General features: G+C 65.6%; 55 protein-coding genes and 1 tRNA gene (1 of these 56 running past the window's edge). 35 read left to right on the top strand and 21 right to left on the bottom strand.

All coding sequences use genetic code 11. The annotated features are described in order from the left end of the window. Positions 1-2,161, top strand: partial view of an NAD-glutamate dehydrogenase gene (locus tag GQO94_RS10395; protein WP_156841111.1) — the 3' portion only. Its footprint begins 2,606 nt before the window's first position; 2,161 of the gene's 4,767 nt are visible here — the last part of the coding sequence; its start codon lies beyond the left edge, outside the window; it ends in the stop codon at positions 2,159-2,161. A gap of 191 nt (positions 2,162-2,352) precedes the next feature. Here GQO94_RS10395 and GQO94_RS10390 read toward each other — a convergent pair whose 3' ends face one another. Beyond that, positions 2,353-2,814, bottom strand: coding sequence for an Lrp/AsnC family transcriptional regulator (locus GQO94_RS10390; RefSeq protein WP_156841109.1), 462 nt, complete (start codon positions 2,812-2,814; stop codon positions 2,353-2,355). 107 nt (positions 2,815-2,921) lie between these two features. On the opposite strand from GQO94_RS10390, the gene phhA reads away from it, so the two are divergent. Genes phhA through GQO94_RS10365 form a run of 5 tightly spaced genes read left to right on the top strand, consistent with a single transcriptional unit; the run spans position 2,922 to position 7,138 of the window. Further along, complete coding sequence (gene phhA / locus GQO94_RS10385; protein ID WP_156841107.1) at positions 2,922-3,794, top strand: phenylalanine 4-monooxygenase; 873 nt, start codon at positions 2,922-2,924, stop codon at positions 3,792-3,794. Beyond that, entirely contained in the window at positions 3,791-4,900 is a 1,110-nt protein-coding gene (gene hppD, locus GQO94_RS10380; RefSeq protein ID WP_156841105.1) for a 4-hydroxyphenylpyruvate dioxygenase, read from the top strand. Before phhA ends, hppD begins: the two co-directional genes overlap by 4 nt. Continuing rightward, positions 4,897-5,463, top strand: a complete 567-nt coding sequence (locus GQO94_RS10375) for a VOC family protein (RefSeq protein WP_156841104.1) — start codon at positions 4,897-4,899, stop codon at positions 5,461-5,463. The genes hppD and GQO94_RS10375 overlap by 4 nt, the downstream gene beginning before the upstream one ends. Next, positions 5,463-6,101 (top strand): maleylacetoacetate isomerase, encoded by a 639-nt coding sequence (gene maiA / locus GQO94_RS10370; protein ID WP_156841102.1) that lies wholly within the window; start codon positions 5,463-5,465, stop codon positions 6,099-6,101. Before GQO94_RS10375 ends, maiA begins: the two co-directional genes overlap by 1 nt. Before the next feature lie 29 nt (positions 6,102-6,130). After that, entirely contained in the window at positions 6,131-7,138 is a 1,008-nt protein-coding gene (locus tag GQO94_RS10365; RefSeq protein WP_156841100.1) for a fumarylacetoacetate hydrolase family protein, read from the top strand. A gap of 178 nt (positions 7,139-7,316) precedes the next feature. On the opposite strand, the gene GQO94_RS10360 is transcribed toward GQO94_RS10365, so the two are convergent. Next, complete coding sequence (locus GQO94_RS10360; RefSeq protein WP_156841098.1) at positions 7,317-8,567, bottom strand: N-succinylarginine dihydrolase; 1,251 nt, start codon at positions 8,565-8,567, stop codon at positions 7,317-7,319. Between the two features lie 128 nt (positions 8,568-8,695). On the opposite strand from GQO94_RS10360, the gene GQO94_RS10355 reads away from it, so the two are divergent. From GQO94_RS10355 to tatC, 8 genes are all read left to right on the top strand, one after another. Beyond that, positions 8,696-9,919 carry a L,D-transpeptidase family protein gene (locus GQO94_RS10355; RefSeq protein WP_232332874.1) on the top strand — a complete coding sequence of 408 codons (1,224 nt, stop codon included), beginning with the start codon at positions 8,696-8,698 and terminating at the stop codon, positions 9,917-9,919. A 1-nt stretch (position 9,920) separates the two neighbouring features. Beyond that, the gene (locus GQO94_RS10350; RefSeq protein ID WP_156841096.1) at positions 9,921-10,601 is read left to right on the top strand and encodes a M23 family metallopeptidase; all 681 of its coding nucleotides are present in this window, start codon (positions 9,921-9,923) and stop codon (positions 10,599-10,601) included. Between the two features lie 109 nt (positions 10,602-10,710). Beyond that, positions 10,711-11,724: a beta-N-acetylhexosaminidase gene (gene nagZ, locus GQO94_RS10345; protein WP_156841094.1), complete on the top strand. Its 1,014-nt coding sequence runs from the start codon at positions 10,711-10,713 to the stop codon at positions 11,722-11,724. A 20-nt stretch (positions 11,725-11,744) separates the two neighbouring features. Continuing rightward, positions 11,745-12,545, top strand: coding sequence for a segregation and condensation protein A (locus tag GQO94_RS10340; protein ID WP_156841243.1), 801 nt, complete (start codon positions 11,745-11,747; stop codon positions 12,543-12,545). 86 nt (positions 12,546-12,631) lie between these two features. Further along, positions 12,632-13,210: an SMC-Scp complex subunit ScpB gene (scpB, locus tag GQO94_RS10335; RefSeq protein ID WP_156841241.1), complete on the top strand. Its 579-nt coding sequence runs from the start codon at positions 12,632-12,634 to the stop codon at positions 13,208-13,210. A gap of 66 nt (positions 13,211-13,276) precedes the next feature. Beyond that, positions 13,277-13,504: a Sec-independent protein translocase subunit TatA gene (locus GQO94_RS10330; RefSeq protein ID WP_156841093.1), complete on the top strand. Its 228-nt coding sequence runs from the start codon at positions 13,277-13,279 to the stop codon at positions 13,502-13,504. 33 nt (positions 13,505-13,537) lie between these two features. Then, positions 13,538-14,008 carry a Sec-independent protein translocase protein TatB gene (tatB, locus tag GQO94_RS10325; protein ID WP_156841091.1) on the top strand — a complete coding sequence of 157 codons (471 nt, stop codon included), beginning with the start codon at positions 13,538-13,540 and terminating at the stop codon, positions 14,006-14,008. Between the two features lie 7 nt (positions 14,009-14,015). Then, a complete protein-coding gene (gene tatC / locus GQO94_RS10320; RefSeq protein ID WP_156841089.1) occupies positions 14,016-14,819 on the top strand; it encodes a twin-arginine translocase subunit TatC in 804 nt (267 codons plus the stop codon). Positions 14,820-14,826: 7 nt separating this feature from the next. Here tatC and GQO94_RS10315 read toward each other — a convergent pair whose 3' ends face one another. After that, the gene (locus GQO94_RS10315; RefSeq protein WP_408636613.1) at positions 14,827-16,569 is read right to left on the bottom strand and encodes an amidohydrolase; all 1,743 of its coding nucleotides are present in this window, start codon (positions 16,567-16,569) and stop codon (positions 14,827-14,829) included. Then, positions 16,560-17,456: an NAD(P)-dependent oxidoreductase gene (locus GQO94_RS10310; protein ID WP_156841085.1), complete on the bottom strand. Its 897-nt coding sequence runs from the start codon at positions 17,454-17,456 to the stop codon at positions 16,560-16,562. Before GQO94_RS10310 ends, GQO94_RS10315 begins: the two co-directional genes overlap by 10 nt. Before the next feature lie 90 nt (positions 17,457-17,546). Here GQO94_RS10310 and GQO94_RS10305 point away from each other — a divergent pair, with 90 nt between their 5' ends. From GQO94_RS10305 to GQO94_RS10290, 4 genes are all read left to right on the top strand, one after another. After that, positions 17,547-18,800 (top strand): threonine ammonia-lyase, encoded by a 1,254-nt coding sequence (locus GQO94_RS10305; RefSeq protein WP_156841083.1) that lies wholly within the window; start codon positions 17,547-17,549, stop codon positions 18,798-18,800. Between the two features lie 92 nt (positions 18,801-18,892). Next, positions 18,893-19,666: an SDR family NAD(P)-dependent oxidoreductase gene (locus GQO94_RS10300; RefSeq protein WP_156841081.1), complete on the top strand. Its 774-nt coding sequence runs from the start codon at positions 18,893-18,895 to the stop codon at positions 19,664-19,666. Between the two features lie 4 nt (positions 19,667-19,670). Beyond that, a complete protein-coding gene (locus GQO94_RS10295) occupies positions 19,671-20,585 on the top strand; it encodes a glycoside hydrolase family 130 protein (protein ID WP_232332873.1) in 915 nt (304 codons plus the stop codon). A gap of 168 nt (positions 20,586-20,753) precedes the next feature. After that, on the top strand, positions 20,754-21,611 hold the full coding sequence (locus GQO94_RS10290) for an arginyltransferase (RefSeq protein ID WP_156841079.1): 858 nt from the start codon (positions 20,754-20,756) through the stop codon (positions 21,609-21,611). Positions 21,612-21,642: 31 nt separating this feature from the next. Here the strand turns inward: GQO94_RS10290 and GQO94_RS10285 are convergent, their stop codons facing one another. From GQO94_RS10285 to typA, 5 genes are all read right to left on the bottom strand, one after another. Then, entirely contained in the window at positions 21,643-22,194 is a 552-nt protein-coding gene (locus GQO94_RS10285) for a fasciclin domain-containing protein (protein ID WP_156841077.1), read from the bottom strand. Between the two features lie 11 nt (positions 22,195-22,205). Next, positions 22,206-23,270 carry a hypothetical protein gene (locus tag GQO94_RS10280; protein ID WP_156841075.1) on the bottom strand — a complete coding sequence of 355 codons (1,065 nt, stop codon included), beginning with the start codon at positions 23,268-23,270 and terminating at the stop codon, positions 22,206-22,208. A gap of 181 nt (positions 23,271-23,451) precedes the next feature. Then, positions 23,452-24,861 (bottom strand): type I glutamate--ammonia ligase, encoded by a 1,410-nt coding sequence (glnA, locus tag GQO94_RS10275; RefSeq protein WP_156841073.1) that lies wholly within the window; start codon positions 24,859-24,861, stop codon positions 23,452-23,454. Positions 24,862-25,013: 152 nt separating this feature from the next. Next, complete coding sequence (locus GQO94_RS10270; RefSeq protein ID WP_156841071.1) at positions 25,014-25,352, bottom strand: P-II family nitrogen regulator; 339 nt, start codon at positions 25,350-25,352, stop codon at positions 25,014-25,016. Positions 25,353-25,819: 467 nt separating this feature from the next. Continuing rightward, positions 25,820-27,652, bottom strand: a complete 1,833-nt coding sequence (gene typA, locus GQO94_RS10265; RefSeq protein WP_156841069.1) for a translational GTPase TypA — start codon at positions 27,650-27,652, stop codon at positions 25,820-25,822. Between the two features lie 214 nt (positions 27,653-27,866). On the opposite strand from typA, the gene GQO94_RS10260 reads away from it, so the two are divergent. Both GQO94_RS10260 and GQO94_RS10255 read left to right on the top strand, forming a co-directional pair. Next, positions 27,867-28,337, top strand: coding sequence for a DUF805 domain-containing protein (locus GQO94_RS10260; RefSeq protein ID WP_156841067.1), 471 nt, complete (start codon positions 27,867-27,869; stop codon positions 28,335-28,337). A 108-nt stretch (positions 28,338-28,445) separates the two neighbouring features. After that, on the top strand, positions 28,446-28,925 hold the full coding sequence (locus tag GQO94_RS10255; RefSeq protein WP_156841066.1) for an RDD family protein: 480 nt from the start codon (positions 28,446-28,448) through the stop codon (positions 28,923-28,925). 94 nt (positions 28,926-29,019) lie between these two features. Here the strand turns inward: GQO94_RS10255 and GQO94_RS10250 are convergent, their stop codons facing one another. Continuing rightward, positions 29,020-31,542 (bottom strand): ABC transporter permease, encoded by a 2,523-nt coding sequence (locus GQO94_RS10250; protein ID WP_156841065.1) that lies wholly within the window; start codon positions 31,540-31,542, stop codon positions 29,020-29,022. 5 nt (positions 31,543-31,547) lie between these two features. After that, positions 31,548-32,282: an ABC transporter ATP-binding protein gene (locus GQO94_RS10245; protein ID WP_156841064.1), complete on the bottom strand. Its 735-nt coding sequence runs from the start codon at positions 32,280-32,282 to the stop codon at positions 31,548-31,550. 37 nt (positions 32,283-32,319) lie between these two features. On the opposite strand from GQO94_RS10245, the gene GQO94_RS10240 reads away from it, so the two are divergent. Then, on the top strand, positions 32,320-33,036 hold the full coding sequence (locus GQO94_RS10240) for an arylesterase (RefSeq protein ID WP_232332871.1): 717 nt from the start codon (positions 32,320-32,322) through the stop codon (positions 33,034-33,036). Here the strand turns inward: GQO94_RS10240 and GQO94_RS10235 are convergent. The 4 genes from GQO94_RS10235 to GQO94_RS10220 are packed head-to-tail and all read right to left on the bottom strand — an operon-like array spanning position 33,021 to position 37,703. Next, positions 33,021-34,037, bottom strand: a complete 1,017-nt coding sequence (locus GQO94_RS10235) for an arginine N-succinyltransferase (protein WP_156841063.1) — start codon at positions 34,035-34,037, stop codon at positions 33,021-33,023. The two genes, GQO94_RS10240 and GQO94_RS10235, sit on opposite strands and share 16 nt — an antisense overlap. Then, positions 34,034-35,251, bottom strand: coding sequence for a hydrolase (locus GQO94_RS10230; RefSeq protein ID WP_156841062.1), 1,218 nt, complete (start codon positions 35,249-35,251; stop codon positions 34,034-34,036). The genes GQO94_RS10235 and GQO94_RS10230 overlap by 4 nt, the downstream gene beginning before the upstream one ends. Further along, on the bottom strand, positions 35,248-36,663 hold the full coding sequence (gene astD, locus GQO94_RS10225; RefSeq protein ID WP_156841061.1) for a succinylglutamate-semialdehyde dehydrogenase: 1,416 nt from the start codon (positions 36,661-36,663) through the stop codon (positions 35,248-35,250). The genes GQO94_RS10230 and astD overlap by 4 nt, the downstream gene beginning before the upstream one ends. Then, positions 36,660-37,703: a 2-oxoadipate dioxygenase/decarboxylase family protein gene (locus GQO94_RS10220; RefSeq protein WP_156841060.1), complete on the bottom strand. Its 1,044-nt coding sequence runs from the start codon at positions 37,701-37,703 to the stop codon at positions 36,660-36,662. The genes astD and GQO94_RS10220 overlap by 4 nt, the downstream gene beginning before the upstream one ends. Before the next feature lie 320 nt (positions 37,704-38,023). On the opposite strand from GQO94_RS10220, the gene GQO94_RS10215 reads away from it, so the two are divergent. Together GQO94_RS10215 and GQO94_RS10210 are read left to right on the top strand one after the other, a co-directional pair. Further along, a complete protein-coding gene (locus GQO94_RS10215) occupies positions 38,024-40,351 on the top strand; it encodes a glycosyltransferase family 4 protein (protein WP_156841059.1) in 2,328 nt (775 codons plus the stop codon). Next, the gene (locus tag GQO94_RS10210; RefSeq protein ID WP_156841058.1) at positions 40,323-41,633 is read left to right on the top strand and encodes a glycoside hydrolase family 130 protein; all 1,311 of its coding nucleotides are present in this window, start codon (positions 40,323-40,325) and stop codon (positions 41,631-41,633) included. The genes GQO94_RS10215 and GQO94_RS10210 overlap by 29 nt, the downstream gene beginning before the upstream one ends. Positions 41,634-41,770: 137 nt before the next feature. Here the strand turns inward: GQO94_RS10210 and GQO94_RS10205 are convergent, their stop codons facing one another. Beyond that, positions 41,771-42,088, bottom strand: coding sequence for a 2Fe-2S iron-sulfur cluster-binding protein (locus tag GQO94_RS10205; RefSeq protein WP_156841057.1), 318 nt, complete (start codon positions 42,086-42,088; stop codon positions 41,771-41,773). 104 nt (positions 42,089-42,192) lie between these two features. Here GQO94_RS10205 and GQO94_RS10200 point away from each other — a divergent pair, with 104 nt between their 5' ends. After that, a complete protein-coding gene (locus GQO94_RS10200; RefSeq protein ID WP_156841056.1) occupies positions 42,193-42,810 on the top strand; it encodes a DNA-3-methyladenine glycosylase family protein in 618 nt (205 codons plus the stop codon). A gap of 18 nt (positions 42,811-42,828) precedes the next feature. Here the strand turns inward: GQO94_RS10200 and GQO94_RS10195 are convergent, their stop codons facing one another. Both GQO94_RS10195 and GQO94_RS10190 read right to left on the bottom strand, forming a co-directional pair. After that, positions 42,829-43,926 (bottom strand): hypothetical protein, encoded by a 1,098-nt coding sequence (locus GQO94_RS10195; protein WP_156841055.1) that lies wholly within the window; start codon positions 43,924-43,926, stop codon positions 42,829-42,831. Then, positions 43,923-44,213, bottom strand: coding sequence for a 4a-hydroxytetrahydrobiopterin dehydratase (locus GQO94_RS10190; protein WP_156841054.1), 291 nt, complete (start codon positions 44,211-44,213; stop codon positions 43,923-43,925). The genes GQO94_RS10195 and GQO94_RS10190 overlap by 4 nt, the downstream gene beginning before the upstream one ends. A gap of 48 nt (positions 44,214-44,261) precedes the next feature. Between GQO94_RS10190 and ccmA the strand changes: the two genes are divergently transcribed. Both ccmA and GQO94_RS10180 read left to right on the top strand, forming a co-directional pair. Further along, positions 44,262-44,864, top strand: a complete 603-nt coding sequence (gene ccmA, locus GQO94_RS10185) for a heme ABC exporter ATP-binding protein CcmA (protein ID WP_156841053.1) — start codon at positions 44,262-44,264, stop codon at positions 44,862-44,864. A 2-nt stretch (positions 44,865-44,866) separates the two neighbouring features. Beyond that, positions 44,867-45,517 (top strand): heme exporter protein CcmB, encoded by a 651-nt coding sequence (locus GQO94_RS10180; RefSeq protein ID WP_156841235.1) that lies wholly within the window; start codon positions 44,867-44,869, stop codon positions 45,515-45,517. Between the two features lie 79 nt (positions 45,518-45,596). Here GQO94_RS10180 and map read toward each other — a convergent pair whose 3' ends face one another. Together map and GQO94_RS10170 are read right to left on the bottom strand one after the other, a co-directional pair. Beyond that, on the bottom strand, positions 45,597-46,427 hold the full coding sequence (map, locus tag GQO94_RS10175) for a type I methionyl aminopeptidase (protein ID WP_156841052.1): 831 nt from the start codon (positions 46,425-46,427) through the stop codon (positions 45,597-45,599). A 43-nt stretch (positions 46,428-46,470) separates the two neighbouring features. Then, entirely contained in the window at positions 46,471-47,304 is an 834-nt protein-coding gene (locus GQO94_RS10170; RefSeq protein WP_156841051.1) for a DUF4163 domain-containing protein, read from the bottom strand. A gap of 49 nt (positions 47,305-47,353) precedes the next feature. Between GQO94_RS10170 and GQO94_RS10165 the strand changes: the two genes are divergently transcribed. From GQO94_RS10165 to GQO94_RS10140, 6 genes are all read left to right on the top strand, one after another. Then, positions 47,354-48,736, top strand: a complete 1,383-nt coding sequence (locus tag GQO94_RS10165; RefSeq protein WP_156841050.1) for a leucyl aminopeptidase family protein — start codon at positions 47,354-47,356, stop codon at positions 48,734-48,736. A 63-nt stretch (positions 48,737-48,799) separates the two neighbouring features. Then, positions 48,800-49,156 (top strand): SH3 domain-containing protein, encoded by a 357-nt coding sequence (locus tag GQO94_RS10160; RefSeq protein WP_332310841.1) that lies wholly within the window; start codon positions 48,800-48,802, stop codon positions 49,154-49,156. Then, complete coding sequence (gene argC, locus GQO94_RS10155; protein WP_156841049.1) at positions 49,153-50,076, top strand: N-acetyl-gamma-glutamyl-phosphate reductase; 924 nt, start codon at positions 49,153-49,155, stop codon at positions 50,074-50,076. The genes GQO94_RS10160 and argC overlap by 4 nt, the downstream gene beginning before the upstream one ends. 167 nt (positions 50,077-50,243) lie before the next feature. Then, positions 50,244-50,666: a hypothetical protein gene (locus GQO94_RS10150; RefSeq protein WP_156841048.1), complete on the top strand. Its 423-nt coding sequence runs from the start codon at positions 50,244-50,246 to the stop codon at positions 50,664-50,666. A gap of 206 nt (positions 50,667-50,872) precedes the next feature. Further along, positions 50,873-51,367, top strand: coding sequence for a hypothetical protein (locus GQO94_RS10145; protein ID WP_232332869.1), 495 nt, complete (start codon positions 50,873-50,875; stop codon positions 51,365-51,367). Positions 51,368-51,447: 80 nt separating this feature from the next. After that, positions 51,448-52,599, top strand: coding sequence for a glycosyltransferase family 4 protein (locus tag GQO94_RS10140; protein ID WP_156841229.1), 1,152 nt, complete (start codon positions 51,448-51,450; stop codon positions 52,597-52,599). Positions 52,600-52,626: 27 nt separating this feature from the next. On the opposite strand, the gene GQO94_RS10135 is transcribed toward GQO94_RS10140, so the two are convergent. Next, complete coding sequence (locus GQO94_RS10135) at positions 52,627-53,073, bottom strand: hypothetical protein (protein ID WP_156841047.1); 447 nt, start codon at positions 53,071-53,073, stop codon at positions 52,627-52,629. Between the two features lie 93 nt (positions 53,074-53,166). Here GQO94_RS10135 and GQO94_RS10130 point away from each other — a divergent pair, with 93 nt between their 5' ends. From GQO94_RS10130 to GQO94_RS10120, 3 genes are all read left to right on the top strand, one after another. Beyond that, the gene (locus GQO94_RS10130) at positions 53,167-54,495 is read left to right on the top strand and encodes a replication-associated recombination protein A (protein WP_156841046.1); all 1,329 of its coding nucleotides are present in this window, start codon (positions 53,167-53,169) and stop codon (positions 54,493-54,495) included. After that, positions 54,492-55,376 carry a hypothetical protein gene (locus GQO94_RS10125; RefSeq protein ID WP_156841045.1) on the top strand — a complete coding sequence of 295 codons (885 nt, stop codon included), beginning with the start codon at positions 54,492-54,494 and terminating at the stop codon, positions 55,374-55,376. The genes GQO94_RS10130 and GQO94_RS10125 overlap by 4 nt, the downstream gene beginning before the upstream one ends. 90 nt (positions 55,377-55,466) lie before the next feature. Then, positions 55,467-55,542 (top strand) — tRNA-Thr (locus tag GQO94_RS10120). The last annotated feature ends 434 nt before the right edge of the window (positions 55,543-55,976 follow it).

Here is a 55,976-nt window from a genome sequence, read left to right as displayed (position 1 = left end):
CCATCCCGAGCGCGTGGTGATCCTCGACGGCGAGGATCCCTATTTCGTGGTCGCTGCCGACAAGGGCACGGCCAAGTTCTCGGATATCGCAAACGGCATCGCCGAATCGCGCGATTTCTGGCTCGACGATGCCTTCGCCAGCGGCGGCTCGCACGGCTACGATCACAAGGCGATGGGCATCACCGCGCGCGGTGCGTGGATTTCGGTGCAGCGCCATTTCCTCGAGATGGGGATCGACGTGCAGGCTGAACCGGTGCGCGTCGCCGGCTGCGGCGACATGTCGGGCGACGTGTTCGGCAACGGCATGCTGCTGTCGCGCGCGATCAAGCTCGTCGCGGCCTTCGATCACCGGCACATCTTCATCGATCCCGATCCCGATCCGGAAACGTCGTGGGCCGAGCGCCAGCGCTTGTTTGAATTGCCGATCTCGAGCTGGGAGGACTACGACAAGGCGCTGATCTCGAAGGGCGGCGGGGTCTTCGCGCGCACGATGAAGCGCATTCCGCTGTCCGACGAGATGCGTGCGATGCTCGGCACCGATGCGTCCGAGCTCGAACCCGAGACGCTGATCTCGGCGATCCTGCGCGCGCAGATCGACCTGATCTGGTTCGGCGGCATCGGCACCTACATCAAGGCGAGCACCGAGAACAACGCGACCGTGGGCGATCCCACCAACGATCCGATCCGCGTCGATGCCGCCGAAGTGCGCGCGCGGGTGATCGGTGAGGGCGCCAATCTGGGCGTGACCCAGGCGGGCCGTATCGAATTCTCGCAACGCGGCGGCGGCGCCGGAGGCGGCCGGATAAACACCGACTTTATCGACAACTCCGCAGGCGTCGATTGCTCGGACAACGAGGTCAACATCAAGATTGCGCTCGCGGCGGCACAACGCGGCGGCAAGCTTTCGGAGAAGCGCCGTAACGAGCTGCTGGTCGAGATGACTGACGAAGTTGCCGAACTGGTGCTCGATGACAACCGCATGCAGGCGCTGGCGATCTCGATCGCCGAGCGTGGCGGGGCAGCGGCGATGCCGTCGCACATGCGGCTGATCGACATGCTCGAAGAAACCGGGGATCTCGACCGGCGAACCGAGGGGCTGGCAGAGAACGAAGCGCTCGCGCGGCGCGCGCTGGAGTCGCGCGGTCTCACGCGCCCCGAACTGGCGGTGCTGCTGTCGTCGACCAAGCTGATGCTTCAGGCCGCGATCGAGGACGGCGATCTGGCGGACGACCCCGAACTGGTCGGCTTGCTGTTGGCGGCGTTTCCTACGCAGATGCAGAAGCAGTATCGCAAGCAGATCGAAGGCCATCGCCTGCGCCGCGAGATCATCGCGACCAAGCTGGCGAACCGCATCGTCAATCGTCTGGGCATCGTCAATCCGTTCGAACTGGCGGAGGAAGCAGGCGCGGATCTGGCGCAAGTGGCGGCCGCATTCATCTTGGCGGATCGCTTGTTCGGACTGCACGCGATCTGGGAGCACCTCGAAACCGTGGCGATCAGCGAGACCGCGCGGCTCGAACTGTTCGAGAAGCTGGCGCACATCACGCGCAGCCATATGGCGGACTTGTTGCGAGTCGGTGCGGGCCGAGTGGTGCCGAGCGAGCTGCAAAAGCGGCTCGAAAAAGGCATCGGCGTGCTGTCGGCCGGGACCAAGGAAATGCTGGGCGACAGCGCCCGCTTGCAATCCGCGCGACTACGCGACCAGCTCGGTGAGATTGGTGCGCCCGAGGATGTAAGCGCGGCGGTGGTGCACTTGTTCGACCTCGACGGTGCCGTCGGGATCGCCGAACTTGCGGCCGCAACTGGCATCGAACCAAGGCTCGTCGTCGCCGCCTTCACGCGTCTCGGCAGCGGGCTGGGGCTCGACTGGGCACAGACCACCGCGGCGCTGATGGAGCCGTCCGACCCCTGGGAGCGGCTGCTGGTCGCTGGCCTGGCGCGTGATTTCCAGGAAATGCGGCTCGATTTCCTGCGCGCGCTGGCGAAGTCGCGCGGGACCAAGGCCGATCCGGTCAGCGCGGTCGAAGCCTGGGGCGAGCGCAACAAGGCGGCAATCGCCACGTTCCGCGGCATGGTGACTCGAGCCGAGGGCGCAGTCCCGGTGACGCCTGCGATCCTCGCGCAGATCGCCAGCCAGGCGCGGCATTTGCTCACGCGGTAGGGTCGTCGGAGAGAGCTTCGCGACATTGAACGGCCGTCACCCTGAACTCGTTTCAGGGTCCATTTTGCCCCCCGCTCCGTCGTTTCGGGTGGCGAGATGGATGCTGAACCAAGTTCAGCATGACGGCACTTAGGCGTTCTTCATTACGCCTGCGGAACTTAATACCGGGACGCCGAGGGGCGTGCGCTCCCTTACTCCAGCGGCAGGGCGTTGGCTTCCTTGATCGTCTCGAGCACGATGATCGAGCGGACGTCGCGCACGCCCTTGATGCGCACCAGCTTGCGCAGCGTGATCTGGCTGAGGTGCTCGACGTCACGCGCGATGACGTGAACGAGGTAGTCGCTGTCGCCGGTCACAGCATGGCAGGCGATGACGTAGGAATTCTGCGCGATCTCGCGTTCGAAGGCATCGATGTTCTCGTCCGAATGCGCGGCGAGGTTGATCAGCACGTAGGCGTTGAGTTCGAAGCCCAGCTTCCGCTCGTCGAGGACCGGCGCATAGGCGCGGATGAGGCCTTCGTCTTCGAGCCGCTTGATGCGGCGGCTGACGGGGGTCGCCGACAGGTTCACGCGCTCGGCAATGGTCGCCACGGGCATCCGCGCGTCTTGCTGAAGCGACGCGATGATCCTTCGATCGAAATGATCCAGCTGCATGAATACCTCGTGATTGAGCAAATTCTTGGTGAATCCCACTAGCAGCTCGGTTGCTGCGGAAGCAATCCGCACGGAACTGAACCCACCTTTGTGGTATTCTTCCAGACATGAAGACACCGCTGACCAAAACCAGCACGAGTGGGCTTCGAGGAGACTACGAGGGTGCCGCTGCCGACTTCACCGTCGGACAGGATTGGAGTTCGTATTCGCCCGAGGCGCATGATCGCTGGCGCCGCCTTTATGCGAACCAGAGCCGCCTCGCGCAGCGATATGCCGCGCCCCAATTCGTGGCAGGCCTCGCGCGCCTCGATTGTGCCGATGGCATCCCGCGTTTCGAGGACGCGAATGCCGTGCTGAAGCCCGCGACCGGCTGGCAGCTGGTGGCGGTTCCGGGCTTCATTCCGGACGATCACTTCTTCGATCACCTCGCCAACCGGCGCTTTCCCGTCACCCGCTGGCTGCGCGAGGAGCACGAGTTCGATTATCTCGTCGAGCCTGACGTGTTTCACGATTTCTTCGGTCACGTGCCGATGCTGCTCGATCCGACCATCGCCGATTTCCTCGAGCTTTACGGCAAGGCGGGCGAGCGGGCGATGGCGATGAACGCGCTTGATATGCTGGCGCGGATCTACTGGTACACGATCGAGTTCGGGCTGCTCGCGACCGACAAGGGGCTCAAGGTTTTTGGCGCTGGCATCGTCTCCTCGCCTGGCGAGACGGTCTTTTCGGTGGAAGACCCCGAGGTCCTCCGCCTGCCGTTCGATCCGGTCCGCATCATGCGCACCGGCTACGAGATAGACTCGTTCCAGAAGACCTATTTCGTCCTCGATAGCCTGCCGCAGCTGATCGACGGCCTTGTCGATCTCGACTTTGGTCCGATTTACGAACGCCATCGCGACGAAGCTCCGATCCCCGCCGGACGGCTTCTGCCCAACGAAACCCCAGTCACCCCCCAGATCATCGGAGAACCCAGCGCATGACCGACTTGTTCGAAAACCCGATCGGCCTCGACGGCTTCGAGTTCGTCGAGTTCTCCGCGCCCGAAAAGGGCATGCTCGAACCCGTGTTCGCGGCGATGGGCTTCACCAAGGTCGCGCGGCATCGCTCGAAGGACGTCGAGCTGTGGCGGCAAGGGGAGATCAACTTCATTACCAATTACGAGCCGCATAGCCCGGCCTGGTTCTTCAGCCGCGAACACGGCCCCTCAGCCTGCGGCATGGGCTTTCGCGTCCGCGACGCGCGCGCTGCTTATGCCGAACTGCTCGCGCGCTCGGCCGAGCCGGTCGCGGTCGAGACCGGCCCGATGGAACTGCGCCTCCCCGGCATTCGCGGCATCGGCAATTCCATCATCTACCTGATCGATCGTTACGAGAAGAACGGTGAGGGTCTCTCGATCTACGACATCGATTTCGAGTACCTGCCGGGCGTCGAACGCCACCCCAAGGGCGCCGGGCTCAACCTGATCGATCACTTGACGCACAACGTCTATGGCGGGCGCATGGCCTTCTGGGCGGACTACTACGAGAAGCTCTTTAACTTCCGCGAGATCCGCTATTTCGACATCAAGGGCGACTACACCGGCCTCACCTCGAAGGCGCTGACCGCGCCCGACGGCAAGATCCGCATCCCGCTCAACGAGGAAGGCGAAGGCGGCAAGGGCCAGATCGAGGAGTTCCTGCGCCAGTTCAACGGCGAAGGCATTCAGCATATCGCGCTGATTTCCGACGACCTCCTGGCGACGTGGGACAAGCTGAAAGAGCTTGGCGTGCCGTTCATGACCGCGCCGCCCGAAACCTATTACGAAATGCTCGAGGAGCGATTGCCCGATCACGGCCAGCCGGTGGGCGAGCTGAAGGCGCGCGGCATCCTGCTCGATGGCACGACAGATGATTTGGGCTCAGGCGGCCAGCCCCGCCTGCTGCTGCAGATCTTCGCAGAAGCGAATGTCGGGCCGGTATTCTTCGAGTTCATCCAGCGCAAGGGCGACGAAGGCTTCGGCGAGGGGAATTTCAAGGCGCTGTTCGAATCGATGGAGCGCGACCAGGTCCGCCGCGGCGTGCTCAAGGTCGAGGAGCCGGCGGAATGAGCCTGGCCGACGCAGCGCCAGCCCTCACGGGCATTCACCACGTCGCCTATCGCTGCAAGGACGCGAAGGAGACGGTCGACTTCTACCGCGACGTCATGGGCATGGATTTCAAGCTCGCGATCGCCGAGGATACGGTGCCCTCAACAGGCGAGCCCGATCCTTACATGCATGTGTTCCTCGATGCGGGCGGCGGCAATGTGCTCGCGTTCTTCGAGCTGCCGAGCCAGCCCGACATGGGTCGCGACGAGCAAACGCCCGCCTGGGTGCAGCACATCGCGTTCAAGGTCGCGGATTACGACAGCTTGCTGACCGCCAAGGCCCGGGCCGAAGCGCGCGGGCTGGAAGTGGTCGGGCCGACGCATCACGGCGTGTTCAAGTCGATTTACTTCTTCGATCCGAACGGTCACCGTCTGGAACTGGCCTGGGATTTCGGTACGGATGACCAGTACCAGCGGTTGAAGGATGTTGCCGAAGACATGCTCGAGGAATGGTCGCGCACCAAGAAGGCCCCGCGTCACGCGGCCTGGCTGCACGAGAAGATCGCCCAAGAGACCGCCTCTTGATGAAGCTGCACGGGTACTACCGCAGCTCGACCAGCTACCGGCTGCGCATTGCCCTCAATCTGAAGGGCCTGGAGTACGAAACCGCGCCCGTCGATCTGCTCGCCGGGGCGCAGAAGGATCAGGATTTCCGCGCGCTCAATCCTTTCGCGGGCGTTCCGGCGCTGGAACTCGACGGCAAGGTCTACGCGCAATCGATGGCGATCCTGGAGTGGCTGGACGAACGCTTCTCCAACCGGCCACTGCTTCCCGCATCCACCGAGGACCGCTTCGTTGCGCGCGAACTGGCCTATGCCATCGCCACCGAGCTCCATGCGCCGCTGAACTTGCCGGTGCTCAAATACCTGAAGCGCGATCTGGGGCATTCGCAAGGCGAGATCGATACTTGGTATCACACCTGGCTCGGCAAGACGCTTCGCCCGATCGAAGCCAAACTGGCTGCGCGCGAAACCGGCGATTTCCTGTTCGGCGCGCCCGGCCTGTTCGAGGCGGTGCTGATCCCGCAGCTTTATAATGCGCGGCGGTTCGACTTCGACTTGTCGGCGATGCCGCACATGGTCAGGATCGAGGGAGCCTGCAGTGAGCTTCCCGCGTTCCAGGCTGCGCACCCCGATAACCAGCCCGACAGTCCCGCGGACTGATCGGCGCAGATCCGCAAGAGAGGAACTCCATGAAGCTTGCAACCCTGAAGGACGGCCGCGACGGCAAACTCGTCGTGGTCTCGAAGGACGTCACGCGGTACAGCTCTGCGGACCACATCGCGCCGACGCTGCAGGCCGCGCTCGACAACTGGGAATTCTGCGCGCCAGCGCTGGAAGCGCTCTACACCGACGTCGAACACCAGGCCGTGCCGTGCGAGCGGTTTCACGAGCATGACGCGCACTCGCCGCTGCCGCGCGCCTACCAGTGGGCCGACGGCAGCGCCTACATCAATCACGTCGAGCTGGTGCGTAAGGCGCGCGGCGCCGAAGTGCCCGAGAGCTTCTATTCCGATCCACTGATGTACCAGGGTGGCTCCGATGCTTTCCTGCCCCCGCGCGATCCGATCCCGCTCGGCGACGTGGCCTGGGGCTGCGACATGGAAGGCGAGATCGCGGTCGTCACCGACGACGTGCCGATGGGCGTATCGGCTGCCGACGCGCTGGGCCACATCAAGCTCATCATGCTGGTGAACGACGTCTCGCTGCGTGGCCTGATTCCCGGCGAACTGGCGAAGGGCTTCGGCTTCTTCCAGTCGAAGCCGCCTTCGGCCTTCACCCCGGTCGCGGTGACGCCGGACGAACTGGGCGATGCCTGGAAGGACGGCCTCGTCCACCTGCCGCTCAAGGTCGATTACAACGGCGAGCCGTTCGGCCGGGCGCAGGCTGGCGAAGACGCGACGTTCAATCTCGCCGAACTCGTGGCCCACGCGGCCAAGACGCGGCCGCTGTGTGCGGGCACGATCATCGGTTCGGGCACGGTCTCGAACAAGGATGCCGACGGTACGCCGGGGCGTCCAGTCAAGGACGGCGGGCGCGGCTATTCCTGCATCGCCGAGATTCGCATGATCGAGACGATCAACGACGGCAAACCCACGACCGCGTTCATGAAGCCGGGCGACACGGTGCGGATCGAGATGTGCGATGCTGCCGGCCACTCGATCTTCGGCGCGATCGAGCAGGAAGTCGTGCAGGCGTGATCGTGCGCGCCTAGCGTCCCCCCCACACACACTTCGTCATGCTGAACTCGTTTCAGCATCCATGTGCCCGTCGGCGAGACCTGACTGGGGGGTGAAATGGATGCTGAAACAAGTTCAGCATGACGGTGGGTAGGGCGGCTGTTTCGGCCAGAGTTTCTCGCGCAGTCTGGACGAGATTCTAGCGCAATTCCTCGAGTCCGAGCTTCGAGAGCAGCGCGGCCCGCGCGTCGACGACGCGCTCCCAAAGCGCCGGATCGGCAAGGACATCCGCATGGATCTCTTCGGGCCACATCTCCCGCACCACCGCTTCGGCGGTTGCCAGCCGCGCCGCATCGACCATGAACCGCGGATCGACCATCGCCGGGTCCGCCACCACGCGCAGCCGCAGGCAGGCGGGGCCGCCGCCGTTGGCCATGCTCTCGCGCAAGTCGTGGACGAAGAGCTGACGGATCGGGCCATTTCCCGCGACATGGCCTTGCAACCACGACCATACGCTGGGCGTCGCCTGGGCTTCACCGGGCAGCACCAGCGCCTGCTCCCCGGTGGGCAACGTCACCAGCTGCGCATTGAACAGATACGACGTGATTGCATCGCCCAGCGGCACCGCGCTTTCGGGCACTTCGACGATCTCGATCTCCGGCAGCTTGGCGCGCAATTCAGAATAGAGCCCGTCCTTGTCGGCGAAGGCGGCTTCGTGCGCGAACAGCACGCGCTCATTGGCGACGGCGACCACGTCGTTGTGGAACGCGCCCGCCGCGATCGCGGCTTCGGATTGCTGCGCGAACACGGTGCGCGCCGGATCGAGGCCATGCAGCCGCGCGACGCTCTCGCTCGCGGTGCGATGCTGGCGCGCGGGGAAGGGGCCGCCGCTGGTGCCGTAGACGAACACCTCGATCCCCGATTCGCCATGCGCGGCACATAACCGCATGTGGTTCGCCGCACCTTCGTCGCCGAAGGGGGGCGGCACCGGCTCGTGGACCGCGAAAGCGTTCTCGTTCGCAAACGCGAGGCGCAGTTGCGCGAGCGTATCGACCCATTCGTGGCTGCGGTGCGGCATCGTCACCAGGTTGGCGACGGTCAGATGGCAGCGGCCATCGGCGGTATCGGGCGCGGGGCTCACCGTCGCGGCGTTGGCCGCCCACATGCTCGAGGCCGACATCGCGCCGTAGCGCAGCGCCGCGTCCGCGCTCGCCATGTCGGTGCCGAGCCGCGTCAGCCAGCGCGTATCGGGGCGCGGGAGCGGCATGAACCAGCCTTGCGCTAGTCCGCGCTCCAGGTTGGCGCGCATTTTGGCGAGGCCCTGCAGCGCCGCGTCGCGCGGCCGCGACACGCTGCCCCGGTTGCGAGTCGATGCGAGGTTGCCGAGGCTGAGCCCCGCATAGTTGTGGCTCGGGCCGACGATACCGTCGAAATTGATCTCTGTGAGCATGCTTCGGTGCTTACCCAGTTGGCGCGCCCGCCGCCATCCCCCCGCGCGCTTGCAGCCAATCGGCGCGTCGCTCGTTGCAAGGGTGTGGCCCGAAGAACTCTGGGCCTGTCATCCGAGAAGGAACTCTATTGCCCCGCCTTATTCTCGCTACGCTGCCGATGCTGGCGCTGGTCTCCGCTTGCAACATGGATCCCTCCGGCAACGGCAAGGGCGATGCGCAGAGCCGCGATCCTGCGGCCGCGACCCAAGACGATGCCGCGATCGATTCGATGGCCTCGCACGATCCCGCGCCCGGCCAGGCGGTGGCTCCGGACCAGGCGGACGACAAGCCGCGCCCGGTGATGCAGATGCAGGTCGTGCTCGATCGGCTGGGCTTCACTCCGGGCGTGGTCGACGGCGAGATGGGCATGTCGACGCGCAACGCGATTTCGGGGTTCCAGGAAGCGCGCGGTCTCAAGGTCACGGGCGAAGCCGACGAGGCGACCAAGCAGGCGCTGGCGACATGGAACAACATTCCCGCGACTCGCGTCGTCACCATCCCTGCCAACTTTGCATCGGAACCGTTCCAACCGATCCCCGACGATACCGCCGCGAAGGCCAAGCTGGACCGGCTTGGTTATACCTCGCTCGAGGAAAAGCTCGCCGAGCGTTTTCATACCACGCCCGAGACGCTGCGCATGCTCAACCAAGGCATGACCAAAGCATCCGCCACGCCTGCCCCCTCGGCGAGTGCTTCGCCAACCCCATCGCCTGCGCCTGCGCCTGCGCCTACGGCCTCGAGCTCGAATGGTGCCGCTGGCGCCAATGCGTCGCTTTATCGCGCCGGTCAGCAGATCCGCGTGCCCAATGTCGGTGCCGACAAGATCGAGCCGGGCAAGATCGACGATCCTGCGTGGCGCTCCACTCTCTCGACGCTCGGCATCGGGACGGCTCAGCCTGAAGCCGCGCGGATCGTCGTCAGCAAGTCCAAGAAGACGCTCAAGGTCTTCGATGAAAACGACAAGCTCGTCGGGATGTACACCGCCACGATGGGGTCGAGCCACGATCCACTCCCGCTGGGCGAGTGGAAAGTGACCGGCGTCGCTCACAATCCCGACTTCGCCTTCGACCCGGAACTGATGTGGGACGTGCCCGACGACGAAGAGAAGCAGCGCCTTCCGCCCGGACCCAATGGTCCGGTCGGCGTGGCCTGGATCGATTTGTCCAAGGAGCATTACGGCATCCACGGCACACCCGATCCCGAGACCATCGGTCGCGTGCAAAGCCATGGTTGCGTGCGCCTGACCAACTGGGATGTCGCACGCCTGGCACAGATGGTCCACGCGGGAACGCAAGTCCTGTTCGAGGCGTGACATGCAGGCGGGTTGGCGCACCATCGCCAAAACCGTGGCCGCCACCGCGCTGGTCACGACCACGTTCTGGTTCGTCGTCGGAGCCTGGTATCTGAAGCAGTCGAATTCGACCGCCGACAAGTCCGCTCGCCCTCCGGCCGTAATCGTGTCCGAACCCGCGCCATCGCAGGCTTCGGGCCAGGCATCGTCCGGTCGGCGGCCCTCGACCACTGCCCCGACGACGTATCTGGTCCCCAACACGCCCCCCGGACGGCTGGCGATCCCGGTCGTCGGTGTGGCGTCCGGGCAGTTGATCGACACGTTCGCGCAAGCAAGGGAAGAAGGTGCGCGCCGTCACGACGCGATCGATATCATGGCCCCTCGCGGCACACCGGTCATCGCGGCGGCATCGGGCAAGGTCGAGAAGTTGTTCCTGTCGGACGCCGGCGGAAAGACCGTGTACGTCCGCTCGCCCGATCGGCGCCTCGTCTACTATTATGCCCACCTCGATCGCTACGCGCCGAGCCTTCGCGAAGGACAGACGGTGAAGCGCGGCGACCCGATCGGCACCGTCGGCTCGACCGGCAACGCCAATCCCGACGGGCCGCATCTCCACTTCGCGGTCTGGCGTATGAAACCCGATGCGGACTGGTTTGACGAGGGCCTGCCGATCAATCCCTACGGCATGCTCGCGCGAGACTGAGCGAGAGGGGGTGCCGTAAGCCGTCACGCACGGCGGATTCGTCCGCTTTTGCACATCCGCTTCGGTCCGCTCGCTTGCAAAAGGCCCGCGCTGCTGCGATTCTACTGGGATGTTGCCTGCGATCTTCGGACTGGTCGGAACCACGCTCGGCGATGAGGAGCGCGCCTTTTTTCGGGAGTGCGATCCGGCGGGCTACATCCTGTTCGGCCGCAACATCGAAAGCCGCGAACAGCTGCGTGCGCTGACGGACGATCTGCGCGACATTCACGGGCGCGAGCGGCTGTTCATCTGCATCGATCAGGAAGGCGGTCGCGTCGCGCGGATGAAGCCTCCGGTCTGGCCCGCCTATCCGTCCGGCGAGACTTTCGACAAGCTCTACGACGTCGCTCCGGCAAGCGCGATCGAGGCCGCGCGCGCCAATGCCGAAGCGCTGGGGCTCGATCTCGCCGAAGCGGGGGTCAGCGTCGATTGCCATCCTTCGCTCGACGTGCGCCAGCCGGGCGCGCACGATGTGATCGGCGATCGCGCGCTCGGCTCCGATCCGATGCGTGTCGCCGCGCTCGGGCGCGCGACGCTGGCGGGGCTGGCGCGCGCTGGCGTGGTCGGCTGCATCAAGCACATGCCGGGGCACGGGCGTGCCATGGCGGACAGCCACAAGGAGCTGCCCACGGTCGAGGCGAGTGCGGACGAGCTCGAGATCGATTTGCAGCCGTTCCGTTCGTTGGCCGACGCGCCGATCGGAATGACGGCGCACGTGCGCTACACCGCTTGGGATGCCGAGAATCCCGGTACGCTCTCGGCGACCGTGATCCGCGACGTGATCCGCACCCGCATCGGTTTTGCCGGCCTGCTGCTGTCCGACGATCTCGACATGGAAGCGCTCGACGGAACCGTGCCCGAACGCGCCGCGCGCGCGATCGCCGCGGGCTGCGACATCGCGCTCAATTGCTGGGCGAAGATGGACGACATGACCGGCATCGCCAAGGCCCTGCCGGCAATGTCGGACGAAGCCGCGCTGCGCCTCGAGCGGGCGCTGATCTCCGCCGGCGACGCAGGCACTGCCGGCGATCACGCCGAACTCGTGGCCAAGCGCGACGCGCTGCTGGCTGCGGCGCAAGTGTGAGCGTCGACATCCTCCCCGGCATGCCCGAAGCAGCGGGCGGGTCCGGCGACGATTGGGGCGGCGTTGCCGAAGCAGGCACGGCCGACGATGCGCTCTATCTCGAGATCGAGGGCTGGGAAGGCCCGCTCGACTTGCTGCTCGATCTCGCGCGGCGCCAGAAGGTCGACTTGCGCGGGATTTCGATCCTGGAGCTGGTCGATCAGTACCTGACCTATATCGAGCAGGCCGAGGCCCTCCGGCTCGAGCTGGCGGCCGATTATTTGGTAATGGCCGCCTGGCTCGCCTATCTCAAATCCTCGCTCCTGCTCCCGCGCGACGAGCAGGAGGATCCGAGCCCCGAAGAACTGGCGATGCGCCTGCAATTGCGACTGCAGCGGCTCGGTGCCATGCGCGAAGCGGCGGCGCGGCTGATGGGCCGCAACCGGCTGGGGCGCGACGTTTTCCGGCGCGGCGCGCCCGAGGGTCTGCGCGTCGACAAGCGGAACCGCTGGCAATGCGAATGGTTCGACCTCGTGCGCGCTTATGGCGAAGTAAAGATACGCACCGAGCCCGTCGTCCACATGGTCCGCGAGCGCGCGGTGATGACGCTCGAAAGCGCCTTGCAGCGCGTGTCCTCGATGCTGGGCGTTGCGCTCGACTGGATGGAACTGCGCGATTTCCTCCCGCAACGCCGCGATGGCGATTGGAGCGATCCGCAGCTGCGCAAGTCGGCGCTGGCCTCCAGCTTCGTCGCCGCTCTGGAGCTGGCGCGCACCGGCAGGGCCGAGCTGGCGCAGGAAGAGATTTTCGGGCCGCTCCTGCTCAAGGCAGTGAAATCGTGAGCGAGGACGCCACAGCCGAGGCCACTGAAATACTCGACGATCTCGTACGCGCGGTGGAAGCGACGCTGTTCGCCGCCGAAGCGCCGATGACGGCCGATCAGATCTCGACCCACCTTGGCCAAGCCAGCGTTACCCCGGCGCTGCGGACGCTGGAGGCGCATTACGCGCAGCGCGGCATCCACCTCGTCGAGCGCGGCCGCCGCTGGCATTTCGAGACCGCGCCGGATCTCGCCCACTTGCTGCGGCGGGAGAAGGAAGAAGTCCGCCGGCTCTCGCGCGCCGCCACCGAAGTGCTGGCGATCGTCGCCTATCACGAACCCGTCAGCCGCGCCGAGATTGAAGCGATCCGCGGCGTGCAGACTGCCAAAGGCACGCTGGACGTACTGATGGAAGCGGGCTGGGTGCGCGTTGCCGGGCGGCGCGAAGTGCCCGGTCGACCGGTCATCTACGCGACCACTCCCGATTTCCTGGCGCATTTCGGCCTTGCCACGCTGAAGGACCTTCCCGGCATCGACGAGTTGCGGGCCGCCGGCTTGCTCGATCCGGTCGACGACGACATGCTCGAGGCGGCAATGGCGAAGGATGCCGAAGCCGGAGACGAAGTCGAAGGCGAGGGCGAGGGCGAGGGCGAGGGTGCCGAGTCAGAGGACCGGCAAATCGAGTGACTCGCAACTGACACCTGGATCGCTTATATCGCGCGCACCGAAGCTATCGGAAAAAGGCTTTTTGCAATGAATATCGGACCTTGGCAGCTGCTGATCGTCGCCCTAGTGATTCTCGTGCTTTTCGGGCGCGGTCGGATTTCCGAGATGATGGGCGATTTCGGCAAGGGCATCAAAAGCTTCAAGCAGGGCATGACCGAGGAAGAAAAATCCTCCACCACGCAGGCTCAGATCCCGCAGCAGACGGTCGATCCGCAGCCCGTCAGCGAGACCAAGAGCACGACCAGCTCGAACTGAGCGCCGCAGCCTTAGGAAGGGCGGGGCCTTTTCATGTTCGACATCGGCGCGACGGAACTGCTGCTGATCGTGATCGTGGCGGTGGTGGTGATCGGTCCCAAGGACCTGCCGCTGGCCATGCGCACGGCAGGCCGCTGGATCGGCAAGATGCGCAAGATCTCCGGGCACTTTCGCGCCGGCATCGACGCCATGGTGCGCGAAGCCGAGATGGAGGACATGGAGAAGAAGTGGCGTGCCCAGAACGAAGCGATCATGAAGGCGCATCCCACGCTGCCTGACAGCGAGGAAATGCAGCCGATCGCGTCTGCGGAAGGTGCCGCGCTGCCGGTGGAAGCGTCGCTTCCCGACAAATCCTCGGCTTCCGACTCTCCCGCGGCCGAAAGCGCGGAAAAGACCGCCGCTCCCGCCGTGGCCGATCCCGGTCCGCTGGGCTACGGAGCGCTCCCGGACGCGCCGGCCGAATCCGAGTCCGAAGTCGAACCGCAGCTTCCGCTTTCGCGATAGACCGGCCATGGCGTTCCGCATCAGCGACATCGACGATAGCCAGGCACCGCTGCTCGATCACTTGATCGAGCTGCGCAACCGGCTGCTGCGGTGCGTGCTCGCGCTTGGTCTCGCCTTCGCGGTCTGCCTCTATTTCGCGGACGACATCTTCGGCCTGCTTGTGCGCCCGCTGACCGAGGCGTTCCCGCCGGGGCAGGGGCGGCTGGTTTTCACCAAGCTTTACGAGCAGTTCTTCGTCAACGTGAAGGTGGCGCTGTTCGCCGCGTTCATGATCGCGTTCCCGATCATTGCCAATCAGCTATGGGCCTTCATCGCCCCCGGGCTCTACGCGAAGGAAAAGAAGGCGTTTCTGCCGTTCCTGATCGCGACACCGGTGCTGTTCATCATGGGCGCCAGCCTGGCTTACTTCGTGGTGATGCCGACTGCGTTCCGCTGGTTCCTCGGCTTCGAGGGCACGGCCGGAGGAATGCAGCTCGAAGCCTTGCCGTCGACGGGCGATTACCTGTCGCTGGTGATGCAGTTCATTCTGGCCTTCGGAGTCAGCTTTCTGCTGCCGGTGCTGCTGCTGCTGCTCAACCGCGCAGGTATCGTCCAGCGCACGCAGTTGGTGGCGGCGCGGCGCTACGTCGTCGTCGGGATTTTCGCGGTCGCCGCGATCATCACTCCGCCGGACGTCGTCTCGCAGATCATGCTGGCCGCGCCGCTGCTCCTCCTGTTCGAAGGCTCGCTGGGACTGATGTGGTTCACCGAGCGGCGCGAAGCGCGCGAAAAGGCCGCAGCCGAAGCTGCTGAGGCCGCCGCGGCCGAATAGAGCGGCGTCAGCGGCTGGCGGGTGCGCCCGTCGGCGCGGTGCTGCCATCAGCCTTCCAAGCCCGCACCCCGTTGATCCAGGTCTCCGTCACTTTCGTCTCGCGCAGCTGTGCGGGGCTTGCGGTCGTCGGATCGCGATCGATGAACAAAAAGTCGGCCCGCAGGCCCTTGGCGAGCCGGCCCAGCTGGTCCTCGGCGAACATCGCGTAGGCCGCGCCGCTGGTATAGGCGGAGAACGCCTCGGCGAAGGTCAACCGCTCCTGCGGCTGCCAGCCACCCGGCGGTTGATCGTCCACGCCTTGCCGCGATGTCGCGACCGCCAAGCCGAGGAATGGCTTGGCCGGTTCGACCGGCACGTCCGAGCCGAACGCCAGCGTCGCCCCCGCGTTCTGCAGGGACTTCCAGGCATAGGCGCCCGTCAGCCGGTTCGGCCCCAGGCGCTGTTCGGCCATGATCCGGTCCGAAGCTTCATGCTGAGGCTGCATCGAGGCGATCACGCCATGCTCGCCGAAGCGCGCGATATCGGCGGGGGCGACGATCTGGGCGTGTTCGATGCGCCAGCGCCGATCGCCCTTGTAGGTGTTCGACAGCTCGTCGATCGCCGACAGGACGGTCGAATTCGCTTTGTCGCCGATCGCGTGGACCGCGACCTGGAACTTGTCGATCGCGGCGCGGCTCATCAGGTTGCCGAGCTGCGTTTCGGTCATCATCGGCAGGCCGGTGCTGCCCGGCGCATCCGCATAGGGCTGCTTGAGCCATGCGCCGCGCGATCCCAGCGCACCGTCGAGCCATAGCTTTACGCCCGCCAGCTTCAGCCGGCCATCGTAGAGCCACGGTGTGGGTCCCGGACCGGCGATCAGGACCATGTCGTCGACCCCGCCCGCATAGGACGCAATGCGCATCCGCAAATTGCCGAGGTCGCCCGCCCGGCGAAAGGTCTGCCAGTCTTCGATGGTCGTGCCCATGTCGGCGACCGCGGTGACGCCGTTCTCCAGGAACACGAGCTGCGCCTTGGCGAAAGCGGTGTCGCGGTCGGAGGGACGGGGCGCCGGGAGCTTGGCTTCGATCAGTGCCTTGGCGTTGTCCACCAGCATGCCCGCGGGGTCCTGCGATCCGGGCAAGCGGATGATCTGCCCTCCCGCCGGGTCCCTGGTCGCCGCCGTGATGCCGGCGGCTGCGAGCGCTGCGGTGTTGGCCCAGCCGCCATGGCCGTCGACCCGCTCAAGGAACGCGGGGCGGCCACCGGTTGCGGTGTCGAGTTCGGCGGCAGTAGGAAAGCGGTCCATCCCCCAAGTGACCTGGTTCCATCCGGAGCCAAGGATCCAAGGTAACTCGGGATTGGCGGCGGCATAGGCCGCGATGCGCGCGAGCGCCTCGTCGAGCGACGTCGTCATCGACAGATCGAGCGTCATCCTGGCAAAGCCGGTCGCCATCACGTGCCCATGCGCATCGATCATGCCGGGGACCATGACGCGGCCTGCGCCGTCGAGTTTGTAGGCCACGCGCTCGGGCCGCTTGTCGTTTGCGGCGTAGACGTCGGCAATGCGGCCGTCCTCGCCGATCAGCAGCGCCTCGAAGCGCTCGACGCCGCCCTTGCCGTCAGGCGTAAGGCCCGAGACGTTCTCGATCAGCGTGCCCGTGGGCGGCGGCAGGTCCTTTTTCTTGCGCGCCTCGGCGGGCTGGGCGACGAAGACGAGACCCGCGGCAATCGCTAGTGCCGGGGCCAGCGCATGTCTGTATTTCACTGCGATCCCTTCTTGGGCAAGCGCTTGATGATCGCGCTCGTATCGAGGCGGCCGCCGCCCATGTGCTGAATCTCGGCGAAGAATTGGTCGATCAGTGCCGCGACCGGCAGCGACAGGCCGTGGCTGCGCCCTTCGTCGAGCGCGAGGCCAAGGTCCTTGCGCATCCAGTCGACCGCGAAGCCGAAGTCGAAGCGGTCCTCGTCCATCGAGGTCCAGCGATTGTCCATCTGCCACGACTGCGCCGCACCGCCCGAGATCGCCTCGTAGACCGCATTCATGTCGAGCCGCTCGGCCTGTGCGAAACGCACTGCCTCGGCCAGCGCGGCGACGTTGCCGGCGATGCAGATCTGGCAGGCCATCTTCGCCATCTGCCCCGAGCCCGATTTGCCGACATGGACGATCTTGCGCGAGTAGGCCTCCATCACCGGACGCGCCGCTTCGATCGCCTTGGCGCGACCGCCGCACATCAGCGTGAGCGTGCCGTTCTGCGCACCGATCTGCGATCCCGTCATCGGCGCATCGACGCACTGGATCTTGAGATCGCGCGCTTCCACGGTGATCTGGCGCGCGATCCGCGCCGAAACGGTGGTGTGATCGACGAACACTCCGCCCGGCTTCATCGTGCGGAACACGCCGGTGGGACCGAGGACGACGTCGGCCAGATCATCGTCGTTGCCGACGCAGGTGAAGACGAATTCGGCGTTCTCGGCAGCATCGGCAGGCGTCGGCGCGACCGACGCGGCGAGACCGGGGTTGGCCGCCGTCCACGCCTCGGCGCGATCCGGCGAGCGGTTGTAGATCACCAGCTCATGGCCGGCCTGGCCGATGTGGCGGGCAATCTCGCTGCCCATCACGCCGAGCCCGATGAAGGATACCTTGCGTCGTTCGCTCATCCGGCAAGCCTCTACCCGATTCTGCGCACCTGCATACAGGGCGCCGCTGCACTTTTCATCCTGTGCGCTTTCCTTTAGGCGCTCACCTCCATGGACCAGCCTATACTCACACCGCAAGCGCCTGGCACCAAGCCCGCGTTCACCGCCCAGATGGTGCGGGATGCTGCGGCGCGAATTAGCGGGCTCGTCGTGCGCACGCCGACGCTGTATTCGCAGACGCTGAGTGCGATCACCGGTGCCGAGGTCTGGCTCAAGTTCGAAAACCTTCAGTTCACGGCTTCTTACAAGGAACGCGGCGCGCTCAACGCGCTGCTGCTGATGCCCGAGGAGAAAAAGGCGCGCGGCGTGATCGCGGCTTCGGCCGGCAACCATTCGCAGGGACTGTCCTATCACGGCCGGCGTCTCGGCATCCCGGTGACGATCGTCATGCCGCGCACGACGCCGACGGTGAAGATCATGCAGACCGAGAGCGTCGGCGGCAACGTCGTGCTCGAGGGCGAAAATTTCGACGAGGCAGCGGCGCATGCGCGCACGCTGGAAAAGGAACTCGATCTTACCTTCGTCCACCCGTTCGACGATCCGAATATCGCTGCGGGACAAGGCACGGTGGCGCTCGAAATGCTCGAGGATGTGCCCGAACTGGAAACGCTGGTGCTGCCGATCGGCGGCGGCGGACTGGCGACGGGGATGGGCACGATCGCGCGTGACATCAAGCCCGACATCCGCCTGATCGGCGTGGAAGCGCAGCTCTACCCCTCGATGCACAACTTGCTGAAAGGCACGCAGCTTCCGGTCGGTGGGGATAGCCTGGCCGAAGGCATCGCGGTCGTGCAGCCCGGGCATTTCACTTCCGCCGTGCTGCGCGGCTTGCTCGACGAAATGCTGCTGGTTAGCGAGCCCGAAATCGAGAGCGCCCTGGCCTTGCTGCTGCAGATCGAGAAGACCGTGGTCGAGGGCGCCGGAGCGACTGGTCTTGCCGCGATCCGGGCGAACCGCGCGATGTTCGCCGGGCGCAAGGTCGGCATCACGCTCGGCGGGGGTAACATTGATACGCGATTGCTGGCGAACGTGCTGCTGCGCGACCTGGCTCGTCAGGGGCGCCTTGCGCGGCTCAAGATCGGTCTGCAGGATCGCGCCGGCGCGCTCTACAAGGTCGCGGCGGTGTTCCACGAGCACAACGTGAACATCATCGAGGTCTTCCACCACCGCATCTTCACCAACCTTCCGGCGAAGGGCCTGCTGACCGAAATCGAGTGCGAAGCGCGCGATCGGGAGCAGCTCGAAGCGCTGATCGCGGCGCTGCGGCGCGAAGGCTACACGGTGACGCAAGCCGAAGCCGGATAAGGCGAAACGGCGTCGCGCCCGGCTGACCAGGGCGCAACGCAAATCGTGCAGGCCGCGTGCAACGTGCGGCCGCGCCGGACGTTCTGGGATCCATGGATTTTTCTGGACTTACAGCCGTCGTCACCGGCGGCGCCTCGGGCATCGGCAAAGCTTGCGCGCTGGCGCTCGGCAAGGCGGGCGCGAACGTCGCTCTGACCTCCTATTCGCAGGCTGCGGCGGGCGACGCCGTCGTCGCCGCGATCGAGGCGGGGGGCGGCAAGGCCCTCGCGCTGCAGACCGATGTCGGCAGGGAAAGCGATGTCGACGCGCTCTTCGATGCGGCCGAGGCCAGATTCGGACGCGTCACCCTGCTGGTCAATTCGGCGGGCCTCAACATGAGCGGCACGCTGCTTCAGGACATGCCGCTTGCCAAGTTCGATGCCGTGCTGCGGACCGACCTTTATGGCCCGTTCCTCACGTGCCGGCGCCTGGTGCGCGCATTGCCCGAGGATGGTGCCGGCGCGCGCATCGTCAACATCTCCTCGATCCACGAGAAGGCGCCGCGGCCGGGCGCGGTCGATTACGACAGCGCCAAGGGCGGCCTCTCGCAGCTCACCGCAACGCTCGCGCTCGAACTGGCGCCGCGGCAGATTGCGGTGAACGGCGTGGCGCCCGGCATGATCCTGACGCCGATGAACCAGTCCGCGCTCGACAATCCCGACGAACGGCGCCGCAAGGAAGCGGCCATTCCCTGGCGTCGCGCAGGTACGCCCGAGGAAGTCGCGACGCTCGTGCTGTTCCTGCTTTCGCAGCAAGCCGCTTATATCACCGGAACCACTGTCACGATCGACGGCGCCTTGTCGCTCACCGTGGCGCAGGGTGCCTGACGCCGTGGCGAGCCGATCCATCGCTTATGTGGTGGAGGAACTGCAGGATGTGGTGCTCGACGTCTCGCGCGACGATGGGCTCTTTTCCGGCCACGACCTGATGAGCCCCTACGTCTGGCGCGAAGGCGACACGCTGCGGATGCTGGTGCGCGTGCTGCGCAATCCGCTCGGGTCCCAGGATCCGACCGGCGTGATCTATGCGGGCAGGTCCAGCGACGGCGTGAACTTCACCATGGACCCGGACCCCGCGATCACGCCGGGTCCCGACTTCTTCGATGCCGGCGGTGTCGAAGACCCGACGGTCGTGACCGCGCCCGATGGCACGGTCTATGTCTTCTACACCGGGGTCGACGGCAACCGCGCGCAGGGATCGCTGCGGCTGGCGCAAGGCCCTTCGCTGCAGCAGCTGACCAAAAGCGCGGTCGTGCTCAAGGCGCCGGAGGGGGAGGGCAATATCAAGGAAGCGACGCTCGCACGCGGCGCGGACGGTCGCTGGCGTCTCTTCTACGAATACGCGAAGGACGATGCCTCGCGGATCGGACTGGCGGTGGCGGACAGCATCGAGGGCCCGTGGCACCCGGTCGCGGATCCGTTCACCGTCCGGCCCGCCTCGTGGGACGCTTTTCACTTGTCGACCGGCCCCATCGTGTCCGACGATCCCGAGAGACCGGTCATGTTCTACAACGGCGCCACGGCCGATGCCCGCTGGCGGATCGGGTGGATTGCGTTCGATGCCAATTTCGAACGCGTGATCGATCGCGGGGTGGAGCCGATGCTGGTGCCCCCGCCGCCCCAGCAGCGGTCGGGAACCGATATCGCCTTTGCCGCCTCATGCCTCGTCGAGAATGAGTGTATCTGGCTATACTATTCGATCGAGGACCGTGTCCTGCGGCGAGCGGCCGTTAGGCATCTCAGCTGATTGCGCCCCAAGACGGGACAGGAGACGCTCAGCCTGGGCCGTTCCGTGCAATTTTGCGAACCGGCTGATTTTTAATTTGGTTAAAGTCCTTTCAACGCCTCGCTTCGATGGGCATAATCGTCTCGTTCCATTGGCAATCCCTGAAGCAGAAAAGGAAGAGGCGCGTTCGTGACGGCACCGGTACGCTTTCCACGCTTTTTCGTGACCAGTCCGGCCCCGTGCCCTTATCTTCCTGGTAAAAGCGAACGCAAGGTCTTCACCGAGTTGAAGGGGCCGCATGCGGACTCGCTCAACGATGCGCTGGGCCGGATCGGCTTTCGCCGCAGCCAGACCGTGGCCTATCGCCCCTCGTGCCTCGATTGTTCGGCCTGTGTCTCGGTGCGCGTCGCGGCTCATGACTTCGCGCCGTCCTCGGCGCAAAAGCGCAATCTCAAGCGCAATTCCGACCTGATCGCGACGATCTGCCGCCCCTGGTCGACCAATGAGCAGTTCGAGCTGCTGCAAAGCTATCTTTCGATCCGCCATCCTGACGGCGGCATGACCAGCATGGACGAAGTCGATTTCGCCGACATGGTCGAGCACACGCCTGTCACCAGCTACGTCATCGAATATCGCGAACCCTCGGCCGATGGCGTGACTCCGGGCAAGCTTGTCGGCGCCTGCCTGACCGACCGTCAGGGTGACGGGCTGTCGATGATCTACAGCTTCTACGATCCGCATCACGAAACGCGTTCGGGGCTCGGCAACTACATCATTCTCGATCACATCCGCCGCGCAAGCGAGAGCGGACTGCCGTTCGTCTACCTCGGCTACTGGGTCAAAGGCGCGGCGCGCATGGCCTACAAGGTGCGCTACCGCCCGCTGGAACGTCTCTCGCGCAATGGCTGGGAACGCATGTCCGAAACCGAGCAGAGCGCGTTGATTGCCGCTGCCACGGCCAAGCAGCCCAAGCCTGAACCCGTCGCGGAAGGCGCCTTCAAGGATGGTGCCAAGGCCATCACCGAAAAGTTCCGCCTTCCAGAATAGTCTTGCGGCGCCCTTCGTGGGCGCAACCGCATCAGACCTTTTTGAGCACCGTATCGAGCGGAATGGCCACGCTGTTGTTCCCGGCAATGGCTTCGCCATCGATGCGGGCGGTCTGGCCGTCTTCCGATTTGACGACGATGGCATCGCCCGCCCGGCTGAACACGAGGTCGCTTCCCGAAATCGTGCGCAAAGTCACGGCCTTGTCGGAACTGGAATCGATCGCGGAACCGATGTCCTTGGGAGTCACGTATCCGGGCAGGATGTGCGCCTTGAGCAGCGCGGCCAGCGCGGCCGCGTCTTCGCCCGAGGTCAGTGCCTTGCGCGCCTCGCCGAGTTGCGCGAAGGCATCATCGTCGGGCGCCAGCAGCGTGTAACTGCCGGGCGATTCGAACACCTGATCGATCCCGGTTTCCTTGAGAGCTTCGGCCACCGTCTGCATCCCGTCGGTATCGTCGAGCGCCGCGGCGACCGAGGCCTTGGCAGGCGCGACGATCGCCGTGTCGTCCTTCTCCGGCTCACCGGAGCATGCCGTCAGGGCCAGCGGGATCGCGGCCATGATGACCAGTTGCAGGCGAGCGCGCATCCTATTGTTCCTTACGTGAGCAGTTCGATCGCGGCCTGAACCAGGCGGGTGGTCGGGTCAATCTGGTAAATGTAACCGTCGCTGTAGCGGTACGAGGTCTCGGGCGTATCATAGTAGCGGTCGCGATAGCGGTACGGCACGTTGTAGATGTCGTAACCCGCCGGCATCGGTTCACCAATGGTGATGTCCTCGCCGGTCAGCAGCGCGACGACCGCGGTAATCGCCTCCGTCTTCGGGTCCACGCTGTAGATGGCATCGTCGTAATACCGGTAGCTGTCAGGGCGGCCGAGATCGTAATAGTCGACGTAATAGGACGGCAGATTGACCGGCTGGTAGGCACCGGGCCAAGCCTGCCCGACGGCCAGCGCGCCGCCGAGCAGCGGCAGGTAGTCGACGATGCGATTGTCGGAATAGCGGACCATGTAGCCATCGCGGTAGCTCCAGGACGGCTCCAGATTCCTGCCGTACCAGCGCGGTTCGTCCCAGGCGCGGACCGCGCTACGATCGAGGCCGGGCGGCGTGCAGCCGTTGTTCTTCTTCGCGAGACCCGGCGGGCAGCCCCGGTAGAACCTGTCGCTACCGTCGAGCGTCGCCCAGCGAAAGTCCCGACGGGTCGTGATGACGGAGTCCTTGTCTTGGGCCAATGACCGCAGCTTGTCGCCCTTGGTGGTGAACTCCGTCCGCTCGACCGACCGCCCCTTGATGACTCGCTGCATATTGCCGGCGGAGCCTTGGGCGTCGATTTTGCGCTCTTGCTTGCGCACCTGGCCCGGTGCGACCTTCACCTCGACCTTGCGGGGCGGCGCAGATTTGCGTTGCGGCTCGGCGCGTTCGACGATCCGCGCGGCCGGCCCGTTCGCACGGGCTTCGCCCTTGGCGCGAGACGGCGAATTGCCATTGCCATTGCCATTGCCATTGCCGGAATGGCTTTTGGCTGGCTTGGCGGAGTGGGCTTCGTTTTTGGCGCCGTTGCCATTTCCGCCACCATTGCCTTTGCCTTGGCCGCCGGGATCGGCTGCCGCGATGCTACCCATGAGCGCGATCGCAGCAGCGCCGGCTACGAGGATGGAACGCATGCTCGTGTCTCCTTTATCGCAGTGTGAAACGAGGCACGGGGGCAGGCGTTCCCGTCGGATCAACCCAGCGCTCCGGCAAGCTCCGGCTTTGCGCGGGGCGCTGATAAACGAAAAGGCGTCCGGATCGCTCCGGACGCCCCCTCGGTGATCGTATAGCCACCCTTGCGGATGGCCCCGCCGATCAGGCGGAGTAGTACATGTCGAATTCGCAGGCCGCCGGGGTCGTTTCCCAGCGCAGCACTTCGGGCCACTTCAGTTCGAGGTAAGCCTCGATCTGGTCTTCGGTGAAGACGCCGCCCTCGACGAGGAAGGCATGGTCGGCCGCGAGCGATTCCAGCGCCTCACGCAGCGAGCCGCAGACGGTCGGAACTTCGGCGAGCTCTGCCGGCGGCAGGTCGTAGAGGTTCTTGTCCATGGCTTCGCCCGGGTGGATCTTGTTCTTGATCCCGTCGAGGCCGGCCATCAGCAGCGCCGCGTAGCACAGGTACGGATTGGCCATCGCGTCCGGGAAGCGGAACTCGACGCGCTTCGACTTGGTGCCCGAACCGTAGGGGATGCGGCACGAGGCCGAACGGTTGCGCGCCGAATAGGCGAGCAGCACGGGCGCTTCGTAACCCGGCACCAGGCGCTTGTAGCTGTTGGTGGTCGGGTTGGTGAAGGCGTTCAGCGCCTTGGCATGCTTGATGACGCCGCCGACGAAGTACAGGCAGTTGTCGGAGAGGCCGGCGTAGCCGTTACCCGCGAAGGTATTGTCGCCGCCGTCCCAAATCGAGATGTGGGTGTGCATGCCCGAACCGTTGTCGGTCATGATCGGCTTGGGCATGAACGTCGCCGTCTTGCCGTAGGCCTGCGCCACCATCATCACGACGTACTTGTAGATCTGCATGCGATCGGCCGTGGTGACGAGCGTGCCGAAAGTGAGGCCGAGTTCGTGCTGCGCGGCGGCCACTTCGTGGTGGTGCTTGTCGCAGGGCAGACCCATTTCGAGCATCGTGGCGACCATTTCGCCGCGAATGTCCATGCAGCTATCGACCGGCGCGACGGGAAAGTAGCCGCCCTTGGCGCGCGGACGGTGGCCGAGGTTGCCGGTGTCGTATTCCTTGTCGGAATTGCCGGGCAGCTCGATGTCGTCGATCTTGAAGCCGTTGCCGGCGTAGCCGTCGTAGAATTTCACGTCGTCGAACATGAAAAATTCGGCCTCGGGCCCGACGTAGACGGTGTCGCCGAAGCCGGCCGCCTTGACGAAGGACTCGGCGCGCTTGGCAGTCGAACGCGGGTCACGCGCATAGAGATCGCCGCTCGAGGGCTCGACGATGTCGCAGAACAGGATCATCATCGGCGTGGCGGAGAACGGATCGATGTAGATCGCGTCGAGATCGGGCTTGAGGATCATGTCCGATTCGTTGATCGCCTTCCAGCCCTCGATCGAGGAACCGTCGAACATCAGACCGTCTTCGAGTTCGTCCTCGCCGAGAACGCTCGAAACCATTGTCAGGTGCTGCCACTTACCCTTGGGATCGGTGAAGCGCAGGTCGACCCATTCGATCTCCTCATCCTTGATCCGCTTGAGGATGTCCTTTGCACTCGCCATTGTGGTGGTTCTCCGTGTTGGCTCTTCCGACCGACGAAAGAGGTCAGGGGTGGTAGGGCAGTCTCGTCGGCGTACCGGCCCCCCTGCCGGTGTGCGACGATCCGCCGGCCGGGGCCGGCTTAAGCTTGAATCAGGTGCTCAACGTCGCGCGCTCACAGCGCTGCGTCGTCGCGCTCGCCGGTGCGGATCCGCACGGCGCCTTCGACGGGCATGACGAAGATCTTGCCGTCGCCGATGCGCCCCGTCTGCGCCGCTTCCGCGATCGCTTCGACGACCCGTTCGGCCAAAGCATCGGATACGACGACCTCGAGCTTCACCTTGGGCAGGAAATCGACGACGTATTCGGCACCGCGATAGAGCTCGGTATGGCCCTTCTGCCGACCAAACCCCTTCGCCTCCGTCACGGTGATGCCCGATACGCCGACTTCGTGCAGTGCTTCCTTCACTTCGTCGAGCTTGAAGGGCTTGATGATGGCCTCGATCTTTTTCACGCTGTCAATCTATCCCTCTGCACGCTTGGATCGCACGCCTTAGCCGTGTCGTACCGGTGCCGAACGTACGGCTTCCTTCAAGAATCGTGCCATCGTTTGGTGAGTAAGGGATAGGGCATGTGTGCACTTGCGAAAAGGCCCCAATTGCAAGATTCGCCACCGAAAGGGGTTCTTTTCGGACATTCTGCATGGGCGAAGGGCGCTATCGCTGGTCAATTCTTAAGCACCGCTCGCCCGTTTTTTAGGCAGTTAGCCCAAGTTAGCTGACGAGGCCGCTGGTGTGCCGTCTGACCCGAATTTGCGAGTCCGGCAGCGGCGCCATCACATCCGCCGGCTACGCCCGCAAAGCTTGCGGAATTACAAAAAAGGGCGCGCCATCTGCGGCGCGCCCTTTCCTGGTATCTCAAGCTTACCGATCCGCCTGACAGACATCGGTCTGCCCTCGCAAGGTCGGTGGGCAATCGGGTTTATGCGGCTTCCTTCTGCCGCTTGGCCTTCTTGCGATCGTTCGGGTCGAGGATCGCCTTGCGCAGCCGGATCGACTTGGGCGTCACTTCGACCATCTCGTCGTCGTCGATGTAGGCAATCGCCTGCTCGAGCGTCATCACGCGCGGCGGCGTGAGGCGGATCGCGTCGTCCTTGCCGGTCGAACGGAAGTTCGTGAGCTGCTTGGACTTCATCGGATTGACTTCGAGATCGTCGGGCTTGGCGTTCTCGCCGATGATCATGCCTTCGTAGAGCGGCTCGCCCGCGCGCACGAACAGCACGCCGCGCTCTTCGAGCGGGCCGAGCGCGTAGGCCACGGCCTCGCCCGCGCCGTTCGAGATCAGCACGCCGTTCTTGCGGCCCTCGATCTTGCCCTTGTGGGGGCCATACTTCTCGAACAGGCGGTTCATGATGCCGGTGCCGCGCGTGTCGGAGAGGAATTCGCCGTGGTAGCCGATCAGGCCGCGCGACGGGGCCGAGAAGGTGATCCGGGTCTTGCCGCCGCCCGAGGGACGCATGTCCGTCATCTCGCCCTTGCGGATGGCCATCTTCTCCACGACCGTGCCCGAATACTCGTCGTCGACGTCGATCACGACGGTCTCATACGGCTCGGTGGTCTTGCCGTTGTCGTCCTGGAGGAACAGCACGCGCGGGCGGCTGATGCCGAGCTCGAACCCCTCGCGGCGCATCGTTTCGATCACCACGCCGAGCTGCAGTTCGCCGCGGCCGGCGACTTCGAAGCTGTCCTTGTCGGCGCTTTCGGTGACGCGGATGGCGACGTTCGATTCGGCCTCACGCTCCAGCCGGTCCCGGATCATGCGGCTGGTGACCTTCGATCCCTCGCGCCCGGCCATCGGCGAATCGTTGACCGCGAAGCGCATCGACAGCGTCGGCGGGTCGATCGGCTGGGCATGAAGCGGTTCGCTCACGCTGGGATCGGCGATCGTGTTCGAAACCGTCGCGGTGGTCATGCCGGCGATCGAGATGATGTCGCCGGCCTTCGCCACGTCGACCGGAACCCGATCGAGTCCGTGGAACGCGAGCAGCTTGGACGCGCGGCCGGTCTCCACGACGTTGCCGTCGTTATCGAGCGCGCGGATCGGATCGTTGACGCGGACCGTGCCCGACTGGACCTTGCCGGTCAGGATGCGGCCGAGGAAGTTGTCGCGATCGAGCAGCGTGACGAGGAACTTGAACGGTCCGTCGACATCGGCTTCGGGCGCGGGAACGTGCTCGACGATCTTCTCGAACAGCGGCGTGAGGTCGCCTTCGCGCGCGTCCGGGTCTTCACTGGCATAGCCGTTGCGGCCCGAGGCATAAAGCGTCGGAAAGTCGAGCTGGTCGTCGTCGGCCTCGAGGCTGACGAACAGGTCGAACACTTCGTCGAGCACCTCGGAGTGGCGGCCGTCGGGCCGGTCGATCTTGTTGACCACCACGATCGGACGCAGGCCGAGGCCCAGCGCCTTGCCGGTGACGAACTTGGTCTGCGGCATCGCGCCTTCGGAACTGTCGACCAGCAGGATGACGCCATCGACCATCGACAGGATGCGCTCCACCTCGGCGCCGAAGTCGGCGTGGCCGGGGGTATCGACGATGTTGATGCGATAGCCGTTCCACTCGATCGAGGTCGGCTTGGCGAGAATGGTGATCCCGCGTTCTTTCTCGAGATCGTTCGAATCCATCGCCCGCTCTTCGACGCGCTGATTGTCGCGGAAAGTGCCGGACTGGCGGAAGAGCTGATCGACGAGCGTGGTCTTGCCGTGGTCGACGTGCGCGATAATCGCAATGTTGCGCAGGGGAAGCGGGGCGGACATGCAAAAGGGCCTATGCGTTCGAGGAAGCGGAGCGGAGCACTTCGCTGCGCCGCACAATCGGCGGGCCCTTAGCCGATCTGCCGCAAAGGTACAAGCGAGGGCGGATCGCACAGATCGGGCGTGGCGAAGATCACAAGGAAATCGTCTTGGGCCGATTGCGCTTCGGCGTATGATGCCGACACCTCGATCCGGAGGCCAGACAGAGGGAAAAACCATGCTCGATTACATGCTCATGCCATTCAGACGTTACGCAGACTTCAGCGGCCGTTCGCGGCGGATGGAATACTGGTCGTTCGCTTTGCTGAACTTCATCGTGATATGTGTTTTGATGTTTCTGATGTTCGGCCTGGGCGGCGCGAGCGGTGCTCTTTCCAGTCTGGAGACCGGAAACCCGTCGGCGATCTTCGGATCGTTCGCGGGCGGCTTCGGCCTGTTGTTTGGGATCTACTGGCTTGCCGTGCTTATTCCTTCGATCGCGGTGACGGTGCGCCGGCTTCACGATCGCGACTTGAGCGGCTGGTGGTATGGCGGGCTGATCATTGCCAGCTTCATCCCCTTCGTGAACCTGCTCGCCGGCATCGGCGGCATCGTCCTGTTCGTGTTCCTGTTGTTGCCCGGCACCCCCGGCCCGAACCGCTACGGACCGGACCCGAAGGACTTGGGCGCGGCCCAAGCGTTCGCTTGACGCCATCGCGGCCCGCAAGGGATCCGATCGAATGCTCCCGGGACCACTTGCTCCGGGAGCATTTGCGTGCTTGCTGTACGGCGGATCGCGATAGGGGAACGAGTTCGCATGCAGCCTTATGGGGGTTTTTGGCTTCGTTTCGTGGCCTACGTCATCGATGCCATCATCCTGAACGTGGCGCTTTCGGCCCTCATCTCGGTGATGGGGATGGGGATCATGCTCCCCTGGGCAGGCAATCCCGACTTGGCGATGGCCTACGGCTTCAGCATGATGTTCGGCTACCTCGCGGTGACGCAAATCGGCAGCTGGCTCTATTTCGCGCTGTTGGAATGCTCGGGCATGCAGGGTACGCTCGGCAAGAAGGCGTTGGGCATGGTGGTGACCGATGTCGATGGCGAGCGGATCGGCTTCGGACGTGCGACGGGCCGGTATTTCGCCAAGATCCTGTCCGCCCTGATCCTGGGGATCGGATTTTTCATGATCGGCTGGAATCAGCGCAAACAAGGTTTGCACGACATGCTCGCAAGCACGCTGGTCTACAAGGCCGGCGCGATGACCACCCCGACGAGCGCGTCGGTCTTCGAATGACCCGGATGAAAGTCAGGACTTAGCGCGTCGGCGTCGCTCCTGCGGATGAAAACCGGGCGGAACTCGGCTCGGCAGCGCGGGAACGGCGTCCGGATCACAATTCGCGCAGCGCCCGCGCCGGCCGCACGCGCAACAGCGGTAGCGATCCGCCCAGCGCGAAGCCGAGCACCAGCACGATCGCCGCGCCGAGTACGGTGAGGATCGCCCCCCAGCCCGGCATCCAGTCGAACTCGAACAGCTGGACGATCACCGCCCAGGCCATCGCGCAGCCCAGCACCAGCGCCACGCCCGAAAGCACGAGCGCGACGAAGCCGTATTCGGCGAGCTGGATGAGCAGCAACTGCTTTCGGCTCGCTCCCAAGACGCGCAAAATGGTGTTATCGTAGGCTCGCGCCGCGCGCGTTGCGGCGATGGCGCCCACCAGCACCGCGATGCCCGCCAGCACCGCCACCGAGGCCGCCGCCATGATCGCCGCCGACATCTGGCCAAGCAAGCCGCGCGCTTCCTCCAGGATGCCGCCGGTCTCGATCACCGAACTCGACGGAAAGGCGCGCACCAGATCGCGCAGCAGCGTGGGGCTGGTGGTTCCGGCGGGCAGGTCGATGGTGGCAGCCAGATTGTGCGGCGCGTCCTCCAGCGCGTTGGGCGAGAACACCAGCACGAAGTTGAAGCCCAGCGAATCCCAGTCCACCCGCCGCAAGGCCGCGATCCGCGCCGAGCGTTCGACGCCAAGCACGCCGATGGTCAGCATGTCGCCGACTTTCAGGCCGACGGCATCGGCAAAATCCTCGTCGATCGAGACCAGCGGCTCGCCGGTATAATTTTTCGGCCACCACTTACCGGCGGTCACGACGTTCCCTTCGGGCACCGCGTCGGTGTAGGTCAGCCCGCGCTCGCCGGTGAGCGGCCAGCCGCCTTCGGGGATCTGCTCAAGATCGGCGGTGCGCGTCATCGCGCCTTTGGGGCCGAAGGCGAGGATCCGTCCGCGCAGGCTCGGCACGAGGCGCAAGTCCGCGTCGGGCGCCAGCCGCGTGACGGTGCGGCGGAACTCTGCGGCGCGGTCCTTGGGCACATCGAGCACGAAGTAATCGGGCGCGCGATCGGGCACGCGGGCGCGGATATTGCCTTCGAGGCTGGTCTGCACCGCCGCGATCAGGACGAAAGCCGAAATGCCGAAGCCGAGCGCGGTGACGAGGCCTCCCGTGCGCGCGCCGGGCCGCGACAGGTTTGCGAGGCCCGCGCGCAGCAACGGGTTCGCGGGCCGGGGCAAGCGCATTGCCAGGATGCGGATCAGCCAGCCGAGACCGGCCAGCAGCAACAGCATGGCGGCGGCGCCCGCCAGGAACATGGCAGTGACCAGCGGTTGCGCGGCGTTGGCCATCGCCAGCGCGACGATCGCGGCAAGGCCGATCCCGACCGGCAGTGCCAGCGCTCTCCACGAAGTCGACAAGGGCGAAACGCGCGCACGCATGAGCGCCATCGCCGGGAAGCTGCGCGCGCGCACCAGCGCCGGCGCGGCGAAGACGAGAGCGACCAGCAAGCCGTACGCGGCGGCGGTGCCAAGCGCCGTCGGCGAGACGGTGAACCCGGTATCGACCGGCAGCAACGATCCTAGGGCTTGTGCCAGCAGCGGCGTTACCAGCACGCCCGCGGTCAGCCCGGCCAGACTGCCTGCGAGGGCGGCGGCGGCGATTTGCAGCAGATAGATGCGCGCGATGTCGCCGCTGGTAGCCCCCAGGACCTTGAGCGTGGCGATGCTGCCCCGCCGCGCCTCGAGATAGGAGGAGACGCCGCCACCGATACCGATCCCGGCGATGACCAGCGCAGCGAGGCCGACGAGGACGAGAAATTCGCCCATCCGCTCGACGAAGCGTTCGGTGCTGGGCGCGGCGTTGTCGCGCGTGCGGTATTCGAAGCCTGCGTCGGGGAAGCGCTGCTCCAGCGAATCGGCGATCTCCTGCGGGTCTTTCGCTCCGGATAGCTTCACCCGCGTCTTGGTGCGATACATCGCACCGGGTGCTGTGAGGCCCGCGCTGCGCGGCATGTCGATGCCGACGATGGCGATGTCGCCAAGGCTGAAGCCTTCGCCGAGCAGTTCGGGCTCGCGCGCGATGATCCCGCCGACACGCAGGCGTTCCCCGCCCACGGTCACGGCCGCTCCTGGCGCCACGTCGAGCCGCGCGGCGGTGCCTTCGGACAAGTAGATCGCGCCATCGGGCGGAGCGCGCACGCGGCGCCCGTCCTTAAGCAGCAAATCGCCGTAGAGCGGCCACCGCGCGTCCACCGCCTTTAGCGCGACCGGCGCGGTGAAATCGCCGTTTTGCGCGATTGCCTGCAACCGCAAGCCGTCCGACACTTCGCCATAAGCGGCAAGCGCCTGCATCTCCTCCTGTGACAGACCGCGCTGCCACACGCGCACTTCGAGGTCACCGCCCAGAATCTCGCGCCCGCGCCCGGTCAATTCGCGCTCGATCGAGCCGGTCAGCGTCCCCGTTGCGGCGATCGCCCCGACGCCCAGAAACAGGCAGACGAGCAGGAGCCGAAGGCCCTTGAAGCGCGCCGACAGATCGCGCCGGGCAATGGTCCAGGCGGTGCGCCAGGGTAGGCGGGACGTCATGTGGCTTACGCCTCCACCCTTTCAGAGGCGGTCCCCGCCCGGTCGCTCGCGATCAGCCCGTCGGCCAGCGTCACCACGCGCTCGCAGCGTTCGGCCAGCGCCACGTCGTGCGTAATGATGACGAGCGTCGCGCCGGTCTCGGCGCGGCGGTCGAACAGCACGTCGATGATCGTCTCGCCCGTCGTGGCGTCGAGATTGCCGGTGGGTTCGTCGGCGAAGATCAGCGGCGGGCGCGGGGCGAGGGCGCGGGCAATGGCGACACGCTGCTGCTCGCCGCCCGAAAGCTGCGCTGGATAATGATCGAGACGATGGCTCAGGCCGACCGCCTCGAGCTCGGCTTCGGCCAGGCGGCGCGCATCGGGGTTGCCGCTGAGTTCGAGCGGGGTCGCCACGTTCTCGATCGCGGTCATCGTCGGCAGGAGGTGAAAGGCCTGCAGGACGATGCCGATCCTGCCGCGCCGGGCGTGGGCCAGCGCATCCTCGTCGAGCGCGGCGAAATCGGAGCCGGCGACGTGCAGCGAGCCCGAACTGGCGCGCTCGAGCCCGGTCAGCACCGCCATCAGCGAGCTCTTGCCGGACCCGGAGGGCCCCAGCAACGCCAGCGTCTGACCCTGTGGCACGACGAGGTCGATCCCGCGCAGGATTTCCACCGCGCCGCGCCCCTCGCCAAGGGTCAGGCGCAAGTCACTGGCAGTGATAGCGGGGGGCGAACCGTGGTCAGTCGTCGTCACGCGCCCCATATGGGGGCGGTAACCCCGCGTGGGCAAGGAGACCAAGGTGCCGAAATTCCCCCGTCATGCGCTCGCCGGAGCGGCCAGCGTCGCGCTCGCGGCTTGCGGACAGGACCCCGCACCCGTGCCGCAGGATACGGGCGCGGCCACCGCGCCCGATGCGCCGATGCCGGTGGCCGGGCCCGAGCGGCACATCCTCGCCTTCGGCGATTCACTGCTGGCGGGTTATGGTCTGGCCGATGGGGAGGGCTATCCCGCCAGGCTGGAAACCGCCTTGCGCGCGCGCGGGATCAACGCGCGGATGGCGGATGCGGCGGTTTCGGGTGACACCACGGCGGCCGCGCTGCAGCGGCTCGCGTTCGCGCTCGACAGCCAGACAGTGAAACCGGAACTCGCGATCGTCAGCCTTGGCGGCAACGACATGTTGCGCGGTCTGCCGCCCGCCGAAGCGCGCGAAAATTTGGGCAAGATCCTGGCGACGTTCCGCGACCGTCAGATCAAGGTGCTGCTGCTGGGCATGCTGGCCGCGCCCAATCTCGGCAAGGATTACGCCAAGAACTTCAACGCGATCTATCCGACTCTGGCGCGAGAATACGACGCCGATCTGGTGCCGTTCTTCCTGCAGCCGGTGCTGGGCAAGCCCGACTTGATGCAGGACGATCGCGTCCACCCTACGCGTCTCGGCATAGAGCAGATGGTCGCCGCGACGGTGGACGACGTGGAAGAAGCACTGCCGCCCGTGAAGGATCAGGCGGGCGCGTAGCTCACCGTATCACCGACCTCCACGCGCAGCAGTCCGGCGGCCTCGGCGTCCAGCGTCACGCCGCCGTCCACCTCCCGCAGATCGCCCAGCGCGGCGCGGAAATCGGCCAGGCGGCCGCACGATACGAGATGATCGCCGCCCGAGGCTTCTTCGCTGATGGCCACGACTTTCGCGTCCTTCGCCTCGGTGATCGTGCGGATCTGGTCGGTCTGCGCGATCATTGAGGGGCCGCCGTCGAAGATGTCGATATAACCCGCGAAGTTGAACCCTTCGGCCTCGAGCATGCGCATCGCCGGGCGGCCCGAATAATGCGGCTGGCCCATGACCTGCCGCGCGCCTTCTGAGAGAAGCGCGGTGTAGATCGGGTGCTTCGGCATCAGGTCGGCAATGAACTGGTTGCCATGCCTGCCGTTGAATTCGTCGGCATCGCGAAAGCTCATGTCGAAGAAACGGCCCGCGAGCCCATCCCAGAACGGCGAGTTGCCGGCATCGTCGATCGCGCCGCGCAGTTCGGCCAGCGTGCGGTCGGCAAAGCGGGCCCGGTGGGCGCGGATGAACAAGTAGCGGCTGCGCGCCAGCAGCTTGCCGATCCCCGCCGAGCGTTCGTTGGCATCGAGGTACAGCCCGCCGACTTCGCTCGAACCGTCGAGATCGGTGGTGAGGGTCAGCATCTCGGCGCGGAAGGTACGGTCGAGCTCCTTGGAATGCTGAGTGATCCGGCCGATGCGATAGGAATAGAACGGCAGCTCGGTGCCGACTTGCGACATGATCTGGCACGTGCCCGCGACTTTGCGAGTCGCCGTATTTTCCAGAATGAAGACGAACAGATCGTCGTTCAGGGTATCGTCGGGCCGCGCGAAAGCGCTCGCGGCACGTTCCAGCTTGGCCTTCAGCGTCGGTTTGTCTGGTGGCAGGTTGGTAAAGCCGCCGCCAGTGCCCTTAGCCATGCGGTAGAGCGCATCGAGATCGGTTTCGCGGGCCGTCCGCAGCAGGAAGGTCATGTCCGCGCCTCTTGGGTGTCGAGCCCATGGCGGTCGAGCCGATGCAGCGTCAGCGCAGTCAGGCGTGCTCGCGCATCGAGCGAAGAGGCCAGCATGAACTCGTCGGGCGAATGGATCGCGCCGCCGCAAGCGCCCATCGTGTCGATCACCGGGACGTCGCACGCCGCGATGTTGTTGCCATCGCACACGCCGCCGGTGTCCTTCCAGCTCATCGCATCGCCCAGGTCGGCCGCGGCCTTGCGGACGAGCGCGAAGAGCCGCTCGGTCGGCTCCCCCACCGGCTTTGGCGGACGCGCGAAACCGCCGTGGAGTTGAACGCCTACGTCGTGACTGGCGGCGACTTCGGCGACGGCGTCGTCGATGATCGACTGCCCCGCCGCGAGATCGTCGGGACCGCGCGGGCGCATGTTGAAGTGCAGCACGGCCATGTCGGGCACCGTGTTGTTGGGCCCACCGCCCTCGATCTTCGCGGGATTGATGCTCAGTCCATCGCGCCGCGCCGCGTGCAGCCGCTGCGCCAGATCGGACGCCGCGACGATGGCGTTGCGCCCATCCTCGGGATTGCGCCCGGCATGCGCGGACTTGCCGGTGACGACCGCGGCGAAATTGCCCGAGCCGGGTCGCGCGCGCGCCATGATGCCGCCGGGCAGCGCGGGCTCGTAGGTCAGCGCCGCCAGCTTGCCTCGCGCCAGCTCGGCGATCAGGGCCGAGGACGAGAGCGAGCCCGTTTCCTCGTCGGCGTTGATCATCACGTCGTAGCCGAGCGTCGGGTTCGAGCGCTCGTAAGCGGCGAGCCCCGCCAGCATCAGCGAAAGCCCGCCTTTCATGTCGGCGGTGCCGGGGCCGTTCAGCGTATCGTCGTCAAGCCATTCGCAAGCCTGGAAGGGATGGTCCGCCGCATAGACGGTGTCCATGTGCCCGGTCAGGATCACGCGGCGCGTCGCCTCGGGACGGACCGACAGCACGAAATGGCGTCCGTGCTCGACGGCATAAGGCTGGCCGCCGGCGTCGACTTTCTCGACCTCGGCCGGTTCGACCAGGCGGATATCGCCGGGCAGCTCGGCAAAGGCCTGCGCCAGCATGTCCGCCATCGCGGCGACCCCGGCAATGTTGCCGGTGCCCGAATTGATGGCCGCCCATTCCAGCGTCCGCGTCAGGATCGGCTCGCGCTCGACAGTTTCGAGGAAGGCGTTTTCTTCGCTGGTAACACTCATGCCTTGAGCATAGCCGCGATGGCGCCTGAATTGCCATCCGCGTTGGCCGCCTCGAAGCTCGCGACGGGATAGGCGCAATAATCGGCGGCGTAATAGGCGCTGGGGCGGTGGTTGCCGCTTTCGCCCAGCCCACCGAACGGCATCGATCCTGCCGCGCCCGTTGTCGGACGATTGCGATTGACCACGCCCGCCCGGCTTTCGAGCACGAAGCGATCCCACAGCGCGTCATCGGCGCTGACGAGCCCGGCGGAAAGGCCGAAGCGCGTGGCATTGGCGCTGGCGACGGCGGCATCGAAATCGGCGACGCGGCTGACTTGGACGACGGGCGCGAAAATCTCCTCATCCGGAACGTCGATCCCGGTTACGTCGAGCACTGTGGGGCGGACGAAGGCGGGGCTCATGCAGTCGAGAATCTTGAACTCGCGGGTCGGTTTCGCGCCGCGTGCCACGAGATCGTCCACACGCGCCTTGGCCGAAGCGGCGGCGGCGTCGGAGATCAGCGGGCCGATGTAGGGCTGGGGCTCATCGTCCCACTTGCCGATGACGATCCGCCGGGCGAGCGCGTCGATCGCGTCGGTGAGATCGCGCCCCCACACCGTGTCGGGCACGATCAGCCGCCGCGCGCACGAACAGCGCTGTCCGGTGGTGACGAAGCTCGATTGCACGACGATCGAAGCCGTCTCCTCGACATCGCCGTCCCACGCGATCAGCGGGTTGTTGCCGCCGAGTTCGAGCGCGAGGATCACTTCCGGCCGATCGGCGAAGATGCGGCGGAAGTGCGCGCCGGCGCCCGCAGAGCCGGTAAACAACAGCCCGTCGATCTCGCCCGCGACGAGCGCTTCGCCGGTTTCGCGTGCACCTTGGACGAGGTTGAACACGCCGTCCGGCAATCCCGCCTCGGCCCAGCATTCGGCCATCGCCGCGCCGGTCGCGGGAGTCATTTCCGAAGGCTTGAAGACCACCGTGTTGCCCGCGAGCAGGGCGGGAACGATGTGGCCATTGGGCAGGTGACCCGGAAAGTTGAACGGGCCCAGCACGGCCATCACGCCATGCGGCCGGTGGCGCAGCACCGCTTCGCCGAACGGCATGTCCTGCCGCCGCTCGCCCGCCCGCTCGGCCTGCGCCTTGATCGAGATGCCGACTTTGCCGATCATCGCGGCGACTTCGGTCAGCGTCTCCCAGCGCGGTTTGCCGGTCTCCCGCGCAATCGTCTCGGCGAGGCGCTCCTTGCGGGCTTCGAGCGCGCCGCGGAACGCTTCGGCATAAGCGACGCGCTCGGCCACGGGGAGGGCACCCCAGGCGGGAAACGCCGCTCGCGCCTTTGCCAGCGCCGCACCGACGGCTTCGGCATTGTCCGCCGCGCCTTCCCAGACGACTTCACCGGTCGCCGGATCGATCGATTGCAAGGTCATGCCTGCTCCCTGGTGACGGCGAAGATGCCGGTGGCGTTGCCGCTGTCGAACGTAAGGTCGAGCGCGCCTTTATCCGCGTCGACGTCGCGGCTGATGAATTCGTAGAATGATCCGGGCACTTCGCGCGTCACGATGCCATCCTCGGTGCGAAATTCTCGGCGCACCTTGTCGGCCAGGAACGCGGTCTGGCGAACGCGCCCATTGCGCGAGATCTCGACCGCCTCCTTCATCGGATAGCCGGCCGCGCGCAGATCTTGCGAAAGCTGTTCGACATCCGGAACGCGGGTCGTCGCGTGGTTGAAATCGTTGCCTTCGGTCGCGATCCAGGCGCCTTCGCGCGAATGTTCGAGCAGCGTCTCGTAATCGGCGAGCGTCGGCACGTCGTGCTGTCGGCCGAAAGCGCGCACCAGATCGCGCAGGATCGTGACGGCGCCGTCGAAGTCGATCTGGCCATCGCGCGCCAGCGCCTCGAGCGCGGTCCACGCATCGTTCCCGATCGGATCGCGCGAGGTGCCGAACACGCGGGCGGCGGCGCCCTGCGCTGCGACCGGAAGCTCGCTCAGATGCAGTTCGCTGACGAAGAACTGGGGGATGGCCTCGGGCATGTCACGATGCACCAGCGCGCGCCCGGTCATTTTCAATGCGGGCAAGGGATAGAGTCCGCCCACCTCGTAGCCGAGCGGCTCGAGAAAGCGGGAGAAGCCCTTGTATCCGGGAACCAGATCGCCGCTATGGCTGTCGACCGTGCGCAGCGCGCCGTGATCCAGCACGATGGCCTCGCCCTTGGCTCGCTGCTCCGCCACGTACCGCGCCGCGGTCGGCACGCGGTCGAGCAAGTCGCAGAACAGTACGGCGTTGAGCGCCATTGCGATCTGGGCGCGATCGATGGATTGCCGGGACCCGCGCGACGCACAAAGGGCGGGCGCCATCTCGAGCGTTTCGAACACGAATTGCGCGCGCTGCTCTCCCGCGGCTGCCTGAAGCAGGCGGAAAAGCGAGGTATCGCGCGAAAGATCGCTGACGGGTGCCTGTGAGGACATTGGATAGGACCGGTTTTGCTGTTGGCTGGGATGCGGCCAATCTAGGTGGCGGCCAGCCACAAGTCCACATCGCCGGGCCGACCGGACTCGCGAGGAAAGCGCGCGAAATCGTGTGGGTTGCCCTCACCGACCGATCGGAAGATCGTTGCTCGCAGGCGCACTATAAAAAATCGATCGGCTTAATCCACGTTAATACGGGCAATTACGTTGTTCGGATGCAGAGGGCATTCTGGCGCTTTTTTGCACTGCACCATGGAACGGAATCGCTTGCTGCGGCTTTAGGATTGCGACGACGTTTCCATCCAGAAAGAGCGCGGCTTATGCATCAGGACCCGGACCATGGCTCTGTGGCGACCGTCGCCGATATCCGGGATCATAGAAACCCGTCGCGTGACAAGCCGAAGCGGCGCTTGCGGATCGCGCTCGTCGGCAACTTCGCGCCCCGCAAATGCGGGATCGCCACTTTCACCAAAGACGTGTGCGAACAGCTGGCGGCGTTTCAGCCGCACATCGAAACGTGCGTTTTCGCGCTCGACGATCCTGCTGCGCCGATCGGCTATCCCGAGGGCGTCGAGACGATCGCGTTCGATGATCCCCAAGCTTACGAACGGGCCGCGACCAAGATCAACGACGAAGGATTCGACGCGGTCTGGCTCCAGCACGAATACGGCATCTTCGGCGGCGACGATGGCGAGATGGTGTGCGATTTCGTCGATCGGCTGGCCGCGCCGCTGATCCTTACGTGCCACACCGTGCTGCTGGACCCCAGCGCGCGTCAGGCTTCGATCCTCCAGCATCTGACCCAGCGATCCTCGCGCGTTATGGTGATGTCGGGCCAATCGCGTGATCTGCTCGCGGCCACGTACGGCGTGCGCCACGATATCCTCGCGGTCATCGAGCACGGCGCCCCTGATCGTCCGTTCGGCCGACACGAGGAATTCAAGCGCAGCCTGGGGCTTGCCGGGCGCAAGGTGATGATGACTTTCGGGTTGCTCGGTCCGGGAAAGGGCATCGAGCAGGCGATTGCCGCTCTGCCTGCGATCGCGGAGCGCCATCCCAATATCGTCTATCGCATCATCGGGGCAACGCACCCCAACCTCGTGGCACAGGAAGGCGAAGCCTATCGCGAGCGTTTGGCAGCCTTGGCCGAGGATCTGGGCGTCGCGGGCAATGTCGAGTGGTACGATCGTTTCCTCGATACGCCCGATCTGCTCGATCAGCTCGAAGCCTGTGACGTCTACATCACGCCGTACCCCAATCTGCAGCAGTCCACCTCGGGCACGCTGAGCTATGCCGTGGCCTTGGGCAAGGCAGTCGTTTCCACTCCATACGTGCATGCCCGCGAGCTGTTGGCGGACGACGTCGGCGTGCTGATAAAGCCCGATTCGCCGGAGGCGATCAGCGATGCGGTGAACGCGCTGTTCGATGATCCCCACACGCTCGGCGCCACGCAGTTCCGGGCCTATGCGCGCGGTCGCCGCACCGTGTGGCCCTGTTTCGCCGATGCCGCGGCGCGGCTGGTCGAAGGGGCGGTCGCGCCCGAAGCCTGCCAGGCGCCTGTCGCCGCGACGCCATCGCTGGCCGCCGTGCAGGCGATGAGCGACGGCACCGGCATGCTCCAGCACGCCATCGGCGTGATCCCCGATCGGCGCCACGGCTATTGCCTTGACGACAATGCGCGCGCGCTGATGCTGCTGAACGTCGCGTCGGGCATCGATGCCGGCGAACGCATGCGGTTGTCGCATACTTATGCCGCTTTCGTGCAGGACGCCTGGAACCCGGGGTGCGGCCGTTTCCGCAACTTCATGCGGTTCGATCGGTCCTGGTGCGAGGAAGCAGGCTCGGAAGATTCGAACGGCCGCGCGGTCTGGGCGCTGGGGCGCACTTGTCGCGATGCGACCGATCCGGGGCTCGCCGACTGGGCCAAGGCGCTGTACCGCGAGGTCCTGCAACCCATCGCGCAGCTCGAATCTCCGCGTGCCCTGGCCTTCGTGATGCTGGGCGCGAGCGCTTTTCTCGATGTCGATCCCGAGCATCAGGCCTCGCGCGAGGTGCTGGCGCGGGGGGGCGATCTGCTCGAACGATTGCTGGGTGGCGGCCGCCGGCCGGATTGGAGCTGGTTCGAAACCGTGCTCGGCTACGACAATCCGCGCTTGTGCCAGGCGATGATCGAGGCGGGGCGGATCCTCAACAATAGCGGCTGGATCGCTTCCGGGTGCGAGACGCTCGCATGGATCTGCGCGCAGCAGCGTTCGGCCAAGGGTCTGTTCCGCCCGGTCGGTTCGGAAAGCTTCGGCAAGCCGCATGGTCTTCTGCCGTTCGATCAGCAACCGCTCGAGGCGCAAGCGGCGATCGAGGCTGCGGCCTCGGCAGCGCGCGCGTCCGCGGATCGGGATCGGTGGTTCGAACAAGCGCTTGCCGCATGGCGCTGGTTCTTCGGCGCCAACGATCGCGGCGCCGTGCTCGCCGATATCGCGACCGGGCGTTGCCGTGACGGAATTACGCCGCGTGGAGCGAATACCAATTGCGGCGCGGAAAGCATTCTTGCATTCCATCTTTCGCACTATGCTATGGTCGCGCTGTCGGGGATCACCGACAGCACTCGCGAAGGACGAATGCTTGAACCGGCCCGAGAAACCCGAATTTGATGCGCTTCGGGTCTTTGACCTGAGACTTCACGCGGACCCCTCGCGGGTCGTTCTGAGACCATTTCACTTGGGGTGGCAGGCGAAGAACGCGCCTGGCGGCCGGGCGATGAAGCTGGTCGACGATATTCGCGCGCTGGATGAAGGGCGGGCAGCGGCGGAATACGCGCGCGTGCTGCGCGACTTCAAGGAGCGTCACTGGCAGACGGAAACGATCTTTTCCGAGCGCTTTGACGAAGTCGCGGCCAATCTGGCGCTCGATCCGAGCGCGTTTTCCGAAACCCGCAAGCGGCTGATCGGCAGCTACTTCTGCCACGAATACACGTTCGCGGCGGCGGCACTGATGAACCCGTCGATCGTCCCGCATCCCGATCAGAGCGGCATGCAGGACGGCTGCCTGCGATTCGTGATGAGCTTGCGTGCGGTGGGTGAGGGGCACATTTCCTCGGTCGCCTTCCGCGAAGGCATTGCCGAGGCCGACGGGCAGTTCCAGCTGTGGCCGCAGGCAAGTTTCGCGACCTCGGTCGAGCTCGACGAAGAAGAGCAGTTCGATCACGACGGCACGGTGATGGTGCACCGCCACCCCGACTCGAGCCTTTCGAACACGGTCATCTTCCCGATCACCGAGCAGCAGCATAACGGCCTGGAAGATCTGCGGCTGGTGCGCTTCGACCATGGCGGCGGCGACTACGAATGGGTCGGTACGTACACTGCCTATTCGGGCCATTCGATCCGCTCGGAATTGTTGCGCACGCGCGATTTTCGCAGTTTCGCGCTCGAGCCCATCCGGGGGCGCGCCGGGCGCAACAAGGGCATGGCGCTGTTTCCCGAGAAGATCGGCGGGCGTTACGCGATGGTCGGCCGGCAGGACGGCAAGAACCTGTTCCTGCTGCAATCGGACGAACTCGATCACTGGGACGATGAGGGCGTTCTCCTGATGGAGCCCAAGTACCCCTGGGAATTCATTCAGATCGGCAATTGCGGCTCACCCATCCTGACCGACGCCGGGTGGCTGCTCTTCACGCATGGTGTCGGTGCGATGCGCAAGTACGCACTGGGCTGCGCGCTGCTCGATCGCGACGATCCGTCGAAAGTTCTGGCGCGTTCGCCCGAGCCGGTGCTGACGGCGGAAAACGCCGATCGTTCGGGCTACGTGCCCAACGTCGTCTACACCTGCGGCGCCCTGAAAGTGGGTGAGCGCTTGCTGATCCCCTACGGCATCTCGGACAGCGCGGTCGGCTTCGCGACCTGCGAGATCGAGGATCTCCTTGGGCTGCTGGAATAAAGGCATCTGGTTTGGTCCGGGCATCCGTCCGCACCATGGTAGCTGCCGCGGGCAACCCGACGACTCAGGTTGCCGATTACATGGATTTTTAGCCGGTGGGATACACCGTCACGAAAGTGACGAGCGGTGCGTTACGCTCAGTCTTCCTGCGCGATCGTGACCTTGAGGCCGTCCAGCTCGCCCGTGATCGGAATCTGGCAGGACAGGCGCGAATTCTCGTCGCGGTGATCGGAGCTGTCGAGCAGGTCGTTCTCGTCTTCGCTCATCTCGGGCAGCTTGTCCTTGAACGAAGGATCGACGTGGACGTGGCACGTCGCGCAGCTGCAGCAGCCGCCACACAGCGCCAGCAGTTCATCGAAACCATTATCGCGGATCACTTCCATGAGTGTCCGGCCCTCGGGCGCCTCGACGCTCGATTCTTCTCCGGACTGATTGATGACGGTGATCTGCGGCATTCGGCTCAACTCCCAAGACACACGGTGTATCGGCGCGCGTCGCCGGCTGCTAATGGCTGCCGGCGGCTTTGGCAAGACGCACGCAAACGGGAGGACGATACGGGATGGGGCTGAGCGCTGCGGCATTGCGCGAGGGGCTGGACACGATCGCCGCGCGCGAGCCGCGCATGGCGCAGGCGCTGCAGATCGCCGGCTACCCCGAACCGCGCATCCGCCCGACGGGCCACGCGACCTTGCTGCGCACGATCGTGGGCCAGCAAGTCAGCGTGGCCTCGGCGTCCTCAGTCTGGGCAAAGCTCGAGGCGCTGCTGGGCGACACGATTCCGCCCGAAGACCTGCTTGCAGCCGAATTCGATGCGCTGCGCGCTTGTGGCCTGTCACGCCAGAAGCAGGGATATGCGCGATCGCTGTGCGAACTGCTCGTGGCCGGTACGCTCGACCTGCAAAAGCTGCCGGCGGACGACGAGGAAGCCATCGCGCAGCTGGTGCAGATCAAGGGAATCGGCCGCTGGTCCGCCGAAATCTACTTGCTGTTCGCCGAAGGCCGGCCAGACATCTGGCCCGCGGGCGATCTTGCGGTCCAGTCCGGCCTCCACAAGATCCTCGGGCTGGAGGAAAGACCCTCGGAAAAGGCCACGCGCGATCTGGCGGAAGGATGGCGCCCGCATCGCGGCGCGGCGGCGATCTTCACCTGGCACTGCTACAACAACCCGGCGCTGTAGCCGGGCTCCCGGATCCGGTCAGCGCAGCTTCGCGACGGCCGCTTTTCCCGCGGGGCTGAGAAACCGCGCCAGCTTCGCGAACGGCACTTCGGCATCGTCCACGCAAGCCTGTGCGACATGGGGCAGCGAGGGCGAGAACAGCAGGCCCTTGTCGGAGAGCCCCAGCGTCCAGTAGTCGGCCCTCGCCACGACATCGCGGCATTCCTCGTCCGCGCTCGTTGCCTGCGCCAGCGCGAACTGGCGCATTGTCGGAGTAAGCTGGACGAGGCTCGCGCCGTCGTCGCTTCGCTCTTCCACCGCGGTGTCATTCAGCCAGGTCTCGAGGTCGATCGGCTCCCCCGTGGCGCGATCCCAGATCAGCCAGTCGTGAAACGCGAAGGGATGCGCGCCGCCGCAAAAGCCGGCTTGCTGACGCGTCGCGACAAGGACAGCCTGATTGGCGAGGCTTGGTTCCAGCACGTACGAATAGTCGCCGTCGAGGCCGAGGCTGCCCAGTGCCTGCTGCACGCAGCCACGCCAGTCGAGCGGATCCTCGCGCCGGGCAGGATCGATCCGGAGCGCGGCATTGATCGCCGCGTCGCCGGGTTGCGAGGCGGGATAGGCGAAGCTCACCAGATCGACATTGTCGAAGCTCGCGCCGACATCCCAGGTCGTCCGGGTGTAGTCGAAATCCTTCAGGCGTGCCGCCTGCGACGTCATCTTGGCTTGCGTAATCCGTGGCGCGGTGAACGCGTCGGACTCACAGGGATTGTCGTATTCGGACTGCCAGGGCACCGGCTTGAGCGCGATCGGCAAGCGGCGTTTGCCGTCCTGCCACTGACCGGAGAGTCCTCGCGCGTCAGGGGCGATCGACCAAGTTCCCGTAATCTCTCCGGTTTCGCGTTCGGTCCAACGGCCGTCGTCTCCGCGCGTCAGCTGGATCGGGCGCTTGCGGCTGAGGTAGTAATAGGCCCCGACCTGGAAGCCGCTGTCCGAACCCTTCAGACACGCGCGAACCGGCAGGGTGCCGATCGTCCCTTCCCATACGCCCTGCCACACGGGCGCCGGCGCTTCGGCGGTGGCTGCGGTGGGACACGCAACGGCCAGCGCCAGCAGCATAACGGCAGCGCGGTTCACAGCTGGGCTTCGATCCACTTCGCCATGTCCGCGTCGCGCTGGGAGACACCGTCCGCGTCATGCGTGGTCAGCGTGATCTCGAGCCGGTTGTAGACGTTGAACCACTCGGGGTGATGATCGACTTTCTCCGCGTGGATGGCGATCTTGGTCATGAAACCGAACGCTTCGACGAAATCGGCGAACTTCAGATTGCGTGTGATCGCAAGCTTATCGGCACGCAGGCGCCATTCGGGCAGTTCGGCGAGCAGGGTGTCGATCTCATCCTTGGCGAGGCGGGCAATGGCCATTTGCAGTCTCCTTGGCAGCCGGCCCGCTTTCAACTATCGCCGCCAACCATGCAAGCCGGCACGCAAGCGGCGCGGATCGACGCGAAGGGTCTCGCCTGCCGGCGCGGCGATCGGTTGCTGTTCGCAGGGCTTTCGCTGGCGCTCGGGCCAGGCGAGGCCGTGCAGCTGATGGGTGCGAACGGCATCGGCAAGTCCAGTCTGATCCGCATTCTTGCCGGTCTCATGCGACCCTACGCGGGGGACGTTTCGCGCATCGGCCAGGTCGGTCTGGTCGACGAAAGACCGGCGCTCGATCCGCAGTTGCCGCTAGGCCGAGCGCTTCAATTCTGGCGAGGAATCGATGGCGCGGCGGACGTGGAGCAACGGCCGTCGCTTGCCCTGCTGGAGCTCGATGGGCTGACGGACGTTCCGGTCCGCTATTTGTCGACCGGCCAGCGCAAACGCGCGGCGCTGGCTCGGCTGCTGGGGCAGGGCGCACCGATCTGGTTGCTCGACGAGCCGCTGAACGGGCTGGACACGGGCGCGATCACGCTGGTCGAGGGTCTCGTCGCGAACCACTGTCGCGGGGGCGGGGTCGTGGTGATCGCCTCGCACCAGCCGTTCGCGCTCGCGGGGCTGACCCGGATCGCCATGGCGGACTACGCCGCGTGAAACTGCTGACCGGCCTGCTGCGCCGCGATCTGGCGCAGATGCTGTTCGGCGCGCGGCGGGGCGGGGCGGTGCTGCCGATCCTGTTCTTCCTTTCGGTCGCGATGCTTTACCCGTTCGCGATCGGTCCCGATGCCCCGTTGCTGGCGCGGACCGGCGGCGGCGTGATCTGGGTCGCGGCGCTGCTCGCGGCGATCCTGCCGCTCGACCGGCTGGTGGAGCCCGACATCGAGCTGGGCATGTTCGATCAGTGGGCGTTGCGCGGCATCTCCGAGGAATGGGTCATCGCGCTGCGCGTTCTCGCGCATTGGCTGAGTTTCGGCCCACCGCTGATGCTGGCAGCAGTGCCGGCCTCAGCGCTGCTGGGTCTCAGCAGCGAAGCCTTGCGTATCGTGGAGCTTGGCCTGCTCGCGGGCACACCCGGTCTCGCCGCGCTCGGCGTCACCGTGGCAGCGATTACTGCCGGCCTGCGCGGCGGTGCGGCGCTTTCGGGGCTGCTGGTGATCCCGCTCGCAGTGCCGCTGCTGATCTTCGGCGCGGGGAGCCTCTCGACCGGCGGCGAGGGCGGCGTGGCGCTGACCGGCGCGGTCAGCTTGGTGCTGCTCGCCATCGCGCCGTTCGCCGGGGGAGCGGCGGTCCGGGCAGGGCGGGACTGAGCGGAAGGGCATTGCTCCAAGCACGCAAGGCGGGGCTTGGGCGAGCGGGGGTGCCGCTGATCTGCCGCGCCCTGTTTCTTCAGTCGTAAGGCGGCTTGTGCAGGCCCTTGGGGCTGAGCGTGAAGATCTCGCAGCCGTCTTCGGTGATGCCGATCGAGTGCTCGAACTGCGCCGAGAGCGACTTGTCGCGCGTGACGGCGGTCCAGCCGTCGGACAGCAGCTTTACCGCCGGCTTGCCCAGGTTGATCATCGGCTCGATGGTGAAGAACATGCCGGGGCGCAATTCGGGTCCGGTGCCCGCGCGGGCGGCGTGGATCACTTCGGGCGCGTCATGGAACAGGCGGCCGAGCCCGTGTCCGCAAAATTCGCGGACGACGCCGTAGCGGTTCTGTTCGGCATAGGCCTGGATCGCGGCGCCGATGTCGCCGATCCGCGCGCCGGGCCTGGCTTTCGAGATGCCGATCATCAGGCATTCGTGAGTCACGTCGACCAGCCGGCGCGCCTTCAGCGAGACGTCGCCGACGCAGTACATCCGGCTGCTGTCGCCATGCCAGCCGTCGAGCAGCGGCGTGACATCGATGTTGACGATGTCGCCGTCCTTGAGCGTCTTTTCGGACGGGATGCCGTGGCACACGACGTGGTTGATCGAGATGCAGCAGGAGTGAGCATAGCCGCGATAGCCGAGAGTCGCCGGCACGGCGCCGCCATCGAGGGTCATCTCGCGCACTTTGTCGTCGATCGCGGCGGTGGTGACGCCGGGCTGCACCATCGGCGCGATCTCGTCGAGGATCTCGGCAGCAAGGCGCCCGGCCTTGCGCATGGCTTCGAAGGCATCGGGCCCGTGCAGCTTGATCGTGCCGTCGCGCAGGACGGCTTCATCGTTGGCGACAATCGTCTGGTATTCAGTCATGCCGACTACATAGCAGCAATCCGTTGAAATTGCGAGGCGTTCGCTAGCCGCCGGTCGCAAATGCGCCGCGGTACTCGGGCTTCGCTGCGCGGACGACGGCAGGAGTGATCGGCAGCGTCACTTCGTAGCTGCCTTCGGCATAGGCACCCGCCGCATAAGGCGCGACCAGCACGCCCAGCCGATCAAAGCCCTTGCCGCTTTTCGAACCCAGGATCACGACGCTTTCCAGCGGATTGATGCACTCGTTGAACGTATCGCCGTTGTCGCGCTGGACCGGCTCGCCACGACGCTTCGCGCGCTCCCGATCGAGCGCATCGCAGAACGGCTTCTGGATCGCATCGCGCAGCGCGGCGGACGAGGCGAACAATTCGGTCGGCTCGCGCACTTTGCGCGCCGCCTTGTCCCACAGCAGCGTATCGAAATAGCTCATGCCATGCGCCCCGCCGGTATACTCGTAACTTTCGGCAGAGAGTGAGAGCCAGCCGGGAAGATCGGTCACGACTTTCCATTCGGTCTCGCTCGAATGCGGACGATAGGGGTAGCCGTCCTTTTCGGCATTGGCCTTGTCTTCTCGCGCGGACTTCTCGACTTCGCCGCGCTGCTTTTCGAGGCGGCCATCGAGCCATTCGCGCAAGTTGGAGTAACGCGCGGCCTTGGCGGGATAGCTGTATGCGAATTCGTAGACGCCGTTGTCGATCTTCTCATTGCGTGCTTTCGCATCGGGATCCGTCGCATCCGGCACCGCCGGCTCGCTTGGCAATTCCGCGGCGGCTGGCGAGCCATCTGCGGCGGCGGTCCGGGCGGCAGCGGGGGCCTCCTGATCCTGGCAGCCGACCAGCACCAGCAGCGCCGCCAGGGCATTCAGCGATTTCGCCATCGTTTTTCCTCTCGCATCGGGCATCGCCCCAAGGCTAGAGGGCAAGGCCATGACCGACAAGAACGCTTTCATTCAACCTGATCGCGGCCAGCAGGCCGTTGCCATCCATCTCGTCGACAAGGACGGGCTCGAGGCCTTTCTCAAATCGCGATCGGCAGTGCAGCGTGCGGCGCTGCAGGCGGCGAAGTTCGAGGCCGAGGGCTATTCCTACGCGATCATGCCGGATGGCGAGGGTTGGGCGGTCGCCGCCGGAGTGGCCGACACGGACTCGCTTTCGAGCTGGTGCCTCGCCAAGCTCGCCGAAGTCCTGCCGGCCGGAACCTATCGTCGCGAAGGTGGTGAGCCGGGGCCGGCGATGCTTGGCTGGATCACCGGGCAGTATCGGTTCGAGCGCTACAAATCCGATCCCTCCGATAGCGGTACGCGCGTGTTGCTGACGAAGGACGCAGGCGCAATTCCCGCCGTGACCGCGGAAGCCGAAGCGGTCGCGCTGGTGCGCGATCTCGTCAATACGCCGGCAGAAGACATGGGGCCGGCGCAGCTCGAAGCCGAGGTCGAACGGCTCGCCAAGACGTTCAAGGCGGACATCACGGTCACGCGCGGTGACATGCTCGAACGCGAATTTCCGATGGTGCACATGGTCGGGCGCGCAGCGGCGCGCAGCCACGCGCCGCGCATGATCGAGCTGGAATGGGGCGATCCCTCGCAGCCGCGCCTGGCGATCGTCGGCAAGGGGGTGTGTTTCGATTCGGGCGGGCTCGACGTGAAGCCGTCCTCCGGCATGGTGCTGATGAAGAAGGACATGGGCGGCGCTGCCCATGCGATCGCGCTCGCCCGGCTGGTGATGGAAGGCAATCTGCCGGTCCGGCTGCACTTGCTCGTTCCCGCGGTCGAGAACGCGATCGCCGGCAATGCCTTCCGCCCGGGCGACGTCCTGCGGTCGCGCGCGGGGGTGTCGGTCGAGATCGGCAACACCGATGCCGAAGGTCGCTTGATCCTCGCCGATGCGCTGACGCGTGCGGGTGAGCAAGAGCCGGCGCTGATACTCGACTTCGCAACTCTCACCGGCGCTGCGCGGGTCGCGCTGGGGCCCGATCTGCCGGCGCTGTTCGCGCGCGAGGATGCAACCGCCCAGGCCCTGCTCGATGCCGGCGAGGCGCGGGACGATGCCTGTTGGCGGCTGCCGCTGCACGGTGGCTACCGCGAGTACCTCAAGTCCGACATCGCCGACATCAACAATTCGCACACCAACGGCTATGCCGGATCGAGCGTCGCCGCCCTGTTTCTCGACAAGTTCGTGCCCAAGGGGATCGACTGGGTGCACTTCGATACTTTTGCCTGGAGGCCCGTCGCCAAGCCCGGCCGACCCAAGGGTGGCGAAGCGCTCGGCCTGCGTGCAAGCTGGCACATGCTGAAACAACGCTTTGGGTAAACTTGCGGAATGGCTGATCCACAGCTAAGCGCCCCGCTCTTTCGTTTTGGAGCGACAGGCCACTTGTCCGGCAACGATTCCTATCTGCGCGCGTACTCTGCCGGCGGCATGCTGTCGCTGAGCGGCCCTTCGCCTTGCGCGGGACGCGACAGCCTGCCCGTGCGCGGGGATCTCGCGCACATCCGCCTGGCGGGGCAATGCTTCGTGCCGCACTACGCGGTGCCGATGCCGCATAGTGCGCGGGCCGGCGCGGTCCTGCTGCGCGAGGAGCACGACGAGGCGGAAATCCTCGCGGTTCTTGCCCAGGGCGCGCGGTTCGACGTGCTCGACATCTCCGGCGACTGGGCCTGGGGACAAGCGGAGGCCGATGGGCTCGTCGGCTACGTCGCGCTGTCCGCACTGGAGCCGATCCTGTCATGAGCCGGCGGGTTTTCATCGATGGCGCGGCCGGAACCACGGGTCTCGAAATCGCCGATCGGCTCGCCGGGCGCGACGAGTTCGAGATGATCGTGCTCGAGGACGCGGCACGCAAGGATGCGGACGCGCGCGCCGAAGCGATCAACGACGCCGAATTCGTCATCCTGTGCTTGCCGGACGATGCGGCGCGGGAGGCCGTTTCGCTGATTCGCAACGACCGGGTCCGCGTCATCGATGCCAGTACCGCGCATCGCACCGCGGTCGGCTGGACTTACGGCTTCCCCGAGGTGACAGGCCGCAAGGCGGTCGCCGGAGCGCGGCGCGTCAGCAATCCCGGCTGCTATCCCACGGGCTTCATTGCTTTGCTGCAGCCGCTTGTCAGTTCGGGTCTGCTGCCATCCGACTGGGCCTATAGTTGTAACGCGACTTCGGGCTATTCGGGCGGCGGCAAGGCGATGATCGCGCGGTTCGAGGACGATGGCGACATCGCGTTTCGCGATTACGGTCTCGCGCTCGGTCACAAGCACGTGCCCGAAATGAAGATGCATACCGGACTGCGCTGGGATCCGGTCTTCGCGCCAGCCGTCGTGGCGGCGCATCGCGGCATGGTGGTCGAGGTGCCGCTGGCGCTTGAAGCGATGGCAACCGCGGCGAAACCCGAAGTGCTGCGCGAGGCGCTACGCCACGCCTATCTCGGCAGCGAGATCGTGCGCGTCGCCGACGACCAGCCGGACGAAGTGCTGCTGCGCCGTTCGATGGAACCGGTCGATACGCTGGATCTCTACGTCTTCGGTTCGCGTGATGGGCGGCAGGCGCGGCTGGTCGCGGTGCTCGACAATCTCGGCAAGGGCGCCAGTGGCGCGGCGGTCCAGAATCTCAATCTGATGGCCGGATTGCCGGAAACCGCGGGCCTGCGGCTCTGAGCCACTGCGTGCGCGGTGCTTATGCCTGCGCGCCAACCTGAACGGCGTCTGCAATCGCCATCCCGCACGCGTTCAGGTAACGCGCTCTATACATGAACGTGATGGAACGGCATGCCGATGGGCGCTGATGCTCTTACGCCGCCGCCGCTCCCTCGCGGAGTCCAGTCATGAATATCGTCAAGAAAGGCATCCTCGCCACCACGCTCGCCGCAACCGCACTCGTCCCGATGACGCCTGCCATGGCGCGCGACTACTACCGTGACCGCGGCGACAACACTGCGGCCATAGCGATCGGTGCAGGGGTGGTGGGACTGGCGCTCGGCGCGATCCTCTCATCGAGCAACAAGCGCGATCGTTACGATGATCGCTACTACGTGCGCGACGGTTGGTATTACAACGAAGGCCAGTACTACAATCGCGAAGGTCGGCGCTACTCGCGCGACGATTGGCAGCGTCGCTACGATCGCAACTGGCGCGGCCAGCGCGACGACCGCAACTGGCGGGATCAGCGGGATTGGCGCGATGGCCGTGGGGGCGATCGCTACGATTACGGCCGCGACCGCGATTACTATCAGCGCCGCGGATACTGATACGATGACCATCGGGCAGGTCCTCCTCCCTCGCCTGCCCGGCGACATCCGGCTTCCTGAGCGAAGCCGGATGTTTGCTCGTTTTGCGCTGTCGAGGGATTAACGCGTGGTTCAGACCCCATCTGTTCGGATGGGGCATCACACACTGGATGAAAAAAATGCCCGCCGCGATCGCCGGACGGCCCGGGTCGGAAGGGAAGACGAAAATGTTCAAAGCGCTCAAAAACCTTGGTCTGGCTGCAGGTCTCTTCGCGATGGCCGCCGGAACCGCGACGACCGCCGAAGCGCGCGACCGCTGGCACGACCGCGGCGGCAATGATGCTGCGATCGCCATCGGTGCCGGTATCGTCGGCCTCGCGATCGGCGCCGCCATCGCCGATCGCGGTGACCGTCGCTATTACGACCGGCGCTACTACGATCGCCGCCGCTACGTGAACGTGCGCGGCTATCCCGGCCATTACTATTACTACGATGGGTTCCCGAACCGCTATTATCGCGATCGGTACTACAGTCGCTATTACGCGCCTTATTACCGCGATCGCTATCGCAATCGCTGGGACCGCGGATATGGCCGCGTCGACCGGATCTATCGCGGCGACCGGTATTACGACCGGCGCGACCGTCGCTATGACCGACGCTATGATCGTCGCGATTACAATCGTCGGTATCGCGATGACTACCGGCGCGACTGGCGGCATTGATCGTCTGATTGTCAGCCGACCCCGGCGGGGCCGATACGGCCTCGCCAAGCGGGTCGGGCGCGGCTATCTGCCGCGTCAACATGCAAACGTCCGATCTTCGCATCGCCCTGTTTTCGGGCAACTACAATTACGTACGTGACGGGGCCAACCAGGCCCTGAACCGGCTCGTCGGCTTCCTCCTGCGCCAAGGCGCGGCGGTGCGGGTCTATTCACCCACAGTCGACGAACCCGCTTTCCCCCCGACCGGCGATCTGGTGAGCGTGACGTCGCTGCCGATCCCCTCGCGCAGCGAATACCGGTTTCCGCTGCTGATCTCGCCCAAGGTCCGTGCCGATCTCAAGGCGTTCGCGCCGAATATCGTGCATCTTTCCTCGCCCGATCCGGTCGCGCACCAGGCGCTGACCTGGGCGCGCAAGCGCTCTCTTCCGGTCGTCGCCTCGGTGCACACGCGCTTCGAGACGTATCTGCGCTACTACAACATGTCCTGGGGCGAGCCGGTGATGGAAGCCATGCTGCGCCGCTTCTACCGCCGCTGCGACGCGCTGGTCGCACCGTCGGAATCCATGGCGCAAGTGCTGCGCGAGCAGCGGATGAACTTCGACATCTCGATCTGGTCGCGCGGCGTCGATCGCGAAGTGTTCAACCCCGGCCGTCGCGATTCTGCCTGGCGCCAATCGCTCGGCATTGCCGACGACGAGATCGTGATCGGCTTCCTGGGGCGCCTGGTGATGGAAAAAGGGCTCGATGTCTTTTCCGACGCCATCGACGATCTGCGTCGCCGTGGAGTGGCGCATCGCGTCATGGTCATCGGTGAGGGACCGGCGCGCGAGTGGTTCGAGGAACGCCTGCCCGATGCGGTCTTCGTCGGCTTCCAGCAGGGCTCCGATCTCGGCCGCGCGGTCGCGTCGATGGACGTGCTGTTCAACCCGTCCGTCACCGAAACCTTCGGCAATGTCACGCTCGAGGCAATGGCTTGCGCCTTGCCCGTGGTGGCAGCTGCCGCGACCGGCAGCGAGAGCCTGGTCGGCGATCACATTTCCGGACGGCTCGTCCGACCCGGCGCGGTCCATCAGTTCGCCGAGGCGCTGCGTGCCTATATCGAGGACCCCGCGCTGCGCGCGCGCCACGGTGCGGCAGGCGAAGCGCGGGCCAGCGATTTCGGCTGGGACCGGATCAACCAGGCCGTGGCGGACACTTATCTGCGACTGGTGCGTCGCCAGCGTCAGCACTGAGCACGGTTCGAGGGCTGGCTGCCGCCCTTAGGTCAGCACGCGGGCCGCGCGCATCCGCGCCGCGTAGACCAGCAGCAGCACTGCCACGACCCAGATGATGATCTGCATCATCGTGAAGAGACCGCCCGTCATGCTTTCGGGCGTGTCGAGCGTCCACTGGTAGGCCGAACTTGCCGCCAGCCCGAGCAAGGAGACCGCAAAGGCGTGGAAAGCGAAGCGCGACCGCAGCAGCAAGAGGATCGAGCCGGCGAGCGCGCCCCACACGCCAAGCGCCCAGGCGGCGGTGACCCAAATCGGAAAGGTATCGATCACCATCATCATCTCGGTCGGAAACTGGGCGAGGTAATCCGGATCGCGCAAGTTGGTCATCGTATAGTCGTAGCCGCCGTACGCGTTCCACAGCAGGCTGACGATGCCCACCAGCCACAAGTGCCATGGCGTCGGCCGGGGTCCGGAAAGGATGGTACCGTTCATTGTCGTTCGCTTCGCAGCCTCTTTTCCCTTAACAAATGTTAGGGGTTCGTGCGGATCGGTGCAATCGCCCATTGCAATCGCTATCTGCCCCTCATGGCCGACCTCTTTGCCGACGATATGCCGCCCGATCCGCCCGCCGCCGAGACGCGCGAGGACGCGCCACTGGCCGATCGCTTGCGCCCGACCACGCTCGCCGAGGTCGTCGGGCAGGAGCATGTCACGGGCCCGGAGGGCGCGATCGGTCGCATGGTCGCGGCGGGCAAACTCTCCTCGCTGATCCTGTGGGGCCCGCCGGGCACCGGGAAGACCAGCATCGCGCGTCTGCTCGCCGATGCGGTCGGCATGCGCTTCTCAGCGGTCAGCGCGGTGTTCTCCGGCGTCGCCGATCTGAAGAAGGTGTTCGCCGAAGCCGAAGTGGCCGCGAAGGCCGGGCGCCGCACGCTGCTGTTCGTGGACGAGATCCACCGCTTCAACCGCGCCCAGCAGGACGGCTTCCTGCCGTTCGTCGAGCGCGGGACGGTCACGCTCGTCGGTGCGACCACCGAAAATCCCAGCTTCGCCCTCAATGCCGCGCTGCTCAGTCGCGCGCAGGTTCTGGTGCTGCACCGTCTGGGGCCGGAGGCGCTGGAGCATCTGCTCGCGCGTGGCGAGACGCTGGAAGGACCGCTGCCGCTGACGAGCGAGGCGCGCGAAGCGCTGATTGCGTCTGCCGATGGCGATGGGCGGTTCCTGCTGAACCAGGCCGAGACGCTCTACGCTGCGAAGCTCGAAGCATCGCTCGGTCCCGTCGAGCTCGGGGCCTTCCTGCAGCGCCGCGTCGCCGTCTACGACAAGGATCGCGACGGGCACTACAACCTGATTTCCGCGCTTCACAAATCGCTGCGCGGCTCGGACCCGCAGGCGGCGCTCTATTACATGGCTCGCATGCTCACCGCCGGCGAGGAGCCGCTCTACGTGCTGCGCCGGCTGGTGCGGTTCGCCAGCGAGGACATCGGGCTCGCCGATCCGCAAGCGCTGGTCCAATGCCTCGCGGCCAAGGACGCCTACGATTTCCTCGGCTCGCCCGAGGGCGAACTCGCGATCGTGCAGGCCTGCCTCTACTGCGCCACCGCGCCCAAATCGAACGCCGCCTATACCGCGCAGAAAGCCGCCTGGAAAAGCGCCAAGGAAACCGGATCGCTGGCGCCCCCCGCGAACATCCTCAATGCCCCGACCAAGCTGATGAAGGACATCGGCTACGGCGCCGGCTACGCTTATGATCACAACACCGACGACGGCTTTTCGGGCGCCAACTACTGGCCCGAAGGCATGGCACCGCAGGACTACTACGCCCCCGTCGAGCGCGGTTTCGAACGCGAGATCGCCAAGCGTATGGACTGGTGGGCGAAGAAGCGCGCCGAGCGACGGAGCGAGGACGGTTGACGCACCGCTTCGCGCAGTTCGTCGCGATCGATTGGTCGGGTGCGCAAGGCGAGCGGCAAAAGGGCATCGCGGTCGCTTCTGCTGCAGCCGAGGGCGGGCCGCCGATCCTGATGGACCGTATCTGGAGCCGCGCCGACGTGCTCGCGCTGCTGCGCGACAGGTTGGCACCCGATACGCTGGTCGGGCTCGATCTGGGCATTTCGCTGCCGTTCGCCGATGCCGGCGCGTTCTTTCCCGGCTGGGACGGCAGTCCGGCCGATGCGCGCTCGCTCTGGGCCCTGATCGACCGGATCTGCGAAAGCGATCCGCATCTTGCTGCCGCGAGTGTCGTCGATCATTCCGAACTTGCCGCCTACTTCCGCCGGCATGGCGGACGGGAAGGGGCTCGCTTCCACCTGCCGGGGGCGGCCCACCGGCGCGGTCGCTTTCGTGTCACCGAACAAGCGCAGGAGCGGCTGGGCTGCAAACCCTATTCAAACTTCAATCTCGTCGGCGCGGCGCAAGTCGGCAAGTCGAGCCTGACGGGGATGCGCGTGCTGCATCGGCTCGGGCGCGCGGTGCCGGTCTGGCCGATAGACGGCATCGCGCTGCCCGCTTCGGGATCGGTCGTGGTCGAGATCTACACGGCGATCGCCTCGGTCGAAGCGAAGCGCCGCGCCGGCCGCAGCAAGATCCGAGACGGCGCCGACCTCGACGCCGCGCTGCAGGCCCTGGGCTCGCCGCCCACCGGCCGTGAAGGTCCGATCACCGATCACGCCGCCGACGCCCTCCTGACCGCCGCCTGGCTGCGCGCCAATGCCGGGAACCAGGCCTTGTGGCACCCGCCGGAGCTCACGCCCGAGATCGCGCGAACCGAAGGCTGGACCTTCGGCGCCCGATAACGCGCGGCGCCCTCAGGCAGCGCCATCCGACCACGAAATCCACTGGACCTGCGCCCCCGCCCCTTGGTAAGGGCCGATCGCATCCGAAGGGCCGGCTTAGCTCAGTTGGTAGAGCACCTGATTTGTAATCAGGGGGCCACGGGTTCGAATCCTGTAGCCGGCACCATATCAACCTTCAGACACTCTGCGCTGCAAGCGCGTTCACCACGACCACGAGCCCAGGCGCAGACTTGCCGCTTGTCTACGGTCCGCGAAGCCACCCAACGGCAGCGATCGGCTCTTGCCACTTTTTTTGATGAAGAGGCTCCATGCCGCGCCTGCAGAACGAGGCAACCGGCTTCGACGCACTCGATTGGCATCGCGGGACCGATAAAATTCTTGCGCCGAAAGCGGTGAAGAACTATGAAGCGATAGTGAAACCTTTCATTGCAGTTTTGTTGCGATCTTCGAGCTTCACGAAGGGGGCCTCTAATGTCAGATCTGTAATTGCAGAGCTAGGCGGTGTTGATCCCTTGAGGGTTTCATGGATCTGTCCGCACTGGCCGGACCGGAGCCTGGTCGTGCTGTATCGGGTCTCACAGAGGCGAACGTTGCATTGAC

The sequence above is a fragment of the Novosphingobium aquimarinum genome, from assembly GCF_009746585.1.
GTDB classification, from domain to species: Bacteria; Pseudomonadota; Alphaproteobacteria; order Sphingomonadales; family Sphingomonadaceae; genus Novosphingobium; species Novosphingobium aquimarinum.
This window is presented reverse-complemented; position numbering and strand designations above follow the sequence as displayed.

Excerpts from the sequence above, each read along its gene's own strand:
- GQO94_RS10390 (WP_156841109.1), bottom strand. The coding sequence starts at position 2,814 with ATGCAGCTGGATCATTTCGATCGAAGGATCATCGCGTCGCTTCAGCAA.
- phhA (WP_156841107.1), top strand. The coding sequence starts at position 2,922 with ATGAAGACACCGCTGACCAAAACCAGCACGAGTGGGCTTCGAGGAGAC.
- hppD (WP_156841105.1), top strand. The coding sequence starts at position 3,791 with ATGACCGACTTGTTCGAAAACCCGATCGGCCTCGACGGCTTCGAGTTC.
- GQO94_RS10375 (WP_156841104.1), top strand. The coding sequence starts at position 4,897 with ATGAGCCTGGCCGACGCAGCGCCAGCCCTCACGGGCATTCACCACGTC.
- maiA (WP_156841102.1), top strand. The coding sequence starts at position 5,463 with ATGAAGCTGCACGGGTACTACCGCAGCTCGACCAGCTACCGGCTGCGC.
- GQO94_RS10365 (WP_156841100.1), top strand. The coding sequence starts at position 6,131 with ATGAAGCTTGCAACCCTGAAGGACGGCCGCGACGGCAAACTCGTCGTG.
- GQO94_RS10360 (WP_156841098.1), bottom strand. The coding sequence starts at position 8,567 with ATGCTCACAGAGATCAATTTCGACGGTATCGTCGGCCCGAGCCACAAC.
- GQO94_RS10350 (WP_156841096.1), top strand. The coding sequence starts at position 9,921 with ATGCAGGCGGGTTGGCGCACCATCGCCAAAACCGTGGCCGCCACCGCG.
- nagZ (WP_156841094.1), top strand. The coding sequence starts at position 10,711 with ATGTTGCCTGCGATCTTCGGACTGGTCGGAACCACGCTCGGCGATGAG.
- GQO94_RS10340 (WP_156841243.1), top strand. The coding sequence starts at position 11,745 with ATGCCCGAAGCAGCGGGCGGGTCCGGCGACGATTGGGGCGGCGTTGCC.
- scpB (WP_156841241.1), top strand. The coding sequence starts at position 12,632 with ATGACGGCCGATCAGATCTCGACCCACCTTGGCCAAGCCAGCGTTACC.
- GQO94_RS10330 (WP_156841093.1), top strand. The coding sequence starts at position 13,277 with ATGAATATCGGACCTTGGCAGCTGCTGATCGTCGCCCTAGTGATTCTC.
- tatB (WP_156841091.1), top strand. The coding sequence starts at position 13,538 with ATGTTCGACATCGGCGCGACGGAACTGCTGCTGATCGTGATCGTGGCG.
- tatC (WP_156841089.1), top strand. The coding sequence starts at position 14,016 with ATGGCGTTCCGCATCAGCGACATCGACGATAGCCAGGCACCGCTGCTC.
- GQO94_RS10310 (WP_156841085.1), bottom strand. The coding sequence starts at position 17,456 with ATGAGCGAACGACGCAAGGTATCCTTCATCGGGCTCGGCGTGATGGGC.
- GQO94_RS10305 (WP_156841083.1), top strand. The coding sequence starts at position 17,547 with ATGGACCAGCCTATACTCACACCGCAAGCGCCTGGCACCAAGCCCGCG.
- GQO94_RS10300 (WP_156841081.1), top strand. The coding sequence starts at position 18,893 with ATGGATTTTTCTGGACTTACAGCCGTCGTCACCGGCGGCGCCTCGGGC.
- GQO94_RS10285 (WP_156841077.1), bottom strand. The coding sequence starts at position 22,194 with ATGCGCGCTCGCCTGCAACTGGTCATCATGGCCGCGATCCCGCTGGCC.
- GQO94_RS10280 (WP_156841075.1), bottom strand. The coding sequence starts at position 23,270 with ATGCGTTCCATCCTCGTAGCCGGCGCTGCTGCGATCGCGCTCATGGGT.
- glnA (WP_156841073.1), bottom strand. The coding sequence starts at position 24,861 with ATGGCGAGTGCAAAGGACATCCTCAAGCGGATCAAGGATGAGGAGATC.
- typA (WP_156841069.1), bottom strand. The coding sequence starts at position 27,652 with ATGTCCGCCCCGCTTCCCCTGCGCAACATTGCGATTATCGCGCACGTC.
- GQO94_RS10260 (WP_156841067.1), top strand. The coding sequence starts at position 27,867 with ATGCTCGATTACATGCTCATGCCATTCAGACGTTACGCAGACTTCAGC.
- GQO94_RS10255 (WP_156841066.1), top strand. The coding sequence starts at position 28,446 with ATGCAGCCTTATGGGGGTTTTTGGCTTCGTTTCGTGGCCTACGTCATC.
- GQO94_RS10250 (WP_156841065.1), bottom strand. The coding sequence starts at position 31,542 with ATGACGTCCCGCCTACCCTGGCGCACCGCCTGGACCATTGCCCGGCGC.
- GQO94_RS10245 (WP_156841064.1), bottom strand. The coding sequence starts at position 32,282 with ATGGGGCGCGTGACGACGACTGACCACGGTTCGCCCCCCGCTATCACT.
- GQO94_RS10235 (WP_156841063.1), bottom strand. The coding sequence starts at position 34,037 with ATGACCTTCCTGCTGCGGACGGCCCGCGAAACCGATCTCGATGCGCTC.
- GQO94_RS10230 (WP_156841062.1), bottom strand. The coding sequence starts at position 35,251 with ATGAGTGTTACCAGCGAAGAAAACGCCTTCCTCGAAACTGTCGAGCGC.
- astD (WP_156841061.1), bottom strand. The coding sequence starts at position 36,663 with ATGACCTTGCAATCGATCGATCCGGCGACCGGTGAAGTCGTCTGGGAA.
- GQO94_RS10220 (WP_156841060.1), bottom strand. The coding sequence starts at position 37,703 with ATGTCCTCACAGGCACCCGTCAGCGATCTTTCGCGCGATACCTCGCTT.
- GQO94_RS10215 (WP_156841059.1), top strand. The coding sequence starts at position 38,024 with ATGCATCAGGACCCGGACCATGGCTCTGTGGCGACCGTCGCCGATATC.
- GQO94_RS10205 (WP_156841057.1), bottom strand. The coding sequence starts at position 42,088 with ATGCCGCAGATCACCGTCATCAATCAGTCCGGAGAAGAATCGAGCGTC.
- GQO94_RS10200 (WP_156841056.1), top strand. The coding sequence starts at position 42,193 with ATGGGGCTGAGCGCTGCGGCATTGCGCGAGGGGCTGGACACGATCGCC.
- GQO94_RS10190 (WP_156841054.1), bottom strand. The coding sequence starts at position 44,213 with ATGGCCATTGCCCGCCTCGCCAAGGATGAGATCGACACCCTGCTCGCC.
- ccmA (WP_156841053.1), top strand. The coding sequence starts at position 44,262 with ATGCAAGCCGGCACGCAAGCGGCGCGGATCGACGCGAAGGGTCTCGCC.
- map (WP_156841052.1), bottom strand. The coding sequence starts at position 46,427 with ATGACTGAATACCAGACGATTGTCGCCAACGATGAAGCCGTCCTGCGC.
- GQO94_RS10170 (WP_156841051.1), bottom strand. The coding sequence starts at position 47,304 with ATGGCGAAATCGCTGAATGCCCTGGCGGCGCTGCTGGTGCTGGTCGGC.
- GQO94_RS10165 (WP_156841050.1), top strand. The coding sequence starts at position 47,354 with ATGACCGACAAGAACGCTTTCATTCAACCTGATCGCGGCCAGCAGGCC.
- argC (WP_156841049.1), top strand. The coding sequence starts at position 49,153 with ATGAGCCGGCGGGTTTTCATCGATGGCGCGGCCGGAACCACGGGTCTC.
- GQO94_RS10150 (WP_156841048.1), top strand. The coding sequence starts at position 50,244 with ATGAATATCGTCAAGAAAGGCATCCTCGCCACCACGCTCGCCGCAACC.
- GQO94_RS10145 (WP_232332869.1), top strand. The coding sequence starts at position 50,873 with ATGTTCAAAGCGCTCAAAAACCTTGGTCTGGCTGCAGGTCTCTTCGCG.
- GQO94_RS10140 (WP_156841229.1), top strand. The coding sequence starts at position 51,448 with ATGCAAACGTCCGATCTTCGCATCGCCCTGTTTTCGGGCAACTACAAT.
- GQO94_RS10135 (WP_156841047.1), bottom strand. The coding sequence starts at position 53,073 with ATGAACGGTACCATCCTTTCCGGACCCCGGCCGACGCCATGGCACTTG.
- GQO94_RS10130 (WP_156841046.1), top strand. The coding sequence starts at position 53,167 with ATGGCCGACCTCTTTGCCGACGATATGCCGCCCGATCCGCCCGCCGCC.